This is a genomic window from Anabaena sp. 4-3, assembly GCF_001597745.1.
In the GTDB taxonomy this organism is placed as follows: Bacteria; Cyanobacteriota; Cyanobacteriia; order Cyanobacteriales; family Nostocaceae; genus Trichormus.
On sequence record NZ_LUHJ01000066.1, the window covers coordinates 1 to 43,789 of the forward strand.

The window sequence follows — 43,789 nt, forward strand, 5'->3', positions numbered from 1 at the left end:
ACTCCTGCTTCTCTACGAGACGCTGCGCGAACGCAGTGAGTGAGAGGCTTCTTTTTGTTTAAGCTAACTAGCGCAAAAACATCCATAACGGCAGATGAAAGTTGCTTGTGCTGATTTCATCTGCCGTTACTGGAGTGCTTGTGATGATAGGCATCATTTCATTTTTTGCCCAGCTACTCCAGGGCGCGTTGACGCAACCCACCACAGGCATCGCGCTTCTTGAGTCTAAAGTCCAAACATGCCAATCAATAATTTATTTCCAAAATTTACTCTTAAACTACTTGACACTACCCAGGTACAATCTGCTATATTAATGATGTCGATGCTTTGGGGCGTCGCCAAGCGGTAAGGCAGCGGGTTTTGGTCCCGCCATCCCTAGGTTCGAATCCTAGCGCCCCAGTTTTAAACAACAGATAATCAGCTAATTATATTATCAATGTTACTGATGTATTTGTCCAGTCGAAAAATTAGTTAATTACCATTTTGGGTTGCTGATTAAAACATAGCACCGGTTAACTCTTAGCCTGAGAGTGTCATTTATTCATGGTAAATATAAATTTGTTGCTTGATTATTGTTGCTTGATTAATTTATCGTGTAATCAAGCAACAGTTAAATGTTTGTATTTACTGATGGCTGTCAATAGCTAGAGGCTACTTTTCAGGTGATTTTAAAGCTTGATCTAATATTTGCCGGGCTTGTTCGGCTTTAGTGCGTGCTTCTTGGTAACGTAGGTTAGCTTGAGCAAAGTTTTTGAGAACTTTAAAACCTTCTTTGAGGCGGTTAATTTCTTCTTCTGTGACTGATTGATCGGAAAATAGAACATCAACAGCCTTGCGAATTTCTAAAGCTTCGGCGCGTGTTTCTTGTACCTTTAATTTTAGTGTGGCGAGATTGCTGAGAACTTGCACAGCTTGTGTAACACTATCCTCACCACTGGTGGAATCAGATGAGGGTTCTTTCACTTCTATTAATTGTTGAGGCCCAAATCCTTCTTCTAATTCTGTAGGCAGTTTACCAGCATTCATCAGTTCTATCAACTGATCCATTGCTTTCTCACGGGCTTTGGCTGAATCTCTACCAGAAACAGTCAGGATGATGTCTGGACTTTGAGGGAGAGTGTACTGAACCATACATATTTAAGGCATTAATTTTGTTAATTAAGCAAGCTTAAACAACCTATTATAGCATGAAACAGTAGTAAAAATACGGAAAATATCGGGTTTGGCGATGATTTATCAAATCAGATTTAGAACTAGCCCAAAACCAAACTTTATACTTAAGGAAAGGCGAATAAATTTCGATAGGAGGGGCAAGCAATGGCTCCCAATCCAATTATCATGCAAGCTGTGGAGAAACTGGGCTACCGAGTCACTGTTGGTGATGTGGCAACTCAGGCTGGATTGAATGTAGCTGAGGCTAACCAAGGTTTATTGGCTTTAGCTACTGATGCTGGCGGACATTTGCAGGTAGCGGAATCCGGAGATGTGGTTTACCTGTTTCCCCGCAATTTTAGAGATGTTTTACGTAATAAATATTTACAGTTGCGATTGCAGGAATGGTGGCAGAAGATATGGGGAATTCTGTTTTACTTGATTCGCATTTCCTTTGGGATTTTGTTAATTGCTTCTATTGTTCTGATTACGATAACCATCATCGTAATTATTACGGCGATGAACTCTAGTAGTGATAATGACGATCGCAGTAGTAATAGTAGTTTTGGTTGGGGCTTCTTTTATGTTCCCGATTTGTTTTGGTATTTCAACCCAAATTATCAAAATTACCCGCAACAACGGCGGCGAGGTAGACAAGACAACAGCCAGATGAATTTATTTGAGGCTGTATTTTCATTTTTGTTTGGTGATGGCAATCCTAATGCTCACTTAGAAGAACGCCGTTGGCAGGAAATCGCCGCAGTGATTAGCTCAAATCGGGGTGCAGTAGTAGCTGAACAAATTTCTCCTTATCTGGATGACATCGGTGCAGCATATCAACAAGAATACGAAGATTATATGTTGCCTGTGCTATTAAGATTTAATGGACAACCAAAAGTTAGTCCTGAAGGACAAATTGTCTATTATTTCCCAGAGTTGCAGGTAAGAGCCAGCAGCAAACATCATCAGTCAGTGCCAGTATATTTAGAAGAGTTACCTTGGCGTTTCAGTGCTGCTAGTTCTGGGCAAATTATGCTGAGTGCTGGGTTAGGTGTGGCAAATTTGGTTGGTGCTTTGGTACTTGGTAGTTTATTAGCAGGTGGTGTAGTTGCGGCTGAGTTAGGTGGGTTAGTCGGTTTTGTGCAAGGAATTTATTGGTTGCTGTTAGCTTATGGTATAGGTTTTTTAGGTATACCTTTAGTGCGTTATTTTTGGATTCAACGGCGCAATAGTAAAATTGCTGCTCGTAATAGCGATCGCCTGTCTAGGGCAAGATTATTAACAAGTCCCAATCCAGCTTTACAGCAAAAAATTGATTACGCCCATCAGTTTGGAGCAGAAACAGTCATTAGTAATGAAGACTTGGTGTATTCCACCGAAACAGACTTACTAGAACAGGAAGTTGAGCGTTCAGCACAGATTGATGCTGAATGGCAAAGGCGATTAGAGCGAGGGAGTGGGGAGTAGGGGGAGTAGGGGGAGCAAAATGTGATGCCCAATGCCCCATGCCCCATGCCCAATTACTTGGCTTTAATTGGCGTTAAAGCGACACCACGATAATAATGTCCTAAGATTTGCAGGTGGTTAGCACCACGTAAAGCTAAATTATAGGCTCCCCATTGGCTCATGCCTAAACCATGCCCAAAGCCTAAACCTTGGAGTACAAAACTACCATCTTCTCTCCTGATGACATTAAAACGGGTACTTCTGAGTCTGAGGGCGGTACGTACATCTTCGCCCTTAATGACTTTTGTGCCTTTGTCGCCAACGATTCTTAAAGCTTTGACGCTGCGGAAAGGTGAGAAAGCTTCTGGAATGACATCTTTAACATTGCCTACACCAGAAATTCTGGCACTAATTTCCGCAGGGGTAAAGTTTCTTTCCCAAGAACATTCTTTAATATTTTGATCGTAATCTTGAACGGCTCGCAGGTAAGGCAGAGGATTACCCCAAACATCTTCGACGTTTTCGGTGTGTCCTCCTGAACAAGCGTGGAAGACTGAGAGAATGAGATTATTGTTATAGGTGAGGACTTGCCCAGCCGTGGCATCAACTGCGCTGTAAACTGCGGGAGATTCACTGCTTACCCCTTTATAAATTTGCCAACGATCTGGAGTGTCACCTAAATCGTAAACTGGGTTTTTACGCTGTTGTTCACGCTTGTAGAGGGCATAGGTACGGGCGGCGATCGCTTGAGCTTTTAGGGCTTCTTGCGGCCAGTTAGAACTCATTTCGCCACCAATGACGCTGTAGAGATATTCTTCTAAATCTACCCAGTTAACCACATCTAAACCTTTGTCTGTGGGGACAACCAAAGTTCTCCCCCGATACCAGCGATCGCCAATATAAACTAATCCTTCTTTTCCTGTGGGTTCAATCCAAAATAAACCAGACTGCCATTTATCTAAAGCCACACCGCCTGGAACAGCTTGGGCATAAAAAGCACTCATCCCCGGCAAATTGCCCAGAGTGCGCCCACCACTATCTTTGACAATTGCGGTGGTATTACTGCCAACTTTGACTTGATTGACTCCCCTTTCAATGGCTACACGCAAAATTACAGCAGCTTGAGCAGGAGCAACTAAAACTAGCCACAATAGGATACCTAACCACCAATGACGTATTTTAATCTGGGATAATAAAGAGCCTAATAACAGTTGGAATTTCATGCTGATTATTTGATCACAAGTATTGTAGCTCTGGACTGTCATACCAATTCAAATGCTTGATGTTGGCAGAATTGGCATGACATCCACAACTCAAGATCAGACAGTTCCTCTCAGGTAGAGGTTGCCACCTTCTCAATAATTATGCAATGGGTTCTAGTTTCTCTCCTGTGTACAAATCAGCAATTAATTTGTGAGATTTTTAAACACTTATACTGAACGATAGGCAAGACGGAGACTTTGCACCAGAATCATCAAGGATGCGATCGCCATTAATCCACCCCAAAACCAATAAGGTAACAGCAAATATTTTTGCATCTGTGCTGTATCAGAAAGTCCTAACGAGCCAGCAGAGGCACTAAATAAATAATTTAGTTGGTGGTAGGTACTGATACAAGCTTGCACGCCTAAAAATTGAACAGCAAATCCTTGTATCCATCGGGAAGCTTTGAGGGCGATACCTAGAATCATCAAACCTAACAGGGGAATTGCCACTAATCCAAACCAGGAACGTACCCAAATTAATGTAGAAACTAATAAAAAACCCCCCAAAATTTTCAGACTTAGGGAGGCGGTTTTAAAACTACGGGAAGCCAAAATCAATATTGCACCGGCAATTGGTGGCCCCATAGGGCCTGCTGCTGCCACTAAAGCCGGGGCGATCGGGCCTAGTGATAACCGAATGGCGTAGGTGGCGACTCCTGAACCATTGCTAAAAATCTGTAGTTGTTTAAACTGCCCCCCTAATAATAAAGCCATCAAACCATGACCCATTTCGTGAAACCATGTTGCTAGGATGCTAAAGGGGTATAAAATATAATCTCCTCCTGGGAATTGCCAGAGTATAGCCGTAGCGATCGCGGCTCCCACTAGCCAACTTAGCCCCATGCGTTCCACTACTGGCGGAGCTTCATGACTGAGTAAGGTGCCATCGTTCCCTGCTTCCTTCATATTTCAAATTCCTCAGCGTAATTACCCGAATTACTGGTATTTTTATTCTAATCCGAGGCGGCAGTGGGCAGGGGAGCGGAGAGAGAGCAGAGGGAGCAGAGGAGAAAAGCTAATGACTAATGCCCAATCCCCAATCCCCAATCCCTATTTTTTATTGTCTAATCTGATATCAATAACAGAAGCATTGAAGTTATAATTGAAACCTTCCAACTCAAAAGGCATCCCAATTTTTACTTTACTGTTACCTAAAACTGGGCCATTGTCAGTTACTTGTGCCTTACCTTCTAAAGTCAAAAGCATATCGGTACTAAAGTTATTACTTCTGGGATCTGGTAACTCTTTGACAGTTCCATCTGGTTGGCCTACTGTTAGCATTCTGGGTAGAATTTGGACAGATTTGATGCCAATTTGACCATAGGGCTGATTACGGATAATCACATTAGTTTTACCGCCTTTCTCAAAACCTTGATCAAATAACCGTTGAGTATCGCGCACATTCAAACCGCGAACTACTAAATCTACTTCTATAGGAACTGTTTTTGTACCTACCTGAGCCACAGAACCAGTAGTACCAGGAAAGACAAAAATTCCCACTATAACTAACAAAATCACTAGCCCAGCAAATAAGTCAAGGATGTTGATTTTGCCGAATAAGCGACCTTTGGAATCTAAAATAGCCATAAATAATTTTTCCAAATCAAAGCAGAGTAATTGATTTTAGCAATAAGTTTTCTGAGGTAAGTAGCAACTCTTCCCCTAGGATGAAAATTACAATTAACTGGCAGTCCGAGTTATGCGACAGTCTATCACAAGTTGGAATATTCGGAATGGGATAGACTCTGCTCAATTTCTACTATTTAATACTTAATTCCAGAATGCAACTAAGTAAACATAAATACGTCATATTACTTGTAGTTTTGATGTTGTTCTGCACTCATTAGATTATGGCTAACAGAAGAACCTGGCTGGCAAACTACCATATTTGGCGGCGACGTTGGTTTTATCCGTTAATTTCCGTGATAGTTGCTGTGAGTTTGTGCTTGACTACACCTTTACCTGGACGGGCTATAGATTTACTGCCGCTATTATTCCGGGGAGCGCAAATACTCCAACTATCAAATATATCTGATCGCCAGGAAGTGGAACTTGGCCAGCAAATGAATCAGGAATTGCGAGCTAGTGAAATCAAGCTTTACAATAATGCGGAAATTAATCGTTATGTGGTAGAAATTGGCCGGCGCATTGTAGCTAATAGCGATCGCCCCAATCTACCAGCGACATTTCAGGTAGTCCAAGGTAATCAGATCAATGCTTTTGCCACTTTGGGCGGATTCATTTATGTTTATACAGGTTTAATAGAAACCGCAGAAAATGAAGCGGAACTAGCCAGCGTGATTGCTCATGAATGGGGGCATATTAGCGGTAAACATTTAATCAAACAGATGCGCCAGAAAGCACTCGCTAGTGGTGTAGCCTCAGTCACAGGTTTAGATCGCAATACAGCCGTGAATATTGGTGTAGAACTCGCACTTAACCGTCCCCGCAGTCGTCAAGATGAATATGATGCTGATAGAAGAGGGTTAAGAACTTTGACAAGGGCTGGTTATGCTCCCTCGGCGATGGTGACATTTATGGAGAAGTTATTGAAAACTAGGGGTTCTGTCCCCACATTTTTAAGCACTCACCCGGCAACAAACGACCGCATTGATGCCTTGCAACGTGCTATCAATAATCTACCTAGTAATGGCCGTGACGGATTGGATAATGCTGCCTATCGCGCTAAAATCCGACCATTGTTATAGAATTTTAGGTTTTCTATCACGCTCGTTGCTTATTGCGGCGAGCAATTATTTGCTCTGGCTGCACTTCAACTACAGCTTCAGCTAAGGAAAGGGTACGTAAACTGTTTGTAAAAACGTTAGCTTGATAAATTAAGTTATTTGTAAGATCAAATCCAGTCAACCAGCCGCTACGAGGATGGTATGCACCAGTATCTATATCTAGCCATCCCCTTCCCTGTGCTAATTGCCCAGGATTCACACCAGGGAAAGTAAAGGTAATGGTATGACCAATAATCACCAGTTTATCAGGAAAATATGCTTCTTCGATAGTGTGAAATGGTTCACGTATCCAGCAGAATTGTTCCGCCGTTTGTTTGGCTAGCGGTATTTTTGGGTCTAAACCAGCATGAGTTAACCACACATTTCCTAAATCAATATAGGTGGGCAAAGTCTCCAACCAATCTATATGTTCTTGGGGAATGGTTTGATTTGGGTAGCTGTCTATTGTTGCTTGTCCGCCACTGTGTAGCCATGCTTGCACTAATGGCATGGGAACATTTTCATTACTGAGAATATTTAATAACATCTGCTCGTGGTTGCCCAAGAGACATTGATAATTATGTTGTATGACCAAATCAATCACATGATAGCTCTGAGGCCCGCGATCAATTAAGTCTCCTAAAAAATAAACTTGATCATCAAAAGCGGGAGCGATCGCTTCTAACAAAGTCATCAATCCTTCGTAGTAACCATGCACATCCCCAATAACTATTTGACGTTGCCTATTTTCGCTCATCGGCTCTTAGCTGAAATCAATAGCTTAATACGTTTGCTACAGTGTAAGCTGTCGGAATTCCGCAAATAAATGTAAAACTACTTGAATAATGTAAATTTATTGTAGTTTCTATTTGAGAAATTTGATAAAATTTAGGTATTTATTTGATTGCGGAACTGCCAAAACTACGATGTCTGATCAGTTTTCTCCTGAAATTAGCACACGCATCTGTAACCACATGAACGAGGATCATGCCAATGCCGTGCTTCTTTATGCACAGGTTTTCGGTGAAATCACTCAGGCGACAGCAGCACAAATGCTATCCATTGATGCTCAGGGTATGGAGTTAACCGCACAAGTTAATGGGGAAACTGTACCCGTCCGTGTTCCCTTTGATCATGTTTTGGTAGATGCCGAAGATGCTCATCATACTCTGATTGCAATGGTGAAGCAAGCTAGGGTTAATCAGCAAACTCAATAATTGTTTACTATTTAAAATTATGGTGTTTGATTGTTGTTAATTGCTCAATTAATCTTCAGATTGCAATAACCAAACACCACTGTAAGTCATACCAGAATCGTCAGGTTGTACGATTAAAAAGTGTAGTCCTCGGCTTTGTTGTTTACGTTGTTCATAAGCTTTCGCCGCAGTTGCTACTTCTGCATTTTCAAAAGTAACAACAATCCATCTATCTACTAAACCTGCTTCTAGTATCAAGCCATCCGGCGCACCAGCTATGTAATTTAATGCTACAGGATGGGTTTGTTGTATCCATTGGGCTAGACGTAGCGATCGCCTACCTCCATAAATTACCACGCCAGGAACGGCAACGGTTGAGGCTAACCCCAGATTAATCGGTTGTAGAGATTCTGGTACAGATAATATGGGAATCGGGCGATCGCTAAATAAATCTACCAAATCACCAGCCGCAATAGTTGCAAACCGCCACTCTTCCCCCCATAAATTGTCCGGTAATGGTGCTGGGGGTGGTTTATCTATGGCTAAAGGATATTGTTTTTCCCGTAACCATTGCTTTAAAGCTGAAGTCCGACGGTGAGGTTGAACAGTAATACCTAAATTTCGCCCAGCTACTTCCATTAAACTCAAAGATTGAGGACGAAACACCTGGATAACATCTGGTAGGTTTTCACCAGCCGCTTGTTGAATTTGAGCAGTAACCCAACTAGAATTAGCTTCTGACTGGGGACAGGTAGCGACATACTCAAAACTGCGATTTGCGTCACAAATCAACAACTCCCATAATACCTGTCCTGTTGCATCTTGTTGGGGACTACGATAAAAATCAGCTTGCCAAACCAGACTCATGAATTGCCCTGTTCCTTACAGCCTATTTGATGCCTCATTTAACTATTACCATAGTTTGTAGTCAAGGCTTCAGGCTTGTGTTATTTTTCCAGTAATCCGAAAGCGATCGCATGATGACGGATATGGTCTTCTATCAAACTGGCAATAAAATAATAACTGTGGTCATATCCTACTTGATACCGTAAATTTAAAGGTTGATTAACAGCTTGACAAGCCTGTTCAAATACTTCCGTTAACAATTGTGTTTCTAAAAATTTATCAGCCGTACCTTGATCAATCAAAATTGAACTGTGATAACCCAACTTTTGAACTAATTCACTAGCATCATAAGCAAGCCAACTTTCTTGATTACTACCCAAATAACGACTAAAAGCTTTTTGTCCCCAAGCACAACGCATAGGTGCAACAATTGGTGCAAAAGCTGAAACTGATTTATATAAATTGGGATTTCGCAGCGCACAAACTAACGCACCATGTCCACCCATTGAATGACCAAAAATCCCTTGATTATCAGTTTGTACTGGGAAATTTGCCGCAATTACAGCAGGTAATTCTTGCACAATATAACTATACATTTGATAATGCTGCTGCCAAGGTGCTTGAGTCGCATCAACATAAAAACCCGCACCTGTACCAAAATCCCAGTCATCATCCTCGCCGGGAATACCTGTATTCCGGGGGCTAGTATCTGGTGCAACTAACATTAACCCATACTCAGCAGCATAACGTTGCGCCCCAGCTTTGACCATAAAATTTTCTTCAGTACAAGTCAAACCAGAGAGAAAATACAGAACTGGTACTGATTTTTGGGTAGCTTGCGGTGGTTGATAAACAGCAAAACGCATTACACCATGACAAGTTGATGAGTCATGAGAGTAAAAGCCGAGTTTGCCATCAAAGCATTTATATTCTGAAATCAGTTGGATATTATTCATGATTGCAACAGTTACGATGTAAATTTTTAAATATCAGAATTTGATAATTTCTCAAGCAATATTATCTGATGCTACTGTAAATAATTACTCCAATTGACAGACGGAAGATTGAATAAAAATTTATAACTTAGTAAAAGCTTTTCAGTATTTTAGCATATTTACACATCAAAAAATTGAGAGGAAAAGTCAAGATGGCTAATAAAAACTACGAAGAGAAATATACTGAGCCTGAATTACGGGAAGAAATCAAAGAAGAAATTAAAAAATCAGATAAAGGCGGTAAACCTGGTCAATGGTCGGCACGTAAAAGCCAGATGTTAGTGCGAGAATATGAAAAGCAGGGTGGAGGCTATAAACAATCTGAAAAAGATGAATCTGCAAAATCTCTAGAAGAATGGTCTGAGCAAGAATGGCAAACTGAAGAAGGTGAAACCCGCGCCCGTGAAGGTGAAGTAACACAGCGTTATCTACCTAAAGAAGTTTGGGATAGGCTAAGTGATGCAGAAAAACAGGAAGCTGAAAAAACAAAAGAAGAAGCTTCTAAAAAAGGTCAACAACACGTAGAATGGACACCAGCTATCAAGCGGGTTATGGATGAGTTGGAAAAGGAAAAGTAAAAGTTAGGGGGCGTTAAAGCAGCGCGTAATGCACTATGAAACACAGCATAGTGTGTTATTAAAAATAGAGGACTAAAGTCCTCACTACAAACAATAATTAAGGTGGGTTAATATCCCACCTTGGGGAAAGTTTAAAATGTTACTACGCTGCGAATTGATTCGCCTTTGTGCATTAAATCAAAAGCATCATTAATCTGTTCAATGGGCATGACATGAGTAATTAAATCGTCAATGTTTATCTTGCCGTCCATATACCAATCGACAATTTTGGGGACATCCGTCCGCCCTCTTGCGCCACCAAATGCTGAACCTTTCCACACACGCCCGGTTACAAGTTGAAAGGGACGGGTGCTAATTTCTTCACCTGCACCAGCAACACCAATAATTACACTCACACCCCAACCTTTGTGACAACATTCTAAAGCTTGACGCATGACTTTAACGTTGCCGATACATTCAAAACTGTAGTCAGCACCACCTTTAGTTAAATCAACTAAGTATGCAACTAAATCACCTTCTACTTCATTGGGGTTAACAAAGTGCGTCATCCCGAATTTTTCAGCCAAGGCTTGCTTGTTGGGGTTAATATCTACCCCCACAATCATATTAGCCCCTACCATCCGCGCCCCTTGGATGACATTTAAGCCAATACCACCTAAGCCGAATACTACTACATTTGCGCCGGGTTCAACTTTGGCTGTGTTGATGACTGCACCAATACCTGTGGTTACGCCGCAACCGATGTAACAAACTTTATCAAATGGCGCATCTTCGCGAATTTTCGCCACGGCAATTTCTGGTAAGACGGTGTAGTTAGAAAATGTCGATGTCCCCATATAATGATGAATCATCTGCCCATCGATACTAAAACGGCTAGTACCATCAGGCATAACACCACGTCCTTGGGTAGCGCGAATAGCTTGGCAAAGATTTGTTTTAAAACTCAAACAATATGCACATTGCCGACATTCTGGCGTGTACAGGGGTATAACATGATCTCCTGGCTTGACGCTAGTGACACCTGCACCCACTTCTACCACCACACCCGCGCCTTCATGTCCTAAAACGGCGGGAAATAAACCTTCAGGATCAGCACCAGAAAGGGTGTAAGCATCTGTGTGACAAACTCCGCTAGCTTTAATTTCAATTAAAACTTCTCCAGCTTTTGGCCCCTCTAGTTCAACCGTTTCAATAGTCAACGGCTTACCCGCACCGTAAGCTACTGCTGCTTTAACTTCCACGAGTTAGCCCTCCTCAAAAAATTCAAAATTCAAAATTCAAAATTCAAAATTAGCTTGTCAGTCAGTCCGCGTAAATAATTCTACGTTTGTAGTAAGGGCTTTAGCCCTTCTTACGAGCCAATCTCAAGATTTTTGACATTACTTAATATGGTTTGATTCATATCGTAGGGTGGTGGCAAAGATTTTTAATGGTATGTTCCCTAATTAACAATGAAATTGCATTTTTTTGAGAGATTGGTACATTAGTTACAGGCGACAGAGTTTAACAATGTTATCGCTCTGACGCATAAATTTAGATTTTTGTCAACCCCTGATTTATCTCTACTTTTGCAAAGCTTATGAACCCTGCCCTAACAAAAATTGGCGCGCAAATGTCTAACCTGACTGGTGTACGAGCGATTATGAAGGATATTATCGAAACGTTAAAAGCCAGTGGGGGGCAGGAATTAATTAATCTGAGTGCGGGTAATCCTTTGATTTTACCGGAGGTTGAACAGTTATGGCGGGATTACACCGCAGAACTGTTGGCTAGCTCAGAATATGGTGAGGTAGTTTGTCGTTATGGTTCTAGTCAGGGTTACGCGCCGTTAATTGAAGCGATCGCTCAAGATTTTAATCAACGTTACGGGTTAAACTTAACTGACCGCAATATTTTAATTACTCCCGGTAGTCAAAGTCTCTACTTCTACGCCGCTAATGCTTTCGGTGGCTACACTAGCAATGGGGAACTCAAACAAATCGTTTTACCCCTCAGCCCTGACTACACTGGTTATGGTGGTGTGTGCTTGTACCCAGAGGCTTTACTGGCTTACAAACCCACTTTAGATATTGACGCATCTAATCATAAATTCAAATATCGCCCCGATTTCAGTCAATTATCTGTCAGTGAGAACACAGGCTGTATTATCTTCTCCCGTCCCTGCAACCCTACAGGTAATGTGATGACTGAGGATGAGGTGCAGAAAATCGCCGCCTTAGCCGCTTCCTATGATGTGCCGGTGTTAATTGACTCTGCGTATGCTCCCCCATTCCCGGCGTTAAACTTTACAGAAATGCGACCAGTATTTGGTAATAACATCATCCACTGTATGAGTTTATCTAAAGCTGGATTACCAGGGGAACGGATCGGAATTGCGATTGGGGATGAAAAATGGATACAAGTTTTGGAATGCTTCCAGACAAATTTATGTATTCATCCCTCACGCTATGGACAGGCGATCGCAGCTCGTGCTATTCAATCCGGTAGCTTGGCACAAATTGCCGAAACCGTGATTCGTCCTTTCTACCAAAACAAGTTTACTGTCTTAGAAGATACCTTAAACGCTACCATGCCCCAAGATTTACCTTGGTTTTTACATCGTGGTGAGGGGGCTATCTTCGCTTGGTTATGGTTAAAGGATCTACCCATCACTGATTGGGAATTTTACCAAGAATTAAAGAAAGTCGGTGTAATTGTCGTACCTGGTAGTACATTCTTCCCTGGTTTGAAAGAAGAATGGCAACACAAGCACCAATGTTTACGCATTAGCCTTACAGGTAGTAATGAGGAAATTAAACTGGGAATGCAGCTTTTAGCTAAAGCTGTAGAGCAAGTTTATCAAAGTGCGGTTGTCAGTGCGTGAAGTAGGGGAACAAATCAATTCAAAATTCAAAATTCAAAATTCAAAATTAAATAATTTTTGCCCATAATTCATTACTTTTGACTTTTGACTTTTGACTTTTGACTTGTTTATACCCTGTGCATCGATGCTCAATAGAAAACAATGAATAGCGAAGAATTAAAAGAACGTAAGGGGAAAAAGACAGCAGGGGGGAAGGCAAAAACTCAAAAAACCCAGTCCCCAGTCCCTAACCTTGATAATTGGATAGAAATAGGTAAAATTGTAGCACCACAGGGTTTGTCTGGTGAGGTGAGAGTTTACCCTAATACTGACTTTCCTGAACGCTTTGAAGAACCTGGACAACGTTGGTTATTGTATCCGGGAAAAACTGAACCAGAACCGATTGAATTGTTAGCAGGGCGTTACATAGAAGGTAAAAACTTATATGTGATTCAATTGGCTGGTGTGGATAATCGCAACCAAGCGGAAGAATTACGCGACTGTCGATTATTTGTACCAGTGAGCGATCGCCCCGAATTAGGCGATGATGAATATCATGTCATCGATTTAATCGGCTTGGAAGTTTTCCTACAAGCATCCGGGGAACTGGTGGGTACTGTGGTGGATGTGATTGCCGCAGGAAATGATTTACTAGAAGTAAAGTTACCAGTATCACTGGATAGCAAACAAAAACAAAAGACTGTCTTAATTCCCTTTGTGAGAGAAATTGTCCCTGTCGTCAATTTACCAGCCCGTCGCCTGGAAATTACTCCACCTGCTGGGTTGCTAGAGTTAGCAACTGGTAGTTAGGAGATTTAAGGGTGTAGGGTAGAAAAACCAATGACTAATGACTAATGACTAATGACTAATGACTAATGACTAATGACTATTAACCATCGCCATAATTGTAGATAGCGGTACATCAGTAAAATAATTCTGCTGGAATTGTTCTTCACTGATAGCGGCTAAAAACTGTGCAACAGCTACATCGCCCTTACTTTCAGAGACAGTGCTAGCATTCCAACTAATATGTAAATCACGGTCTTGTCTTGTAACAGTAAATCCGTAATATTTTAATGCTTGAATTCCTAAAAGTAAGGTTTGGTTACTTATCCCCAGTTTCTTGACAAGCTGTACACGGGTAACAGGTTGATTTGTGCGACTGAGATATTTAGCAATACCAACCAAAGTCAGCCAAATTTCCATCGGTGGTTGATGGTGGGGTTTAGACCAAGCAAGGGCTAATTGTTGATTATTGTAGAGCGATCGCCGCCACCATGCCCGTAATTCATCCCAATGAGTCGGACATTCGTCAATGATGAGGGACTCTTGACTGGGGGCTGGGGACTCTTGACTGGGGAAGTTACGCCAGTCTAAAATCTGTGCAGAGTTGTGAGTTTTGAGTCCTGATTCAGCACTAGGACGGACAGCAATTAATCTAACTTCATAGCGTTTTTTGTAGGTGTTGTAGTCTAATTCTGCAATGCAATCACACCTACCTAGAGGTAATTCTTCTTTATAATGTCCCCACCAAATCCCAGGAAAGGCGTTTTTAGTGGAGTCGTCGCGGATATCAAAATCGGTCTTAATGTACTGTACCTTTTTCCCCTGGGAATCTTGTTGATTGCGATGCCAAGTATTTTCAAACCAGCAGTTTTGAATCAGTAATTTTGGTACAGGATTACCCATACCACAAGGTTCTAATAATTTCAATTCAAAAAATAATTCTTTACCTAAGTCGGCTACTGTTACAGTTATATCTGCTTGTACCGTAGGGCTGAGATTTATACTACCCAAAGATTGCCGCAATTGCTGATTAATTGCATCTCTAAATAAGGGAATATTCTCTACAGGTAAACTCAAACCTGCTGCATAGGGATGTCCGCCAAAGCGATGTAACAGATGGGCTTGGTCTTTCACCAATTGGTATAAATCGACAGAATTGATAGAACGGGCTGAACCTCTGGCGAGGGGAGTAGCCAAGGAATTATCCCCAGTCCCTTCCGTACTTAACAAAATTGTTGGGCGGCCGGTTTCTTGGGCGACTTGTCCGGCGACTAAACCTAAAACACCTGCTGGCCATTGGGTATCTTCTAAAACAATGACGCTGGTGGTTGAAAGGTCTAATTGTGTGAGTTTTTGGGTTACTTGGTTTTGTACATCTTTTTGTAAAGATTTACGGCGGGTGTTGGCTAGTTCAGTGATTTCCGCGAGTTCATGGCAACGTTTGATATCTCGGCTAGTGAGTAACTCAACGCAAAAACTAGCATCGCCTTGGATGCGACTAACTGCGTTGATGCGGGGGCCTAAACCGAAAGAGATATCTGTGGGGCGATCGCCATTTTTCTGGCACAATTCTAATAATCTTCCTACTCCCGGCCTGCGTCGTGCTGCTGCTGGTTGTTGAAAATCGGCTTGCAGTTTTTGAATACCCAACTGTGCTAAATACCGACAGTCGCCACTTAGCTGCACTAAATCAGCAATTAACCCGACTGCTACTAAATCTAATAAATTCTCTAACGGTTCTTGAGGAACATCAGGCAAAGTTTGATAAAGGGCTTCTACTAACTTATAAGCTACCGCCACACCCGACAAATGAAATAAAGGATGTTCTGGTGATAAATAACGCGGATTAATAATAGCTGTAACTGGTGGACGTTCGGCAGGTAAAGTATGATGGTCTGTAACTATGACATCTATACCTAAATTTTTAGCATAGATAATTTCATCAATATTTGTGCTGCCCGTGTCGCAAGTAACTATTAATTTACAACCTTGTTGAGCTAAATTATCAATTCCTGCTATATTCAATCCGTGAGATTCTTTCAAGCGATTAGGAATGTAATAATTTAACTGTTGATTTTGTTTAAAAAATTGTCCTAAACCATCCCAAAGTACAGATGTAGAAGTAATACCATCCGCATCAAAATCACCCCAAATAGTTATTTTTTCACCTGCATTTCTTGCTTGTTGCAAGCGTTTCATTGCCAAGTGCATTTCTTCCCCAAACTCAAAGGGGCTAGCTGGTTGATAAGATTTATGATTAATAAAAGCTGCTAATTGTGATTTATCTTTAATTCCCCTTTGCCATAATAATTGGGCTGCAAATAATCCTGTTGATGCAGGAGTGTACTGTTTTACTAATTGGGTAAACCAATCCGGGGGTTGTTCGCTAACTGTTAAAATCCACTGCATTTAATCAATTCAAAATTCAAAATTCAAAATTCAAAATTAAAAGCTTATACCAATTTTATGTAAAGTTGCACAGAGCGATAAAATCCATTGATTTATCTGTCTTTATCTGCGTTTACACCGTTCGCGCAGCGTCTCCGTTAGGAGAAGTTCTGATGTCTACGACAAGCCGCTTGCGCGTCTACGGCGGAAGCCGCCGCTCAGACTTCTCTCTGCGTCCATCTGCGTTCAATAATGCTTAAAATTTGATTCTAAGCAAGTTACTATTAATTTAGTATTACTCATTATTTGTAGATTCATTAACTAGAGGATTTAAAGCTAATTCACCAGCTAAACCTTCAGGTTTGCGGGCGCGAATAGCAGGGCGAGAACGTCTATAACCTGCTCTTTCTGCTTTTTGATGTTCATAGTCAATTAATCTGCCATAATGTGGATGCTTGCTTAAATTCATTGACAAGAAAATATGCTGACGAATATTACCAAAACCTTTGCGGTTGAAAAACTTCACGGCTGGTATATTAGTCGGATCAGTATCTACTAACATAAATCTTGCTCCATCTTCAATCATCCGAGCGACGACTTTATCAACTAATTTGTCTGCTACTCCCTGACGTTGAAATTTAGGACTTACTCCTAACCATAAAATGTAACCATAAGTCCATGATGCTTTGGTAATGATAGTCCCTAAAATAAATCCGGCTAAGTCTCCATCTGTTTCAGCGACTAAACAATATTCTGGGTCTGTATTATAAAGTCCAATTACTTCCCATTCGTCCCAAGTACGGTAAAGGTAAGGGTATAAATCGCTAGTAAATAATTCTTCTCCCAAATGATAAACGGGAGCAATATCATCAATTCCTAATTCACGCACATATATAGCGTCAATTTGCTCAAAGTTTGTCATAAATCTTTAGGGGTGTAGGAGATATGAGGAAATGTTTACCTAAGAGTTTTTGAATTTTGAATTGATTTGTCCCCATTCTCGATTAAATTGTGACTTCTTGAATATTAGCGATATCTGGTAAAGAATTTTGAGCTTTTACAGGTTCAGTGGCGGGAATGCGATCGCACCGTCTGGTAAAATGACAATAATCACAGGCTTTGCTACCCGTCCCTACTTGCGGAAAGGGTTGATTTTGTTGATAATCTGCTAACCAAGTAGTTAATTGACTTAACAATTGATTCAGTTTTTTTGCTGTTTGTTGATGTTGTCTCTGGCTATAAGTAAATGTGATATTTTGCGGTGCGCCTTCAGATTGGACAAACCAGTAAGTCATAGAAATATTTTCTGGCAAGTATGAGCTAGTTTCAGCTAAAACATACATATAAAGGAGAGTTTGCCAGTTTTGCGCTAATGTGCGTTTATTGGGTCGTTTCTTTGTTGTTTTCCAGTCGAGAATTTGAGCCTGTTGAGCATCAGCAATTAATAAATCATAAATAACAGTCAGCAAATAGTCTTGAACTTGCAGAGTGCGGTAATGTTCACTTTCCCGGAAAATTGCATTATCTGTTTTATTGTTCAAAACCTCTGGAGCAGCTTCAGCAAAAGCTGACATCAAACTTTGCAACTTGGTATCTGCTGCTAGAAGACTATCAATTGGTAAACCCATTTCCCGTTGCTGCATGAGCAAGTGAAAGTGACTACCTAAACTTTGTGATTTCTCCTCATATTTTTGTGATTCCTCCTCATATTCACGATTTGCGGGTGAATTAAGCTGTTCTACAGGTGAATTAAGCTGTTCTAAATAGGTGTGCTGGAATTTACGGGGACAACTCTCTAATAAATTGAGATGTCCTTGAGACAATCGTAATAAAGGCGTAGAAGATATCAGCATACTCCCATTGTAGAAGCGATCACCCTAAAATCCACAACTCTGCGTACCTCCGCGTTACCTCCGCGCGCCTCTGCGTTTAAATCCCCACCCTCCATGAGAAAAGGGAAAAGAATGAATCTAACGTGTGGACTTCATCCCTTCCCCTTTTTATGTACCTGATGCTTATTTAATGTTAGCCCTTGCGTCCCTAACTGCGGCAATAAAAAATAAACCCGTCAGAGGAATACTCAACCCTAAGATAATAGAAGTTAACTGCACACCTAAATCTGGCTGTCCTGAAGTTAATTCAAACACAGAACCAACAGCAGCGATCGCTGTTATACAAGAACTTCCCAGAAAAAAACCGCTTTTTGGAGTTAAATACACTACTAGCCACCCTATGCTACTGGTTTAACTGCTTGATACGAGAAGCCATTTTTAGATAACTCCTGCGCCAAAGTCAAGGAGTTGTCTACACGATCTACAAACACAACACCATTCAGGTGATCCATTTCATGCTGTATGCAGCGTGCGAGTAAGTCAGTCGCTTTCAGCGTTTGGGGACGGCCATTTTCATCTTTATAAGATACTTCCACAACTGTGGGACGCTTCACATCCATATATACGCCAGGAATACTCAAACATCCTTCTTGCGCCACACAAATGTCACGGCTAACTTGTTTAATGGTGGGGTTAATTAATACCAGTGGTGGGTTAGCAGGGTTATCGGGTTCGCAGTCAATCACAATTAGTTGTTTATGAATTCCAACTTGGGGTGCAGCCAAACCTATGCCATCATTGCTGTACATAGTTTGTAGCATCTCGCGTATGAGTTGACGAATTTCATCGTCTACTTTGGTGATGCGTTTGGCTGGTTGACGCAAAGCGCGATCGCCTAGATAGTGTAGTTGTAATGGCGGATTTTTTAACTTTTTCTTCTCAACAGCAATTTCAGAAGGCATGACTCTCGATGGCTAATTTGTGAAAATTCCTACTACCCTCATTCTATCAATGTCGTTTGTCGTTCGTGGTGATTATTAAACGCGGAGGCACGCGGAGTCAACGCGGAGGTACGCAGAGTTTACCGAAAGATTTGGCTTGGGTGTATAAAGGTAGTGGTTTCCGTAGGCTATTTTGAATTTTCTCTTGGGGTGATGTGTGTTGAAATTTCTGACGAAACTTGACTACTTGCTGAAGGAAACTTTTCTGGGTTTGCTGCGTGGTGGTTGGATGAATTGGGCAGCTGTGAGTACGGTGACGGTGTTACTGTTTTTATTTGGTTTGAGTTTGCAAACTTCTTGGCAGGTGGAAAAACTTGTTAATCAATTTGGTAGTCAGTTAGAGTTATCAGTTTATCTTGATTCTGGTACGCGCGCCCAGACTATAGAAACATTGGTGGTACAATTTCCAGATGTTGTCAGTGTGCAGACTATTCCTAAAGAGGAAGCTTGGAGTAAGTTAGTTAAGGAAATGGGAATTTCTGATATTGAGGGTGCGACGCAACAGTTAGGCGAAAATCCTTTGGTTGATGAAATTAAGGTGAAAGCTCGTAACCCTCAAGTTGTGCCGAATTTAGCTACTCAACTAGCTAAGTTGCAGGGTGTGGAAACGGTTCAATATATTGATGAGGCGGTAAAACGCATTGCCCAGTTGCACAGAGGTCTTAACTGGGTGACTTTAACGATTACAATTATTTTGACATTAACTGCGATCGCTGTCACTACGACCACCATTAGGCTGATAGTTTTAGCCCGTCGTCAGGAAATTGAAATTATGCAGCTAGTCGGCGCAACAAAGGCGTGGATTTATCTACCGTTCATTTTACAAGGAGTTGCCTTTGGTTTATTGGGTGGTGCGATCGCCTGGAGTTTTATTTCAGTCATTCAGCAGTTCATCAGTAAGTTACTCAGCAATCAACCAGAATTTTTGCAATTTCTTAGCAATGGTATCCAACTCACTCCTATACAAATTCTACTCTTACCCATCATTCTTTTAAGCTTTGGTGCAGCTGTAGGATTAATAGGAAGCTTATTTGCTGTCAGACGTTTTGCTAAAAGTTAAGAGCTACTGCGGAAAATGACTAATAACTAATAACTAATGACTAATGACTAATAACTAATAACTAAAATATGACTTCTCAATGGCAATATTTACTAAAAAATCTCGGTGAATGGCGAGGTTCATTCACACGTTTTTCACCCCAAGGTGAACTGTTAGAAGATATCAACAGTGTAGTCTCTTTAGAAGGATTGAACAATAACCAAACTATACATCAGGTTGTTCGCCGTCAAGGACAAGCCGATTTAGTTTTAGAATACAGTTCCTTGTCCCGGAATACACTATTTTTCCCTAATGGTGCATTTTCCCAAGGTTCTATTCAGCTAGCACCTTTTACTGAGTTTGGTGCAGAATTAGGATTAATTCACGAAAATCGCCGCTTACGCCTAGTTCAATTATTCGATAAAAATGGTCAAATAGATAAACTCACTCTGATTCGTGAACATTTAGCGGGTACTGAACCAGTAGAAAACCCACCCTTACAAATAGATGACTTGCTGGGAGAATGGCAAGGTGAAGCTACAACCATATATCCTGACTGGAGTTCCCCTGAAACTATCTCTACAAATCTCAAAATACAACTTAATAATAGTCAACAATTAACTCAAACTATCAATTATCCTGGATGCACAATTACATCCACTGCTAGCATCAACGGTTCTCGCATCATCTTTGATCAAAATCCTCAAAAGCAAATACAAGTTTTGTTATTACCTAACGGTGCGTCTGCTACTTTTACTCTGAAAGTTCAGCTACGTCAAGCTTTTATCTTAGAGATGGGTTGGTTAATTCAACCAAACTTGCGCCAACGCATACTACGCAGTTATAACGATAAAGGTGAATGGGTAAGTTTAACTTTAGTTACAGAACAGCGAGTCAAAACTGATTAACTTTATTGGCAGAAAAATCCGAAAAGTAGCAAGCTGACTTTGTAGCTGAATCATACAAGCCTTTAGGAATTAATAATATGTCTACAAAATCTCTCTGGAAAATTTTAGCTACATTTACAGGTGCAGCTTCCGTATTAACCGCTACCTTAGCAATACCTACATCAGCACTAGCTTCGACAACAGAATTTAGCTGTAGCGCAGAAGGTGTATATGTGGAAGTTTCCCGCCTCAGCAATGGTAAACTACGCTATGCAGCCTACAATATACCAACTACCCTACAACGTCCTGATCTCCTGCTGAACAATGGTACAGTCAGACGTGATAAAAATGGAGATTTAGTTTACAGATTTAGAAACGGTAATTATCTCTATGCTGCGGTTAAAGATGAAGGTTACGGCAGAGTTTTAGTTTATAAAAATAATCGCTTGATTGCTACTAAATATTGTGGAGATGTTTAGTTATAAATAACATTAAGATAGCGATTTCTAGTCTAATAAGTTACATATTTATCTGTGTTTCTCTGTGTTTATCTGCGTTTAATTATGACTGACTGCACCTCACTTGAATGGGAATTGCTATAAATCATCTTTCATTTTTACAACCCAGTTCTATAATGACTGGGTTTTCCATTAGAAACAATTATGATGGATAAACTTGTCGTAGCAATATCTGAATTAGCGATACAAAGAAAGTAAAATAATTAGATATTAAATATGACTACCAAAGAACTATTGCTTCAAGAAATAGAAACTCTACCACCAGAATTACTTACAGAAGCATTGTTATTAATTCGTTCTATTAAACTTACTCACACAAACAAGGATTTAGAAACAGATCAGCAACAACCTAGCGTCTTATCAGAAGCTACAAAAACTTCTGATGATACAAAGCAATTAACATACCGCCCTACTTCTGGACATTCCATTCTGAGACACGCTGGTACGTGGGAAGGTGATGATTTTGAGGAATGCTTACAATCAGTATATGATAACCGTGAAAAAGCTAAATTTGATTATGAATACAACCCATTTGAATAATGTATTTATTGGATACAAATCATTGTAGTGCCATTATTTTAGGTGAGCTAAATATTATCCGTCATATTATTGAAGTTGGAGAAAATAATATTTCCACTTGTGTAATTGTCCAGGGTGAACTAAGATACATGATGGAAAAATCCCAACGAAAGGATGTTAATCTTGGTCACTTGACAGAATTTTTAGAGGATATTCGTATTTATTTAGTAACGGAAGAGACTGCTATCATCTACGGTGAATTAAAAGCAGCTTGATTTAATCAATTTGCATCAAAAGAAAAAAACAAGCGAAGAAAAACCAAAATTACTGATTTAGGTTTTGGCGAAAATGACCTGTGGATAGCAGCTATTGCCATTCAAAATCATCTCACCATAGTATCGGCTGATAGCGACTTTCAACGAATGCAACAAGTAAGAAATCTATCTGTTGAATCTTGGCTAACTAGAACAGCATAAATAATTAAAGGTTGGTAGTAAGGACTTTAGTCCTTAATCCGAAAATCCCCACTCCCTAATTCCAACTAAACTAGACAAGAGTGCAACGTGTCATTAATGCCTGGTGAAGTAGAGTGTGATATTCTTCATCATGAACGCGATAAGCACCAAATCGTTCTAAATGGGGATTCATCATTTGAGCGTCAAACAGGACAAATTTTTGCTGACGCAACCTTTCTACCAACTTAACCATCGCTACTTTAGAACCTTCAGGAATGTGGTAAAACATCGATTCACCAATGAAAGCACCACCGATGACAAGTCCTAAAATTCCCCCAGCTAGTTTGTCATCTTGCCAAGTTTCAAAACTATAAGCGAAACCTGCTTGGTATAATTGCCAGTAAATCTGTTTTAATTCTTCAGAAATCCATGTAGATTCTCGGTTAGCGCAACCTGCAACTACAGCCGCAAAATCACGGTTAACCGCCACACTAAAGCGTTCTTGGTTCAAAATACGCTGTAAAGACTTGGGGTAACGGAATCGCTCATCTAAAGGAATCAAAGTGCGATCGCGACTACTGTACCATCCCAGGCCGTCATCTTCATCAGCCATGAGAAAATAGCCTTGAGCATAACCCTGTATAATAGCGGCAATATCATATTGCATAGATCAAACTAAAAATAAAAAATATCAGAGGAACGCTATGAGAATCTATTATCCTCTGCGCTCCTCTACATCTTCCTGGTAATTCCTCTGCGGTTAACACAGTATGACACAAGCAATACCACCTATCACTCTCCCAACATCTGAAAATCCCCAACTCGAAGGTGAATGGTTACAAGAGCGTTTGCTGCGGTGGCTGGATGCAGAATTTATCCCCGAAGCAATTAATCAGAAGATTGCTCAACGAGCAACACAAATTTTTGTCCGCCAACGAATGGAAGGAGAGAACGATTTAGGTTCTCTAGTCATTGCCATTGTCACCGAAATGCAAGCGTTTGATTTTTCCAAAAGTTTTTATGGAGAGTTTGCGATCGCTAACGCCGTCAGCGATCTACTCTTAGAAAGTCTGGGTATCGAGCGTTGTTGTGGTCAATAAAATCAAGTCTATAGTCAAAAGTCCACAGTCGAAAGTCTAAAGTTCACAGCCATACCCAATGACTAATGACTAATGACTAATGACTAATGACTAATGACTAATGACTAATGACTACCAGCTAGACTTAACGACTCCAGGTAAAAGACCTTGGTGCGCCCATTCCCGTAAAACGTTCCGAGACAGACCAAAATCACGGTACACACCTCTGGGACGACCAGTTAACCAGCAACGGTTACGACGACGAGAGGGCGCACTGTTACGGGGTAACTGTTGAATTTTGCGGTGAATTTCTAGCTTATCTAGGGGAGACTCAGTTGTTCTGAACTCTTCTAACAAAGCTTCGCGTTTTGCAGCGTATTTTTCAGCCAACTTAGCGCGTTTTTTCTCGCGCTCAATCATACTCTTCTTTGCCATGAATTATCTTACAGATGTAAAGACAGCATTTTCCATTCTACCTTTAGGAAAGGCTGATTGCCTCTATTTTCTTTTATTTAGCCTACGGAAATTTGTTGATGAGCAGCAGGACATAAATCAGCCAGGTTACAAGCCTCACAAGCTGGAGAACGGGCTTTACACACAGCCCGACCGTGATAAATCAGCCGAATTGACCAATTTTCCCAATCTGGCTGCGGTAATAACTGCATCAAATCTTTTTCAATGTGAATCGGATCGGCATACTTAGTTAAACCCAAACGCTGACTTAACCGCTTTACGTGGGTATCAACTGTTACCCCTGCATTAATTCCGTAAGCATGAGCTAAAACCACATTTGCCGTCTTGCGGGCTACCCCAGGCAGTTTTAACAACTGTTCCATTGTATTAGGAACTACAGAATTAAACTCAGTAACAATCATCCGACAAGCGGCTTGAATATTTTTCGCCTTATTGCGATAAAACCCTGTCGAACGCACCAAAGTTTCTAACTCTGCCAAGTCAGCATTCGCCAAACTAGCAGCATCAGGAAAGCGACTAAATAAAGCTGGTGTAACTTGATTCACGCGCTCATCAGTACACTGAGCAGAGAGAATAGTCGCCACCAGCAGTTGCACTGGAGTTGAATAAGTTAAAGAGCAGGTCGCATCTGGATACATTTGATGCAATCGAGTCAGTATTTCTACTGCTCGTTGCTTCTTAGATAATGATTTGCGCTTGGTACTCACTGGAATAATTTTTGTACCCACTCCAACTGTGTAGTTAACTGGGTAGTTTCTTTCACAATCAGAAAAATGCCCAAACCTAAGAGTAGCATTAAACCTGTTTGCATGACACCTTCTTGAATCCGATTCGGCAAGGGCTTACCACGCAAACCTTCAATCAGTAAAAATGCTAATTGTCCACCATCTAAAGCTGGGAGAGGCAAAATATTAATTACTGCCAAGTTGATGCTAATTAAAGCCGCAAAAAAGAATAAACTACCTGTATCGTTTTGGGCGATGTTCGCGCCGATTTCCACAATTTTGATAGGGCCAGCGACTTGTCCAGCAGTTTCACCAAAGTTAGTAATTAGCTGTCCAAATCCTTTAAATGTCATGGTGACGATGCGCTGAAATTCAGCCGCACCAACGCTAAAAGCTGTGACTGGATTAGACACAGGACGGCGTTCAACTTTGCCGTTAGGTGCAAGCCCAATACCAATACTACCGCCTGTAGGTTTAGCTTCAGGAATGACATTCACAGATAGCTGTTGGTCGCCACGGGCAATTTCTAGTGTAATTGGCTGATTGGGGCTACTTTTAATGATGTCTCTTAAACTATCGATAGATTGCAGCGAAGTGCCAAATTTTTGTCCACCAGCTGCGATGATGACATCTCCGGCTTGTAGTCCAGCTTTGCTGGCGACATCACTGACTTCTGGTGCTAGCTGTTGAATGAGTACCCCTGGTTGGGTAGTCTGCCCAATGCCAATAAAACTGACTTGGGCTACCAATAGCATATAGGCAAAAATTAAATTGGCAATCACGCCAGCACTAATGACGATCGCCCGGTCTAAAATTGGGCGATTACGCAGCAAATTCGGGTCATTGGGAGGAATATCACTATCTGGATCATCATCAGGAAACCCGACGAAGCCACCTAAAGGAAACGCCCGGATAGCATATTCGGTTTCTGGGCCTTGGTACTTCCACAGAACAGGGCCAAATCCTAAAGAAAAACGGTTGACATGGATACCTTGAGAACGGGCTGCAATAAAATGCCCCAGTTCATGTACCAAGATTAATACCGCCAAGACTGCGATCGCTGCTAAAACTGACATAAAGCAAATTAATCAAAATACTCGGATATATACTTTTATTGTAGTAGTTGGTGAAAGGGCGCAAAGACTTAAACCCTCTGGCAATATCAGGTAATGCTTGGCTCAACATCAGGAATTTGTTGGGTTGCGCCGTCGCTCAACCCAACCTGCAATACTCGCTCAAAGCCTCCAATCTTCGCTCCTGCATCAACTCTTGTGAAAGTTCTCTACTAGCAGGAATATATTTTCTGACAAGAGCCTGAGCATTTTGGACAGAAGTTTGTACACTACCACGGATTGGTTGATCTTCTGGTACCAAGTGAGCTTCATTAATTGGAATCATCATCAGCCATCCTTTTAAAGTGTAGATTGAATTGAACTGAGGAAACCCAACAATCTCTTCCATGTTGGGTTACTCTGTGTTTAACTCAAGCTTTGGTCAGAACTCATGAATTTTTCGGTATGGAGGATGTCAACGTTTCTTGGTTGCCAAGATACGGACGCAACACTTCTGGTATCAACACCGTGCCATCTGGTTGCTGATAATTTTCCAAAATAGCCGCCATTGTCCGCCCCACAGCCAAACCAGAACCGTTCAGCGTATGCACAAACTGAGTCCCCTTCTTCCCGGCTTCCTTAAACCGAATATCAGCCCGTCGCGCCTGGAAGTCTACAAAATTAGAACAGCTAGAAATCTCCCGATACTTCCCAGAAGAAGGTAGCCAAACTTCTAAATCATAGGTTTTAGTCGAAGAAAAGCCCAAATCTCCACTACATAAATTGATGACTCGATAAGGCAACTTTAACGCCTGTAGAATTGCTTCTGCATTTCCCACCAATTTTTCCAACTCATCAAAAGAGGTGCCAGGATGCACAAATTTCACCAACTCCACTTTATTGAATTGGTGCAAGCGAATTAACCCCCGCATATCACGCCCATAGCTTCCCGCTTCCCGACGAAAACAAGGCGTATAAGCACAGTGGTAAATAGGTAAACTTTCCGCCGGGAGAATCTCACCCCGGTAGAGGTTAGTCACAGGTACTTCCGCCGTGGGAATTAGCCATAAATCATCATCAGCACATTTAAAGCTTTCTTCCGCAAACTTGGGTAATTGACCTGTCGCCGTCAAAGAATCAGTATTTACTAAAAGCGGCGGACTGACTTCTACATACCCAGCTTGGGTTTGCATAGTCAGCATAAATTGAATTAATGCCCGTTCTAGGGCAGCACCAGCCCCAATTAAGTTGATAAAGCGACTTTGGGCAACTTTCACAGCTCGCTCTACATTGAGAATACCTAGCTTTTCGCCAATTTCCCAATGCGGCAGAATATTGGGATTCTGAGGTATATACTCATCACCCCAACGGCGAACTTCTACATTATCTTCCTCACTTTTACCCACAGGCGTAGCATCACTGGGTAAGTTGGGAATTGCTAAGATTAGTTGTTCTATTTCCGCCTTGAGTTCCTTTTCTTTGGGTTCTAGTTCACTCAATTGGGCTTTAATGGCGTTCCCCTCATCCCGCAGACCTTGAATTTCTGGGTCTTGAGGGTTGACACCAGATTTAATCTTCTGCCCGACAAGTTTACCAATTTCATTACTTCTAGCTTGCAGTTGACTACGAGTTACTTCTATGTCTCGTTGCTGCCGATCTAACTGTAATATCGGTTCTATGTCGTATTTACCACTACGACTATTCAACCGTTCCTGAATTAGTTGGGGATTTTCCCGTATTTGCTTAATATCCAGCACAGATTTTTCTCAGTTTCTTGCCTACGTCCTGTCAACAGATGAGCATATAGTTCCAAAAAACATAGACAAATATCTCATGGCTTTCGTTTGCCGGGAATAACCCCGACGGGGCGAACTACAACGCCCCCTATCCCTAGACTAAACGCTGTCGGGACTACTTTACGTAAAATATTTAAACTACCATTGACATCAGCATGAATCAATAAACCATTACCCGCTCTATAGAGTTTAGTTTTGATTCGGCGACCACTAAATTTAACTTCTTTGAAGTCACTTTCTCCGTAAGTGGGAAGAGTATCTTGGTCTAAAAAAGAAGCTACACTGGTATAAGATTCTTCCGAAACCAATACATTTATCCCCACTAATTTCGCTTTATAACTCAACTGCTGTACAAATCGGTTATGAGGAATACAAACAAAGTTTTGATTATTGATGCTGCCTAAATTAGCATTCTGTTTCCACAAGGAATTTTGACCTATTACTAAAGTGCCAATGCCACAGTTCACTAAATGGTCAATAATTAAACGACTGGCTTTATGCAGATAATCATCTACGCGAAAATTGCGTTTTTTCGTTAAACTTTGTAGTTGTTTAGATGTCTTTTGATGTCCAGGTAGTAAAGATTGTAAATTGGCTTTTTTTTGATTGTAGTAACGATTAATTGATTTAATAATCCGCCCCGAAACCAGAACTGGTATAAATCCCGGCTGGTTTGATGTTAAGGTTGCTAGGTTATCTATTCCTAAATCAATCGCTGCTATGGCATTACTGTCTAAACCATAATCTATTTCCGACTTTTCATACACAACTTCTACGACATAATGGTCTATTTTTGGGACAATCCTCACTTGATTCAGATGTACATAGTCTACTTTTGTAGTCAGATGAATCTGTGTTTGTGACAGATGAATCAAACCGACTTTCATTTTCGGTTTACTCACTGCCTGGGCTGTGTAAACTAATAAGTGTCTGCCTTTTTCTTTATGTTTATATTTCGGTAATTTGGGTCTACCTAAAAATTTGGATTTATCTGCTCCATAAGCTTTAATTGCTGCAAAAAAACTTAACCAGTTGCGATGTAGTCCTAATAATACTTGTTGGGCAACTTTAGCTGGTAAGGCTTGGTATGGTTCGGTTGATTTTAATTGTTTTGCTAAACAATTGTAATCGAGATACTTTTGAGCAAAAATAAAGCTTTGGCGAATGTGAAAGTTAGCATAATTGTAGAGGTTTTTAGCAGCAAAACATAATTGCTCAATCTCCTGATGATGGGGATGATTTCTTTGAATGATATGCCGCTCGACTACTTGCATACACTAGCTACTTTCTGTGGATGTTAGTTAGTATATACTAACTTATGTTCCTACTCGTATCCAACAACATTCTCGCTCAGTTCCCTTTACTAGAGAAAGCCTGTATAGGTAATTTTCGCTGACTTCTCTGTGAGCAATGACTGTATCTGACTATATGTGTTGATAAATTGGGCGAAGTTTTACAATACTGATTTTGACTTGCGATGACAGGAAAAGCAAATATTAGCCAAGGGAGTGGGGAGCAGGAGAAAAATAGCCTGACTTCTGTAGGCTATGATGAACGATTGATGCGAGCAAGCAACCAGAGTGAGCTTACTAGCCCAGCAAAGTGTGCTGAAACAGTGTTGATGTTGGCTTGAACTACCAACATATCCAAACCGCTAATAATCCGGTTAGGGTCGAATAATTGGGTAGTGACAGCTTGAGGAGATATTGACCTAGCTACCAGTGTACCAACGATCGCCTGCGCTCCCAAAAGTGTAACTAACGTCCCGATTAAGTTTACCCACAGCCCCAAACGTAATACCTGTAATGTCTCGGCTTTGCGAGGGCGGTTACTGGGGTTGGATGACATGAGTTGATTGCCAATTCGGGTGTATCTAAACCCCAGATAAATACCTCCGCCTAAAATTAGCAGTCCACAAACTGCTAAAAACACACCAAACCCAGTCCCAGGATTATTACTAGGACTACCTGTTCTTTGGCTAAAAATGGCGAATAGCAGCACAATAATTCCAGAAACTACACCTAGCACTAACTGAATCCAAAAGCTAATCCAGCCTGTGAGGCGAAAGGTTTCGGCAATTGTCCGAAGATTCGAGGAAGACGAGGGAGCATCACGGTTTTGTGACATACTGATCACCAACGTGCTAGGCACTTGCTAGTTTTATCAAAATTTAGAGATGGGTAAGGGCAATTCAGGGTGGGGTGAGAAGTGTTACCAAGCAAAAGCCTGATTACTTGATATTTCTCAATCCTACCTCCATAAAAAATATTCTTGCGTAAGTTCCGCCAAATTTATCTACAGGTTATGACACTAACATCTTACGTGTCTGAATTTTTGAGGATTTGACAAGGATATTCACGATTAAACAAAGTCTTGATTAACTTTTACAGATTTACAGACAAAATGGCATTTTACTTGTAAAATTTTTTCGATGGCATCTTACGTTTAAGCAGTTATAAACAGCTTGGCATTACTTGACACCAAGAGAGTGGCAAAACTACTGTCTTGATTGCTCCTCACCACACTCATTAAATCTAGGTTAGGGGCGTAGTATTTGGCGTTCCTAAGACTTTTACACTTTTCTCACGACTTAAAACCTTGGGAAATTTGCTCATCTGTTACTTAAGTGAATGTGCTTAAGTAACAGTTGCCACATAATCAAATTGGAGTAGCATTATATACTAGCTACAAAAATGTAGATTTCACGATAAGGGATCATTTTAGCCATCACTTACTATGAAACTTGAGGATATATATCAATTCTTTGAGAATCCTCCGCCAACTTATCTCTGCCAGGAGCTAGCAATTTGTTATATCCTGGATGTTTTGCTCCAAGGTGAATCCTACGGCACTGAGTTAATTCAGCAACTAGACACCGAATATCCCACCTATCGCCTTTCAGATACTGTACTTTACAGTGCCATCAAATTTCTCGAAGACCACAATGCCATCACTGGGTATTGGAAGAAACTCGAAGGGCGGGGTCGTCCTAGGCGGATGTATCAAATTTCTCCCGAATGGCAAGCTCAAGCCCAGGATTTAGCCAGGCTTTGGCAAAACTACATCAATCGGAGGACAAAGTAACCAATAATTAAGAATGAATAAATCACCTCCAGTTAACCTGTAACAATTAGCTATGGATACCGCGATTTTGCCATCCACCCTACTGCTAACCTTGTTGCTATCGGTTGGGCTGTTTTTCTTTATTCGTGCCTCGACTAAAGACCGCACACAAACAGCACAACTGATATCCGAGCAAGATGAAGCTGTCTTTATGCCTAAATTGCAAGATTATTTTCGCTCTCGGTCTTACCGCGTGGTAGGGATAGACAAAGAAAGCAACCAAGTAACCTTTGAAGGGTTTGTCAAACCTAGCAGATTTCTAGCTGTGTTTTTATCGTTATTGGCTGCTGTTGGCTTGGTTTGTCTATCTTTAGTTTTATCGTTGCTTGTGCCTCAGTTAAACATTTTTGTTTGGGGGCTGTTGCTACTGTCGCCTTTGAGTGGTTTTTTTTATTGGCAGAAAGCTGGCAGGCTGGAAAAGGTTCTGCTGAAGCTAGAACCCAACTTCAGTCAAAAGCAGCCATCTAGTAAAATTACTGTGACTGCCCATCGGGATGAAATTATTGAGTTACAGAACGCACTCCAACTCAAACTGAGTGATTGATTTTTGATGATTTTGAGAATCTCGTTGACAAATATGCGGATTTTTGATGGAAGCTGCGTAAAGAGAGATTAGGTGATTCAATATTTCTTTTCCCTACGACTGTGTGCCGTAGGGAAAAGCTTGATGTGTTGAGAGAGCTTGCTGAGCAATCCATAGGATGAAAGCACAACGTAACTCTCGTTTCTGGACGCTTTTAGCTGTATCCTGACTCCCTTGTGCATGATTCAGACTAAAATCAACCCAGACAAACTACATGTCGCTGGCTGGAAGTTGATTGTCTCATTACTCGCGCTACCTCTACTGGCAAATCAGTGACAAACTTAAAAAAAATGGAAACTTTGCATCGACTGAGCATTTTTGCCAGTTAAATGGTTGTCAGAAGTTGCACTCAACACGGTAAGATATCCACTTGTGACTCAGCGACTGCCTACAGCCACTGGTTCCGAACCTGCGGGAGATTCGAGTGTCCGCAGGCTCGGAAACAAGAAATGGTTTTCTTCCACGTACTGAGCACCAAACAGCCCTTTCTCTGCCCAGAAATAACGGTCTGTGGTGTGTTCGTTGCGCTTTACGAGTAGCAACGCTGGTGGCAAAATACCTTCAGCTTGAATGAATTTTCTGGCTGCTGTCACAGGTTTTTCTTCGCCGCTTTCGATGCTATATTGAGGCACATGTTCTAAAATCCGTCGTCCTTCTTGGCGACGACGACTTTTCCTTTTACGTCTCCTTGCCAACCTATTTTCCTCCTCTTTCAAGCTATAGATTGTAGTTATGGCTACAAAATCCGTCGTCATTATATAAGTTCTAGTTCAAAAAATCAATAGTTTTTTAACTTTTGATACAACGAAAATACTAAAATTGACAGTAGATGAATCAAAAGTGAAGCAATAAATAATTCGTTGGTGAAAAGCATTATTAAATAGATTTAGTTAAACTTTATTCAATAAGTGGGGAAAATACAGTAACTTTTGGAATCTTTTCTCCAATTCCGTGATCCTGAGCAAGAGCCAAAAAATGTTAATGTCTGCTAGTTCAGATTTTGTTGCTCTGTGTCGCGAGCAAATCGCGCTACTCACCCAAGGGCTGGGAGCATCTTTAAGTGTGGTTTATTTAACTGAAGAATTGGTGGATTCTCCCACGGGTGAGTCCAAGTTGGTTCCCGTGGTGGTTTACCCAGAGGCAGCAGTAATCATGCCTGGGGATGAGATGCTTGAGGCGACAGCGCAAAAGCAACTACACTTAGGGAATGTGTTGATGTTACCTCAGCAGCAAGGAAGGTTATTGACACCAGCACCAACAACGGAGACACCACAACCAGAACAACCGGAGTTGCAAGCAGAATTTTTACTCAATGGACACCAATTTGTCTGTCCTTTGCTGCATGAGGATGTGATGTTGGGACTATTGGTGACAGGTAGAGACGATCGCCCGTGGAATGAGCAGGAACAAAGCCAAATTCAAAAAGTTGGGCAAACTCTGGCGATCGCTTGTATTTTAGATCAACGTCGTGCCTGGTTACAGCATCAACTACGTCAACAACAAATTTTGCAAGCACAGCAGCGAGATTTATTAGATAACTTATTACATCAGTTTCGTAACCCGTTAACGGCCTTACGCACCTTTGGCAAGCTATTATTAAAGCGATTGCGCCCCGGAGATCCGAATCGCGATGTGGGCGACAATATTGTCAGGGAAAGCGATCGCCTCACAGAATTGCTCCAAAAATTTGATCAAGTCATCGACTGGACAGATGCAGATTTAGAACTACTGTCACTGCCAGAATCAGAAATATTTGTGGAAGCAACTGTCCACAAATCAGCGCAACCAGCATTATTATTACCCGGCACGGGAGAGCAAGAAATAGATTGCTCTTTGGCGGATTTATTAACACCATTATTAGTGTCTGCTCAAGCAATCGCCCAGGAAAGAAATTTGCAATTACTTGCAGACATTCCCCCCAATTTACCGTTAGTAAAAGCGAATATTAAAGCCTTACAAGAAGTATTGAGTAACATCATTGATAATGCCCTCAAATACACTCCTTCAGGTGGTAAGATTTATATGGAATTAGGGCTAGAAAAAGAAAATTTACAAGGCATTGCGATTAGTGATACTGGCCCCGGTATTCCCCCTGAAGATTTAGCCCATCTAGGCGAAAGACATTACCGGGGAGTACAAGCAAAAACAGAAATTCCCGGCACTGGTTTAGGACTGGCGATCGCCAAACAATTAATTGAGCAAATGCAAGGGAAAATCGAAGTTTTCAGCCCGGCGATTCATCGGGCGATCGCTTCCCCCGATGCACCGGGAACTACATTTATAATTTGGTTGCCAATTAGTTATTAGTTATTAGTCATTAGTTATTAGTCATTAGTTATTAATCAACAAACAACAGACTTCAGTAGGGGATTGAATCCGCTACTGATTGTCTTGAAGTTGGAATTTTGAATTAATAGCGCACAGATGTTTAACTATCTCAGAGAAACTTGGAAATTTTGATTAATAGTCATTTGTAAATCAGTGTCTGGATCAATGGCGATTAAGTCAACACTGTTTCTACCGAAGAATAAACCAATCAAGCCACCAATGGCAGCACCGCCTAAGACTTCTTCTGTGGCAATGGCGCGATCGCCTGTTACCGCAGATACCGCCGCCGCCGCACCAGCACCTAAAACAGTATTCTTGAGAATTGTGCCGGTGCTAGTACCCTTTTTGACGGTTTCTGTTTTGGTAATCACTTCAGAAGCCGCGCTAATATTGTACTCTTGACCTGTGGTTAAAACCAGTTTTTCGGCAACGAATTGAGAACCACCCTGAGCAGGTTTGAGTTCACCAACTACCTGACTACCAGCCGGAACTACTACAGTACCTTCTTGGGTAACTACATTTTGTCCGATTGTCAGTGTCAATGGTACTGTTTCATCCTTAGTTACTAGGATTTTTTCGGCTTTATCGTACTTCACAGGGATAACCGTTCCTTGAGGAATTGTCACCGCTACAGGTGTGGGAGTTGTCGGTTGAAGAGACACAATATAAGGCGAATTAATAGCTGAGGCTTGATTGTTACTAACTAATGCTTGGTAGATAAAAGCTGCAACTTGGGCGCGGGTAGCGGTGGCGGTGGGATTTAAAAACCTGACATTGGGATAGTTAACTACAATATTTTGCTCTGTGGCGGCAGCAATAGGGCTACGGGCATAGCCAGCTATGTTAAAAGCATCGTTGAAATATTGCAGAGTGTTTTCAAAGTTACCAGTGGGAGCATAATCAAGTCCGTTAGCGAGGGCAACTAAAACTTGCTGGCGGGGAATGGCTTGATTTGGCTCAAAACGGTTGCCGGGATATCCAGATAAGAACCCGATGGTATAGGCTTGCTGAATCGCGTTAGATGCCCAATAGTTGCTAGGTACGTCTACAAATCTAATGGCTTGCCGTTGTGGTGCTTTTTGGAAAGCTTTATTTACCATGGCGGCGAATTGAGCGCGAGTAACTGGCTCTTCTGGGCGGAAGCTACCGTCAGGAAAACCAGCAATCACACCCCTTTGTGATAATTCTCTAATAAACGGTGTCGCCCAATAGTTAGATGAAACATCAGTAAAAGTAGTTTGAGCAAAAGATGGAGCCGCTACAACAAAAGGTGCTACAGTACCTGTAGTAATACTTAAAGCCATGAGTGCAGCTGTGCCAGATTGCCAACGATTTAAATTAAACATATACTTTATTGCTCCACACATTTATTTGTTTTATTGTTAAATCACTAGACCAAATTGTAAAATAAAAAGTTTCTTGTTCGACGCTATTTTTAGAAATTTTTTTGAGCTTGCTTGTGTAAATAAAATGAATATTAATATCATTCAAAGTTCCTAATAAGTCATAGATATTCTTACGATTAATTCCCATAAGTCTATAATATTAAAACCCCCAACTTCTTGCGGAAATCGGGGATTTATGTGTGAGCAATGCTGGATTTAGCAAAGATTAAGCGTTCAATGAATGTCACGGCTAAAATTTAGTAATGCTTAATAGCGAAGTAATTCTACATTCAAATTAGAACTGAGTGTTAGCCTTAAGTCCTGTTCTGGTCTAATGACGAAGACTTCAGCTTCTTTCTTCCGCAGGAGAATGCTAGTTAAAGCACCAGCAGCCGCACCACCTAAAGGTTCTAAAATCTCAACTCGGCGATTACCTGTAATTAATGAGATTGCAGTGGCAGCACCAGCACCAATTGCGGCATCTGTTAATATTTGGCTGGAATCATTTTTGCTAATTTTCTCAATTTTAGTGACTGTCTGAGAATTAGCGTTAATTGTTTGCCGTCTGCCAGAAGCATAAACTAATTCTCTAGCAACAAACCGCGCACCTCTGACATTATTTCTATCGTTTCTGTCTGTAGAGAAACGTCCGTCAAAATAGACTGGTTCTATTTGTCCTACGACTTCAGTACCAGCAGGAATTAACACATTTCTATTTCTGTCAATTATATCGTTAGCAATTTCCAACGTGAGTGGTATTGTTTCTCCACGACTAACAATTACTTTGTCTTTCTCATATCTCACAGGAAAATTCACGCCCGCAGGTATGGCAATTGTTCTACTTTGTCCAATATTGTATTGAGCATGAGCAGCAGGAGCAAAGGAAATCATGGGAGTTACAACACCTGTAGTCACTGTAATCGCCATGAGTGCTAAGGCTCCAGATTTACAATAATTCTGGTAGTTCATAAGTTCATTAATAGTGATGGGATGTTGACTGTGATATTTCTGATGACGAGGACTTACTGAGATTGTTTCTGAAAGCTTTCAAACCTGTGCTTCGGCATATTCACGAAACTAGAGAGTGGGGAGTGGGAAGAAGCAGGGTAGCGGAGGAAGGGGAGGAAGCGGAGGAAGGGGAGGAGAGAAACTAATGACTAATGACTAATGACTAATGACCAATGACCAATGACTAATGACTAATAAATCATTTATTATCATGATTGATTAGACAATAAAAGTTCACTCATCGTAGTGTAAATTTTTGTAAAGCTGGGGACTTGAAGACTAGAAACCTGATCCACAGCTAGCTAAACTATCAAAGAGTGCATCTGTACTGCTAGTTAATTAAATGTAGATGTGGCACTATAGCCTCAATGATCCCAGTACAACTTATTCTGAAAAATTTTCTTAGTTACCGTGATGCAACTTTAGATTTTCGGGGTTTGCATACGGCTTGTATTTGTGGTGCTAATGGAGCAGGTAAATCTTCACTTCTGGAAGCGATTACGTGGGCGGTTTGGGGTGAAAGCCGGGCTGCTGCTGAAGATGATGTGATTCATGCTGGTGCTAAGGAAGTGAGGGTTGATTTCACTTTTCTCAATAATCAAGAAACCTATCGTATCATCCGCAGTAGAGTTAGGGGTGAGGCTGGGATTCTAGAATTTCAAATTGAAACACCGTCTGGGTTTCGTCCTTTGAGTGGGAAAGGCATCCGGGCTACACAGGAGTTAATTCTAGAATATATTAAGCTTGATTATGATACTTTTATTAATTCTGCCTATCTGCGTCAAGGGCGTGCAGATGAATTCATGCTCAAACGTCCGAGTGAACGTAAAGAGATTTTGGCGGAGTTACTCAAGCTGAATCAATATGATGAATTAGAGGATAGAGCTAAAGAATTATCTCGGCATTTTAAAGGTAGAGCCGAAGAACTAGAGCGTTCTTTGGAGTCGATTAAAACGCAGTTACAACAGCGTCAGACAACGGCAGAGCAACGGGCAGAATTAGAAGCTAAAATTAATCAATTACAACAAGTACAAGCTTTTGAAAATATTCAATTACAAAGTTTGCAAGTTGTCCAACATCAACGCAGTAATTGGGAACAACAACTACATTTTGTCAGGCAACAATATCAGAATTTAACTCAAGATGGCGATCGCCTACAACAAGAGCAAGCAGCAGTAGAAAGTCAAATGGCTCAGTTAACAGCCCTGCTGAGTCAAGAAACAGAGATTAAAAACGGTTACGCTCATTATCAAACTCTGCAAACTCAAGAAGAAGCCTACGCCCATAAATTTGCTCAACACACTCAAGCTACTACACTGCGTCAACAAAAACAGCAACAATTAACACAACAAATTCACGAATTAGAAAGACAATTACAACAAGCCCAAGGACAATTAGCAGCTTTACAACAACAAGAGCAAGAAATCCAGCAAACTCTGTCAAAATCCGGGGAAATTGAAGCCGCATTAGCTCAACTTGCCGCCGCCCGTCGTCATCTAACTCATTTAGATGAATTACAGATGCAAGTCGCGCCTTTATTACAGCAGCGTCAAAATTTACAAAGTCATTTAGATCGGGTTCAGGCTGGTTTGGTAGCACGGCTAGAACAGCTACACGCGACAGAAAACCAACTCAAACGCGCTTCGCAACGCCAACCCCAACTGCAACAAGCGGTGATGGAGGTGGGAACACAGATTGAGCAAATGGAGAAAGATCGGGTTTATCTGCAACGAGTTCAGGAAAAAGGCCACGAAAGAAGGCATTTTATTGAACGTCTGCAAACGCAACATCGAGAATATGAGAGATTATTGGGAGAATTAGAGCAGAAGTTACAAATGTTGCGTCATCCCGATGCTATTTGTCCATTATGTGAACGTCCTTTAGATGAACATCATTGGAATCGGGTGGTTGATAAAACTAGAGAGGAGTACCAAGAGACGGAAGGACAATTGTGGGTGTTCCGGGAACAAATGGCGGTGTCAGATAGAGAAATTCAATTATTAAGGCAGGAATACCGGGAAATAAACCAGAAGTTGCAAGCTTATGACGCTTTACGGGAGCAAAGAGGACAATTAGCCGCTCAGTTACAATCTACCAGCGATGCAGAACAACAGTTACAGCAACTAGCGGCGGAAAAGGAACATTTAGAGCGATCGCTGCAAGTTGGTGATTATGCTTCTGTGCAACAAGCGGAGTTGCAACAATTAGACCAATATCTGCAACAACTCAATTATAATGAGCAAGACCATGCTTTGGCACGGAGCGAAGTAGAACGCTGGCGGTGGGCAGAAATTAGGCAAGGACAAATCAAAGACGCTACGAAACGTCAAGCCCAGCTAGCAGCCCGGAAACCAGAATTACAAGCCCAAATTGCCGATTTACAAACGAGAATCGAGCAAGAGCAGATAAATTCGGATTGTGCTAAACAAATTGCTGCTTTAGAGCAGCAAATTAAAGAAATTGCCTATAGTGCCGAACAGCACCACAACCTGCGCGCTAGTCTACGTCAAGCCCAATCTTGGCATTTATGCTATCAGCAGTTGTTAGCAGCACAACAACAATATCCCCAACTTCAGACAAGGTTACAAGATTTAGAAGCGTCTATCACAGCTAGATTGGAGGAGAGACAGCAATTAGCTACTCAAATCACTAGCATTGAGCAGCAGTTAACCGAATCTGCCAATCCCATGCAACAGATTCAAGCTTTAGAGCAGCAAATAACCAGCCGCAGACGGCAGCTTGATGAATGTATCACTCAGTTGGGACGTTTAGAACAGTTGGCGATGCAATTGGAAACTCTGCAAACTCAGTATGAGGAACAACAGCAACAACTGCAATCATGCAAGCAACAACAACGGGTATATCAGGAATTAACGCAAGCGTTTGGTAAAAATGGTATCCAAGCTTTGATGATTGAGAATGTGTTACCGCAGTTAGAAGCTGAGACAAATCAATTATTATCACGGTTGAGTGCCAATCAGCTACACGTACAATTTATTACACAGAAATCTGGGCGGTCTGGTAAATCAACGCGGAAAAATGCTAAATTAATTGACACCTTAGATATTTTAATCGCCGATGCCAGAGGTACACGCGCCTATGAAACTTATTCTGGGGGAGAGGCGTTTAGAATTAACTTTGCAATTCGGTTAGCTTTGGCAAAATTATTAGCGCAAAGAGCCGGAGCAGCTTTACAATTATTGATTGTAGATGAAGGGTTTGGGACGCAGGACACGGAAGGATGCGATCGCCTGATTGCGGCGATTAATGCGATCGCCCATGATTTCGCTTGTATCCTGACTGTTACCCATATACCCCACCTCAAAGAAGCCTTTCAAGCGAGAATCGAGGTAAATAAAACTCAACAGGGTTCCCAAGTCATGTTATTAACTTGATAAGTGCTGAGTAGAGACAGTTATTCATCGCGTTTAATATTACCTACTCTGATCCAACCTTCTTGTTGGCTAGCTTCAGAGCGAATTTTTACCCAGTTTTTATCTTGGCTTTCTTCCAAAACAATAATTTTTTCGTTAAAACTGACACCGCCAACAGTTTGGGCATCTTGGTTTGCTTCACCCCGCAATCTCACACCTTCAGCCCAAGTGACAGTTCCTCGGTAAGCTCCTGGTGGTAATTCTTCTGATGTGGGAGAGGGAGAAGGGGCAGGGGAAGCGGTGGGAGTAGGTGAAGTTGTAGGTGTAGGGGTGGGTGTATTTTTTACATCAGAGTTGGGAGAGTCTGAGTTTTTTACAGAGGGGCTATCATTGGCAAAAATCGGTCTATCAGGGGGTATAGCTGTTCTATTAATAAAATAGAGGGCGACAGCAACACCGCTACCTACTAAAACAGCGATCGCTAATAAAAATCCCAATATAAATTTAAGTAATCCAGAAAACATAGTTAATTCCTTGTTAATAGTCATTAGTCATTAGTCATTAGTCATTAGTCATTAGTCATTAGTTTAGTTTCTCTCCTCCGCTTCCTCCGCTCCCTTAATAGCCAATAGTCCATATTAATTCATGATTAACTTTGAATTATGGACTATTGACTGTTAATTCACCAACTGGCTAACGATGTTTTCGCCAGAACTTACGCAACTGGTACATTGGTAGTACATTGGTAGGGTGCTTCAGATGCCAAACATCAGTTTACTTGCAGAATTTATACCGGCTGACGCACCCTACAGATAGATATTTAGTGTGACACTTGCTTAAGTCTTATTAGCGTAATTTACCGAAGGTGTCACTTAAAGAGCTTTGTTTAGACGCTAAACGCGCTCTCCCCGCAGCAGCCCATTCTTGCAGTTTTTGAATTTGCTCAACGGCAGTTCTGGCTAAGGGTATAATCTGACTGGCAGATTCGAGAATATCGTCAGTGGTAAAATCTCGGTTTTGACTAAATCCCAGGTGCATTGCTTCAATTAGCGTTTGCTCAATTTCGGCTCCTGAAAAATCTGGTGTTTCATAAGCTAACCGATCAATGTCATAATTTTTCAAATTGTGGGGGCGCAGTCGGGATAAATGGACATTAAAAATTGCTTTTCTTTCTTCTTGGGTGGGTAAGCCGACGAAGAAAATTTCATCAAACCTACCTTTGCGAAGCATTTCGGGGGGTAAGGCTTGGATATCATTAGCGGTAGCCACCACAAATACAGGTGAGGTTTTTTCGGCTAACCAGGTGATAAATGTCCCAAATACTCGGCTAGTTGTTCCTGCATCGCCTTTGCTACCAAGTCCCGAAAAGGCTTTATCGATTTCATCAATCCACAATACACAAGGGGCTAGGGCTTCTGCTACTTGAATCATTTGGCGAGTACGGGATTCTGATTCACCAACTAACCCCCCAAATAATCGTCCCACATCTAGACGCAGTAGTGGTAAATGCCAATGATGGGCGATCGCTTTGGCGGTTAATGATTTACCTGTTCCCTGAATCCCTACTAACAATAAGCCTCTGGGATGGGGTAAACCATACTGACGCGCCCGTTCAGTAAATGAACCACCCCGGCGCAATAGCCAATCTTTGAGGTTATCTAGTCCGCCAATATCAGAAATTTGCTCAGTCGCAGGGTAAAAGTCGAGGATTTGGGTTTGGCGGATAGTTTGGCGTTTTTCTTCTAAGACTAAATCTACGTCTTCTGGTTGTAATTCGCCGTGGGTAGCGATCGCTCTCGCTAAAACTCGGCGTATCCTTTCCATTGATAGCCCTTGACAAGACCGCACCAAATCATCTAAAACTTTCCCAGACAGGGAGTTACCAGTGGCTTGCAGTAAGCGTTCTACCTCGGTTTTAATTTCATTAGCGGCGGGTAAAGGAAACTCCACAACCGTTAAGACTTCGGTTAAATCATCAGGAATCGCAATCCGTGGCGATAACAAGACAATATTTTTCGGTTGTGACTTGAGGAGTCTGGCTAAGTTGCGGAGTTTGCGAGCGATCGCCACATCCTCTAAAAACCGATGATAATCTCGTAAAATTAACACGGCTGGGGCTGAGGCTGGTAATTTTTCCACAAATTCCAAAGCTTGTAGAGGGTTGCGCCGCCCAAAACCCTGATCATTCGGGTTTCCCTGATAACCATCCACAAAATCCCAAGTATATACAGGGCGATTCCCTTGATTTGCTGCTTCTTCTCGAATTGCTGCTTCTACCCGTTCCTCTTCGTATGTGGGAATATAAATCAATGGGTAGCGAGCGCGTAGCAGTAGTTTAAACTCTTCACGAAAGTTCATATATTGCCATTAGTCATTAACTGCTCTTGATGGCAATGTACAACAATTCTGATCTGCTTTGATTTTGAAACTTACTGGTGTAGCAGAGGAGCGAAGGAGAAAAACTAATGACCAATGACTAATAACTAATAACTAATAACTAATAACTAATGACTAATGACTAATGACTAATGACTACTTATGATAGAGTGCTTAAGGCTCATCCTAGCAATCTGTTGATTGTATGACTAATGCACAAAATTGGTATATTGTCAAGCGCAATACCGGAAATTGTGAAATTGTCCCCAGCCAGCAAGTTGAGGACAATAGTGGAGATATTACAGAAAAGTGGGGGCCTTTTAATTCACCAGAGGAAGCGATCGCTCGCCGTGTGGGATTAATTCGGGCTGGCAAGTGCCAACCACAATAAATTTACAATTGATTGGTTTGGCTTCTTTCTGCCGTTGGTGTTCTCTTGGCAGCGATTTCTTTACCCAAGATTTCCAAGGCTTTTGCATATTGCAAGTCTGCTAATGTGCCGATTTTGTCGCGTTCACGTAGCCACAATTCTTGACGCTGGGCATCAGTCAACTCTACCTTGATATCTGGGTCAATGCCATGCTTATTAATATCTTTACCACTGGGGGTATGATACTTAGCAATTGTCACAGCCAAACCTGAACCATCTTCTAGTGGGCGTACAGACTGCACCAAGCCCTTACCAAAGGTTTGAGTCCCGACTAAAACAGCCCGCTTATTATCTTGCAATGCCCCAGAGAGAATTTCACTAGCACTAGCTGAACCTTTATCTACCAAGACAACTAATGGTTTATTCGTCAAAGCCCGCCCTCTAGCTACTTCTCGCTCTTGTTCGCCTTGACGGTCAATAGTAGAAACAATTGTACCTTTATCTAGCCACATTCGCGCAATTTCCACACTAGCGTATAACAAACCGCCAGGATTACCGCGCAAATCCATCACATAGCCATCTACCTGTTGTTTTTCTAAATTTCTAATAGCTTGCTGCATTTCTTTAGCAGCATTGGCACTAAATTGATTTAAACGGATGTAGCCAACCTTGCCTACAGGAGTTTGCTGTTGAGAGAAACGCACCGGATGGATTTCAATCCGCGCCCGTTTGATGTTAAATACTTTTTGTTGACCGTTACGCTGAATAGTCAACACTACTTGAGAACCAGGTTCACCTCGGATTAAAGATACCGCTTCATTAGTATCCATGCCCTTGGTACTTTTGCCATCTATCTTGACGATGACATCTTTAGAAAGAATTCCCGCCTTAAAAGCTGGCGTATCTTCAATAGGCGCAATAACTACCAGTTGCTTAGTTTTTTCATCCTGGCTGATAGTGATACCAATACCCGTCAGTTCCCCAGAAGTATCCACCTGCATATTTTTGAATTCTTCAGGGTTCATAAACCGGGTATAAGGATCATCTAGCCTTTTGAGCATTTCCCGGATTGCCTTGTAAGCATCTTCCTGACTACTGTAAGACTTGTTGAGGTACTCCTTACGCACAGCTACCCAGTCAACCTGATTAAAAGTCCCGTCAACATATTGACGCTGCACGATTTGCCAAACTTCATCTACTAATTCCTTGGGACTAGCTTTAAACAAAGCCTGACCGCGCGAGTGAATGCCAAGGCTAGTAACTGCGATCGTGGAGAGTGTCACTGCCGTAGCACCCAAAACAAGCCTACTTTTTGTAATCACCATAATGACAGCTGCGTCAGAGGGAAAAATTGATAGTCAGTATGCCCAATCTAACACAGGGTAAACTGTAACGACTGCGATGTATTGTAAAACTTTTTAGATGGGGACTGGGGACTGGGGATTGGGGATTGGGGATTGGGGACTGGGGATTGGTCATTAAAAAAGTCAAAAGTCAATAATTCTGAGGCAAAATTATGAAATTTTGAATTTTGAATTTTGAATTTTGAATTTTGAGGGGACTGGGGATTGGGGATTGGGGACTGGGGATTGGTCATCAAACAAGTCAAAATTCAAGAATTCTGAGGCAAAATTATGAAATTTTG

The 43,789-nt window shown here is 41.5% G+C and carries 43 protein-coding genes, 1 tRNA gene and 1 pseudogene; 18 read left to right on the top strand and 27 right to left on the bottom strand.

All coding sequences use genetic code 11. From position 1 onward, the window contains the following. Positions 1 to 328 precede the first annotated feature (328 nt). Positions 329 to 400, top strand: a tRNA-Gln gene (locus A3775_RS17645). 251 nt (positions 401 to 651) lie between these two features. Here A3775_RS17645 and A3775_RS17650 read toward each other — a convergent pair. Continuing rightward, positions 652 to 1,131, bottom strand: a complete 480-nt coding sequence (locus A3775_RS17650) for a hypothetical protein (RefSeq protein ID WP_066380629.1) — start codon at positions 1,129 to 1,131, stop codon at positions 652 to 654. Positions 1,132 to 1,317: 186 nt separating this feature from the next. On the opposite strand from A3775_RS17650, the gene A3775_RS17655 reads away from it, so the two are divergent. Then, complete coding sequence (locus tag A3775_RS17655; protein WP_066426063.1) at positions 1,318 to 2,619, top strand: hypothetical protein; 1,302 nt, start codon at positions 1,318 to 1,320, stop codon at positions 2,617 to 2,619. Positions 2,620 to 2,672: 53 nt separating this feature from the next. Here A3775_RS17655 and A3775_RS17660 read toward each other — a convergent pair whose 3' ends face one another. From A3775_RS17660 to A3775_RS17670, 3 genes are all read right to left on the bottom strand, one after another. Next, on the bottom strand, positions 2,673 to 3,821 hold the full coding sequence (locus A3775_RS17660; protein ID WP_066426064.1) for a SpoIID/LytB domain-containing protein: 1,149 nt from the start codon (positions 3,819 to 3,821) through the stop codon (positions 2,673 to 2,675). A gap of 207 nt (positions 3,822 to 4,028) precedes the next feature. Beyond that, entirely contained in the window at positions 4,029 to 4,769 is a 741-nt protein-coding gene (locus A3775_RS17665) for a M50 family metallopeptidase (RefSeq protein WP_066380624.1), read from the bottom strand. Between the two features lie 144 nt (positions 4,770 to 4,913). Beyond that, positions 4,914 to 5,450, bottom strand: coding sequence for a DUF4330 domain-containing protein (locus tag A3775_RS17670; RefSeq protein ID WP_066380622.1), 537 nt, complete (start codon positions 5,448 to 5,450; stop codon positions 4,914 to 4,916). Between the two features lie 263 nt (positions 5,451 to 5,713). Here A3775_RS17670 and A3775_RS17675 point away from each other — a divergent pair, with 263 nt between their 5' ends. After that, complete coding sequence (locus tag A3775_RS17675) at positions 5,714 to 6,571, top strand: M48 family metallopeptidase (RefSeq protein WP_066426067.1); 858 nt, start codon at positions 5,714 to 5,716, stop codon at positions 6,569 to 6,571. Positions 6,572 to 6,587: 16 nt separating this feature from the next. Here the strand turns inward: A3775_RS17675 and A3775_RS17680 are convergent, their stop codons facing one another. After that, a complete protein-coding gene (locus A3775_RS17680) occupies positions 6,588 to 7,346 on the bottom strand; it encodes a metallophosphoesterase family protein (protein WP_066380617.1) in 759 nt (252 codons plus the stop codon). Between the two features lie 169 nt (positions 7,347 to 7,515). On the opposite strand from A3775_RS17680, the gene A3775_RS17685 reads away from it, so the two are divergent. Next, complete coding sequence (locus A3775_RS17685; RefSeq protein WP_066426069.1) at positions 7,516 to 7,806, top strand: DUF2470 domain-containing protein; 291 nt, start codon at positions 7,516 to 7,518, stop codon at positions 7,804 to 7,806. A 48-nt stretch (positions 7,807 to 7,854) separates the two neighbouring features. Here A3775_RS17685 and A3775_RS17690 read toward each other — a convergent pair whose 3' ends face one another. After that, entirely contained in the window at positions 7,855 to 8,652 is a 798-nt protein-coding gene (locus A3775_RS17690) for a Tab2/Atab2 family RNA-binding protein (protein ID WP_066426071.1), read from the bottom strand. A gap of 80 nt (positions 8,653 to 8,732) precedes the next feature. Then, entirely contained in the window at positions 8,733 to 9,587 is an 855-nt protein-coding gene (gene fghA, locus A3775_RS17695; RefSeq protein ID WP_066426072.1) for an S-formylglutathione hydrolase, read from the bottom strand. 191 nt (positions 9,588 to 9,778) lie between these two features. Between fghA and A3775_RS17700 the strand changes: the two genes are divergently transcribed. Next, positions 9,779 to 10,204 carry a hypothetical protein gene (locus tag A3775_RS17700; protein ID WP_066380609.1) on the top strand — a complete coding sequence of 142 codons (426 nt, stop codon included), beginning with the start codon at positions 9,779 to 9,781 and terminating at the stop codon, positions 10,202 to 10,204. Between the two features lie 131 nt (positions 10,205 to 10,335). Here the strand turns inward: A3775_RS17700 and A3775_RS17705 are convergent, their stop codons facing one another. Further along, on the bottom strand, positions 10,336 to 11,445 hold the full coding sequence (locus A3775_RS17705) for an S-(hydroxymethyl)glutathione dehydrogenase/class III alcohol dehydrogenase (RefSeq protein WP_066380608.1): 1,110 nt from the start codon (positions 11,443 to 11,445) through the stop codon (positions 10,336 to 10,338). Between the two features lie 338 nt (positions 11,446 to 11,783). On the opposite strand from A3775_RS17705, the gene A3775_RS17710 reads away from it, so the two are divergent. Both A3775_RS17710 and rimM read left to right on the top strand, forming a co-directional pair. Next, the gene (locus tag A3775_RS17710) at positions 11,784 to 13,067 is read left to right on the top strand and encodes a valine--pyruvate transaminase (protein WP_066380607.1); all 1,284 of its coding nucleotides are present in this window, start codon (positions 11,784 to 11,786) and stop codon (positions 13,065 to 13,067) included. 141 nt (positions 13,068 to 13,208) lie between these two features. Next, a complete protein-coding gene (gene rimM / locus A3775_RS17715) occupies positions 13,209 to 13,856 on the top strand; it encodes a ribosome maturation factor RimM (protein WP_066426073.1) in 648 nt (215 codons plus the stop codon). Between the two features lie 69 nt (positions 13,857 to 13,925). Here the strand turns inward: rimM and recJ are convergent, their stop codons facing one another. The 5 genes from recJ to def form a co-directional block, all read right to left on the bottom strand. After that, complete coding sequence (gene recJ / locus A3775_RS17720) at positions 13,926 to 16,241, bottom strand: single-stranded-DNA-specific exonuclease RecJ (RefSeq protein WP_066426074.1); 2,316 nt, start codon at positions 16,239 to 16,241, stop codon at positions 13,926 to 13,928. A 274-nt stretch (positions 16,242 to 16,515) separates the two neighbouring features. Further along, the gene (locus A3775_RS17725) at positions 16,516 to 17,142 is read right to left on the bottom strand and encodes a GNAT family N-acetyltransferase (RefSeq protein ID WP_066380602.1); all 627 of its coding nucleotides are present in this window, start codon (positions 17,140 to 17,142) and stop codon (positions 16,516 to 16,518) included. Positions 17,143 to 17,224: 82 nt separating this feature from the next. Then, positions 17,225 to 18,073 (bottom strand): PD-(D/E)XK nuclease family protein, encoded by an 849-nt coding sequence (locus A3775_RS17730; RefSeq protein ID WP_066426076.1) that lies wholly within the window; start codon positions 18,071 to 18,073, stop codon positions 17,225 to 17,227. Between the two features lie 162 nt (positions 18,074 to 18,235). Next, on the bottom strand, positions 18,236 to 18,439 hold the full coding sequence (locus A3775_RS17735) for a hypothetical protein (protein WP_066380600.1): 204 nt from the start codon (positions 18,437 to 18,439) through the stop codon (positions 18,236 to 18,238). An 11-nt stretch (positions 18,440 to 18,450) separates the two neighbouring features. Then, positions 18,451 to 19,014 (bottom strand): peptide deformylase, encoded by a 564-nt coding sequence (gene def, locus A3775_RS17740; protein WP_066380599.1) that lies wholly within the window; start codon positions 19,012 to 19,014, stop codon positions 18,451 to 18,453. A gap of 196 nt (positions 19,015 to 19,210) precedes the next feature. On the opposite strand from def, the gene A3775_RS17745 reads away from it, so the two are divergent. The 5 genes and pseudogenes from A3775_RS17745 (at position 19,211) to A3775_RS17765 (ending at position 22,492) form a co-directional block, all read left to right on the top strand. After that, positions 19,211 to 20,113, top strand: a complete 903-nt coding sequence (locus A3775_RS17745; protein WP_066380597.1) for an ABC transporter permease — start codon at positions 19,211 to 19,213, stop codon at positions 20,111 to 20,113. A gap of 68 nt (positions 20,114 to 20,181) precedes the next feature. Next, entirely contained in the window at positions 20,182 to 21,000 is an 819-nt protein-coding gene (locus A3775_RS17750) for a DUF3598 family protein (protein WP_066380595.1), read from the top strand. Positions 21,001 to 21,077: 77 nt separating this feature from the next. Continuing rightward, complete coding sequence (locus tag A3775_RS17755; protein WP_066380593.1) at positions 21,078 to 21,458, top strand: hypothetical protein; 381 nt, start codon at positions 21,078 to 21,080, stop codon at positions 21,456 to 21,458. A gap of 255 nt (positions 21,459 to 21,713) precedes the next feature. After that, positions 21,714 to 22,037, top strand: coding sequence for a hypothetical protein (locus A3775_RS17760; RefSeq protein ID WP_066380591.1), 324 nt, complete (start codon positions 21,714 to 21,716; stop codon positions 22,035 to 22,037). After that, positions 22,037 to 22,492, top strand: a pseudogene (locus tag A3775_RS17765) (type II toxin-antitoxin system VapC family toxin). Before A3775_RS17760 ends, A3775_RS17765 begins: the two are co-directional and overlap by 1 nt. 70 nt (positions 22,493 to 22,562) lie before the next feature. On the opposite strand, the gene aat reads toward A3775_RS17765, so the two are convergent. Beyond that, positions 22,563 to 23,138, bottom strand: a complete 576-nt coding sequence (gene aat / locus A3775_RS17770; RefSeq protein WP_066380589.1) for a leucyl/phenylalanyl-tRNA--protein transferase — start codon at positions 23,136 to 23,138, stop codon at positions 22,563 to 22,565. A gap of 103 nt (positions 23,139 to 23,241) precedes the next feature. Here aat and A3775_RS17775 point away from each other — a divergent pair, with 103 nt between their 5' ends. Continuing rightward, positions 23,242 to 23,571, top strand: a complete 330-nt coding sequence (locus A3775_RS17775; protein ID WP_066380586.1) for a hypothetical protein — start codon at positions 23,242 to 23,244, stop codon at positions 23,569 to 23,571. A gap of 111 nt (positions 23,572 to 23,682) precedes the next feature. On the opposite strand, the gene rpsN is transcribed toward A3775_RS17775, so the two are convergent. The 7 genes from rpsN to A3775_RS17810 all read right to left on the bottom strand — a co-directional run bounded on the left by rpsN (position 23,683) and on the right by A3775_RS17810 (position 29,724). Continuing rightward, positions 23,683 to 23,985, bottom strand: coding sequence for a 30S ribosomal protein S14 (gene rpsN, locus A3775_RS17780; RefSeq protein ID WP_066380584.1), 303 nt, complete (start codon positions 23,983 to 23,985; stop codon positions 23,683 to 23,685). Between the two features lie 77 nt (positions 23,986 to 24,062). Continuing rightward, positions 24,063 to 24,752 carry an endonuclease III gene (nth, locus tag A3775_RS17785; protein ID WP_066380582.1) on the bottom strand — a complete coding sequence of 230 codons (690 nt, stop codon included), beginning with the start codon at positions 24,750 to 24,752 and terminating at the stop codon, positions 24,063 to 24,065. Further along, positions 24,728 to 25,825, bottom strand: a complete 1,098-nt coding sequence (gene rseP, locus A3775_RS17790; protein WP_066380580.1) for an RIP metalloprotease RseP — start codon at positions 25,823 to 25,825, stop codon at positions 24,728 to 24,730. The genes nth and rseP overlap by 25 nt, the downstream gene beginning before the upstream one ends. Before the next feature lie 136 nt (positions 25,826 to 25,961). Continuing rightward, complete coding sequence (locus tag A3775_RS17795) at positions 25,962 to 26,210, bottom strand: hypothetical protein (RefSeq protein WP_066426078.1); 249 nt, start codon at positions 26,208 to 26,210, stop codon at positions 25,962 to 25,964. A 40-nt stretch (positions 26,211 to 26,250) separates the two neighbouring features. Next, positions 26,251 to 27,558 carry a serine--tRNA ligase gene (gene serS, locus A3775_RS17800; RefSeq protein WP_066380577.1) on the bottom strand — a complete coding sequence of 436 codons (1,308 nt, stop codon included), beginning with the start codon at positions 27,556 to 27,558 and terminating at the stop codon, positions 26,251 to 26,253. Positions 27,559 to 27,632: 74 nt separating this feature from the next. Further along, positions 27,633 to 28,871 (bottom strand): RNA-guided endonuclease TnpB family protein, encoded by a 1,239-nt coding sequence (locus A3775_RS17805; protein WP_066380575.1) that lies wholly within the window; start codon positions 28,869 to 28,871, stop codon positions 27,633 to 27,635. 271 nt (positions 28,872 to 29,142) lie between these two features. Then, the gene (locus A3775_RS17810) at positions 29,143 to 29,724 is read right to left on the bottom strand and encodes a DUF3611 family protein (RefSeq protein WP_066380573.1); all 582 of its coding nucleotides are present in this window, start codon (positions 29,722 to 29,724) and stop codon (positions 29,143 to 29,145) included. Between the two features lie 609 nt (positions 29,725 to 30,333). Here A3775_RS17810 and A3775_RS17815 point away from each other — a divergent pair. Together A3775_RS17815 and A3775_RS17820 are read left to right on the top strand one after the other, a co-directional pair. Further along, positions 30,334 to 30,681 carry a PadR family transcriptional regulator gene (locus A3775_RS17815; protein WP_066380571.1) on the top strand — a complete coding sequence of 116 codons (348 nt, stop codon included), beginning with the start codon at positions 30,334 to 30,336 and terminating at the stop codon, positions 30,679 to 30,681. A 52-nt stretch (positions 30,682 to 30,733) separates the two neighbouring features. Then, positions 30,734 to 31,264, top strand: a complete 531-nt coding sequence (locus A3775_RS17820; RefSeq protein WP_066380569.1) for a cofactor assembly of complex C subunit B — start codon at positions 30,734 to 30,736, stop codon at positions 31,262 to 31,264. Between the two features lie 416 nt (positions 31,265 to 31,680). Here A3775_RS17820 and A3775_RS17825 read toward each other — a convergent pair whose 3' ends face one another. Beyond that, entirely contained in the window at positions 31,681 to 31,998 is a 318-nt protein-coding gene (locus A3775_RS17825; protein ID WP_066381006.1) for a DUF3155 domain-containing protein, read from the bottom strand. 280 nt (positions 31,999 to 32,278) lie between these two features. On the opposite strand from A3775_RS17825, the gene A3775_RS17830 reads away from it, so the two are divergent. Beyond that, entirely contained in the window at positions 32,279 to 33,610 is a 1,332-nt protein-coding gene (locus A3775_RS17830; RefSeq protein ID WP_066380567.1) for a sensor histidine kinase KdpD, read from the top strand. A gap of 125 nt (positions 33,611 to 33,735) precedes the next feature. Here the strand turns inward: A3775_RS17830 and A3775_RS17835 are convergent, their stop codons facing one another. Together A3775_RS17835 and A3775_RS17845 are read right to left on the bottom strand one after the other, a co-directional pair. After that, entirely contained in the window at positions 33,736 to 34,977 is a 1,242-nt protein-coding gene (locus A3775_RS17835; RefSeq protein ID WP_066426080.1) for an S-layer homology domain-containing protein, read from the bottom strand. A gap of 306 nt (positions 34,978 to 35,283) precedes the next feature. Next, positions 35,284 to 35,985, bottom strand: coding sequence for a conjugal transfer protein TrbI (locus A3775_RS17845; RefSeq protein ID WP_066380561.1), 702 nt, complete (start codon positions 35,983 to 35,985; stop codon positions 35,284 to 35,286). A 407-nt stretch (positions 35,986 to 36,392) separates the two neighbouring features. Here A3775_RS17845 and sbcC point away from each other — a divergent pair, with 407 nt between their 5' ends. Continuing rightward, on the top strand, positions 36,393 to 39,419 hold the full coding sequence (gene sbcC, locus A3775_RS17850; protein ID WP_066426082.1) for an exonuclease subunit SbcC: 3,027 nt from the start codon (positions 36,393 to 36,395) through the stop codon (positions 39,417 to 39,419). A 20-nt stretch (positions 39,420 to 39,439) separates the two neighbouring features. Here the strand turns inward: sbcC and A3775_RS17855 are convergent, their stop codons facing one another. Together A3775_RS17855 and A3775_RS17860 are read right to left on the bottom strand one after the other, a co-directional pair. After that, a complete protein-coding gene (locus tag A3775_RS17855; RefSeq protein ID WP_066426156.1) occupies positions 39,440 to 39,922 on the bottom strand; it encodes an SH3 domain-containing protein in 483 nt (160 codons plus the stop codon). 322 nt (positions 39,923 to 40,244) lie between these two features. Continuing rightward, positions 40,245 to 41,756, bottom strand: a complete 1,512-nt coding sequence (locus A3775_RS17860) for an AAA family ATPase (RefSeq protein ID WP_066380558.1) — start codon at positions 41,754 to 41,756, stop codon at positions 40,245 to 40,247. A 223-nt stretch (positions 41,757 to 41,979) separates the two neighbouring features. On the opposite strand from A3775_RS17860, the gene A3775_RS17865 reads away from it, so the two are divergent. Continuing rightward, positions 41,980 to 42,165, top strand: coding sequence for a DDE transposase family protein (locus tag A3775_RS17865; protein WP_066380557.1), 186 nt, complete (start codon positions 41,980 to 41,982; stop codon positions 42,163 to 42,165). A gap of 2 nt (positions 42,166 to 42,167) precedes the next feature. On the opposite strand, the gene ctpC is transcribed toward A3775_RS17865, so the two are convergent. Continuing rightward, positions 42,168 to 43,469, bottom strand: a complete 1,302-nt coding sequence (gene ctpC / locus A3775_RS17870) for a carboxyl-terminal processing protease CtpC (RefSeq protein WP_066426084.1) — start codon at positions 43,467 to 43,469, stop codon at positions 42,168 to 42,170. Positions 43,470 to 43,789 lie beyond the last annotated feature (320 nt).

What these genes read in the sequence shown, in the direction of transcription:
- A3775_RS17650 (WP_066380629.1), bottom strand. Translation starts at nt 1,131, where the DNA reads ATGGTTCAGTACACTCTCCCTCAAAGTCCAGACATCATCCTGACTGTT.
- A3775_RS17655 (WP_066426063.1), top strand. Translation starts at nt 1,318, where the DNA reads ATGGCTCCCAATCCAATTATCATGCAAGCTGTGGAGAAACTGGGCTAC.
- A3775_RS17660 (WP_066426064.1), bottom strand. Translation starts at nt 3,821, where the DNA reads ATGAAATTCCAACTGTTATTAGGCTCTTTATTATCCCAGATTAAAATA.
- A3775_RS17665 (WP_066380624.1), bottom strand. Translation starts at nt 4,769, where the DNA reads ATGAAGGAAGCAGGGAACGATGGCACCTTACTCAGTCATGAAGCTCCG.
- A3775_RS17670 (WP_066380622.1), bottom strand. Translation starts at nt 5,450, where the DNA reads ATGGCTATTTTAGATTCCAAAGGTCGCTTATTCGGCAAAATCAACATC.
- A3775_RS17675 (WP_066426067.1), top strand. Translation starts at nt 5,714, where the DNA reads ATGGCTAACAGAAGAACCTGGCTGGCAAACTACCATATTTGGCGGCGA.
- A3775_RS17680 (WP_066380617.1), bottom strand. Translation starts at nt 7,346, where the DNA reads ATGAGCGAAAATAGGCAACGTCAAATAGTTATTGGGGATGTGCATGGT.
- A3775_RS17685 (WP_066426069.1), top strand. Translation starts at nt 7,516, where the DNA reads ATGTCTGATCAGTTTTCTCCTGAAATTAGCACACGCATCTGTAACCAC.
- A3775_RS17690 (WP_066426071.1), bottom strand. Translation starts at nt 8,652, where the DNA reads ATGAGTCTGGTTTGGCAAGCTGATTTTTATCGTAGTCCCCAACAAGAT.
- fghA (WP_066426072.1), bottom strand. Translation starts at nt 9,587, where the DNA reads ATGAATAATATCCAACTGATTTCAGAATATAAATGCTTTGATGGCAAA.
- A3775_RS17700 (WP_066380609.1), top strand. Translation starts at nt 9,779, where the DNA reads ATGGCTAATAAAAACTACGAAGAGAAATATACTGAGCCTGAATTACGG.
- A3775_RS17710 (WP_066380607.1), top strand. Translation starts at nt 11,784, where the DNA reads ATGAACCCTGCCCTAACAAAAATTGGCGCGCAAATGTCTAACCTGACT.
- rimM (WP_066426073.1), top strand. Translation starts at nt 13,209, where the DNA reads ATGAATAGCGAAGAATTAAAAGAACGTAAGGGGAAAAAGACAGCAGGG.
- recJ (WP_066426074.1), bottom strand. Translation starts at nt 16,241, where the DNA reads ATGCAGTGGATTTTAACAGTTAGCGAACAACCCCCGGATTGGTTTACC.
- A3775_RS17725 (WP_066380602.1), bottom strand. Translation starts at nt 17,142, where the DNA reads ATGACAAACTTTGAGCAAATTGACGCTATATATGTGCGTGAATTAGGA.
- A3775_RS17730 (WP_066426076.1), bottom strand. Translation starts at nt 18,073, where the DNA reads ATGCTGATATCTTCTACGCCTTTATTACGATTGTCTCAAGGACATCTC.
- def (WP_066380599.1), bottom strand. Translation starts at nt 19,014, where the DNA reads ATGCCTTCTGAAATTGCTGTTGAGAAGAAAAAGTTAAAAAATCCGCCA.
- A3775_RS17750 (WP_066380595.1), top strand. Translation starts at nt 20,182, where the DNA reads ATGACTTCTCAATGGCAATATTTACTAAAAAATCTCGGTGAATGGCGA.
- A3775_RS17755 (WP_066380593.1), top strand. Translation starts at nt 21,078, where the DNA reads ATGTCTACAAAATCTCTCTGGAAAATTTTAGCTACATTTACAGGTGCA.
- A3775_RS17760 (WP_066380591.1), top strand. Translation starts at nt 21,714, where the DNA reads ATGACTACCAAAGAACTATTGCTTCAAGAAATAGAAACTCTACCACCA.
- aat (WP_066380589.1), bottom strand. Translation starts at nt 23,138, where the DNA reads ATGCAATATGATATTGCCGCTATTATACAGGGTTATGCTCAAGGCTAT.
- A3775_RS17775 (WP_066380586.1), top strand. Translation starts at nt 23,242, where the DNA reads ATGACACAAGCAATACCACCTATCACTCTCCCAACATCTGAAAATCCC.
- rpsN (WP_066380584.1), bottom strand. Translation starts at nt 23,985, where the DNA reads ATGGCAAAGAAGAGTATGATTGAGCGCGAGAAAAAACGCGCTAAGTTG.
- rseP (WP_066380580.1), bottom strand. Translation starts at nt 25,825, where the DNA reads ATGTCAGTTTTAGCAGCGATCGCAGTCTTGGCGGTATTAATCTTGGTA.
- A3775_RS17795 (WP_066426078.1), bottom strand. Translation starts at nt 26,210, where the DNA reads ATGGAAGAGATTGTTGGGTTTCCTCAGTTCAATTCAATCTACACTTTA.
- A3775_RS17805 (WP_066380575.1), bottom strand. Translation starts at nt 28,871, where the DNA reads ATGCAAGTAGTCGAGCGGCATATCATTCAAAGAAATCATCCCCATCAT.
- A3775_RS17810 (WP_066380573.1), bottom strand. Translation starts at nt 29,724, where the DNA reads ATGTCACAAAACCGTGATGCTCCCTCGTCTTCCTCGAATCTTCGGACA.
- A3775_RS17815 (WP_066380571.1), top strand. Translation starts at nt 30,334, where the DNA reads ATGAAACTTGAGGATATATATCAATTCTTTGAGAATCCTCCGCCAACT.
- A3775_RS17820 (WP_066380569.1), top strand. Translation starts at nt 30,734, where the DNA reads ATGGATACCGCGATTTTGCCATCCACCCTACTGCTAACCTTGTTGCTA.
- A3775_RS17830 (WP_066380567.1), top strand. Translation starts at nt 32,279, where the DNA reads ATGTTAATGTCTGCTAGTTCAGATTTTGTTGCTCTGTGTCGCGAGCAA.
- A3775_RS17835 (WP_066426080.1), bottom strand. Translation starts at nt 34,977, where the DNA reads ATGTTTAATTTAAATCGTTGGCAATCTGGCACAGCTGCACTCATGGCT.
- A3775_RS17845 (WP_066380561.1), bottom strand. Translation starts at nt 35,985, where the DNA reads ATGAACTACCAGAATTATTGTAAATCTGGAGCCTTAGCACTCATGGCG.
- sbcC (WP_066426082.1), top strand. Translation starts at nt 36,393, where the DNA reads ATGATCCCAGTACAACTTATTCTGAAAAATTTTCTTAGTTACCGTGAT.
- A3775_RS17855 (WP_066426156.1), bottom strand. Translation starts at nt 39,922, where the DNA reads ATGTTTTCTGGATTACTTAAATTTATATTGGGATTTTTATTAGCGATC.
- A3775_RS17860 (WP_066380558.1), bottom strand. Translation starts at nt 41,756, where the DNA reads ATGAACTTTCGTGAAGAGTTTAAACTACTGCTACGCGCTCGCTACCCA.
- A3775_RS17865 (WP_066380557.1), top strand. Translation starts at nt 41,980, where the DNA reads ATGACTAATGCACAAAATTGGTATATTGTCAAGCGCAATACCGGAAAT.
- ctpC (WP_066426084.1), bottom strand. Translation starts at nt 43,469, where the DNA reads ATGGTGATTACAAAAAGTAGGCTTGTTTTGGGTGCTACGGCAGTGACA.